This window comes from Acinetobacter legionensis (genome assembly GCF_048551735.1).
Classification (GTDB): Bacteria; Pseudomonadota; Gammaproteobacteria; order Pseudomonadales; family Moraxellaceae; genus Acinetobacter.
The window spans coordinates 1-57671 of sequence record NZ_JBIMBV010000010.1; the positions used below are offsets into that span (position 1 = coordinate 1).

At 36.3% G+C, this 57671-nt stretch carries 52 protein-coding genes, 1 rRNA gene and 1 pseudogene (1 of these 54 running past the window's edge); 31 read left to right on the forward strand and 23 right to left on the reverse strand.

Features of this window, described 5'->3' with window-relative positions; translation table 11 throughout:
- The first annotated feature begins 253 nt into the window (after nucleotides 1-253).
- From rrf to ACG9ZL_RS10485, 4 genes are all read left to right on the forward strand, one after another.
- A 5S ribosomal RNA gene (gene rrf, locus ACG9ZL_RS10470) occupies nucleotides 254-368 on the forward strand.
- 406 nt (nucleotides 369-774) lie between these two features.
- Nucleotides 775-1167: a putative signal transducing protein gene (locus ACG9ZL_RS10475; RefSeq protein ID WP_419359954.1), complete on the forward strand. Its 393-nt coding sequence runs from the start codon at nucleotides 775-777 to the stop codon at nucleotides 1165-1167.
- A gap of 519 nt (nucleotides 1168-1686) precedes the next feature.
- The gene (locus ACG9ZL_RS10480) at nucleotides 1687-2886 is read left to right on the forward strand and encodes a hypothetical protein (RefSeq protein WP_419359956.1); all 1200 of its coding nucleotides are present in this window, start codon (nucleotides 1687-1689) and stop codon (nucleotides 2884-2886) included.
- Between the two features lie 408 nt (nucleotides 2887-3294).
- Nucleotides 3295-3858, forward strand: coding sequence for a DUF4256 domain-containing protein (locus ACG9ZL_RS10485; protein WP_419327357.1), 564 nt, complete (start codon nucleotides 3295-3297; stop codon nucleotides 3856-3858).
- A 679-nt stretch (nucleotides 3859-4537) separates the two neighbouring features.
- Here the strand turns inward: ACG9ZL_RS10485 and ACG9ZL_RS10490 are convergent.
- The 5 genes from ACG9ZL_RS10490 to ACG9ZL_RS10510 form a co-directional block, all read right to left on the reverse strand.
- Nucleotides 4538-5644, reverse strand: a complete 1107-nt coding sequence (locus tag ACG9ZL_RS10490; protein WP_336950728.1) for a porin — start codon at nucleotides 5642-5644, stop codon at nucleotides 4538-4540.
- Nucleotides 5645-5865: 221 nt separating this feature from the next.
- Nucleotides 5866-6282 carry an HIT family protein gene (locus tag ACG9ZL_RS10495; protein ID WP_336950729.1) on the reverse strand — a complete coding sequence of 139 codons (417 nt, stop codon included), beginning with the start codon at nucleotides 6280-6282 and terminating at the stop codon, nucleotides 5866-5868.
- Between the two features lie 28 nt (nucleotides 6283-6310).
- On the reverse strand, nucleotides 6311-6577 hold the full coding sequence (locus ACG9ZL_RS10500) for a YARHG domain-containing protein (RefSeq protein WP_004719576.1): 267 nt from the start codon (nucleotides 6575-6577) through the stop codon (nucleotides 6311-6313).
- A gap of 81 nt (nucleotides 6578-6658) precedes the next feature.
- Nucleotides 6659-7531, reverse strand: a complete 873-nt coding sequence (locus ACG9ZL_RS10505) for an NAD(P)-dependent oxidoreductase (RefSeq protein ID WP_336950730.1) — start codon at nucleotides 7529-7531, stop codon at nucleotides 6659-6661.
- 9 nt (nucleotides 7532-7540) lie between these two features.
- Nucleotides 7541-8632 (reverse strand): alpha/beta fold hydrolase, encoded by a 1092-nt coding sequence (locus ACG9ZL_RS10510; protein WP_336950731.1) that lies wholly within the window; start codon nucleotides 8630-8632, stop codon nucleotides 7541-7543.
- 141 nt (nucleotides 8633-8773) lie between these two features.
- Between ACG9ZL_RS10510 and ACG9ZL_RS10515 the strand changes: the two genes are divergently transcribed.
- From ACG9ZL_RS10515 to trpB, 9 genes are all read left to right on the forward strand, one after another.
- Nucleotides 8774-9961 (forward strand): O-succinylhomoserine sulfhydrylase, encoded by a 1188-nt coding sequence (locus ACG9ZL_RS10515; RefSeq protein ID WP_336950732.1) that lies wholly within the window; start codon nucleotides 8774-8776, stop codon nucleotides 9959-9961.
- A gap of 113 nt (nucleotides 9962-10074) precedes the next feature.
- Nucleotides 10075-10404: a YbaB/EbfC family nucleoid-associated protein gene (locus ACG9ZL_RS10520; RefSeq protein WP_004719585.1), complete on the forward strand. Its 330-nt coding sequence runs from the start codon at nucleotides 10075-10077 to the stop codon at nucleotides 10402-10404.
- A 10-nt stretch (nucleotides 10405-10414) separates the two neighbouring features.
- Nucleotides 10415-11011, forward strand: a complete 597-nt coding sequence (gene recR / locus ACG9ZL_RS10525) for a recombination mediator RecR (protein WP_419359958.1) — start codon at nucleotides 10415-10417, stop codon at nucleotides 11009-11011.
- Between the two features lie 347 nt (nucleotides 11012-11358).
- A complete protein-coding gene (locus ACG9ZL_RS10530) occupies nucleotides 11359-12501 on the forward strand; it encodes a ribonuclease D (RefSeq protein WP_336950734.1) in 1143 nt (380 codons plus the stop codon).
- A 181-nt stretch (nucleotides 12502-12682) separates the two neighbouring features.
- On the forward strand, nucleotides 12683-12988 hold the full coding sequence (locus tag ACG9ZL_RS10535; RefSeq protein ID WP_336950735.1) for a YcgL domain-containing protein: 306 nt from the start codon (nucleotides 12683-12685) through the stop codon (nucleotides 12986-12988).
- A complete protein-coding gene (locus ACG9ZL_RS10540; protein ID WP_419359960.1) occupies nucleotides 12981-13394 on the forward strand; it encodes a hypothetical protein in 414 nt (137 codons plus the stop codon). The genes ACG9ZL_RS10535 and ACG9ZL_RS10540 overlap by 8 nt, the downstream gene beginning before the upstream one ends.
- A gap of 20 nt (nucleotides 13395-13414) precedes the next feature.
- Nucleotides 13415-14266 (forward strand): AAA family ATPase, encoded by an 852-nt coding sequence (locus ACG9ZL_RS10545; protein WP_336950737.1) that lies wholly within the window; start codon nucleotides 13415-13417, stop codon nucleotides 14264-14266.
- A 15-nt stretch (nucleotides 14267-14281) separates the two neighbouring features.
- Complete coding sequence (locus ACG9ZL_RS10550) at nucleotides 14282-15469, forward strand: vWA domain-containing protein (protein ID WP_336950738.1); 1188 nt, start codon at nucleotides 14282-14284, stop codon at nucleotides 15467-15469.
- 63 nt (nucleotides 15470-15532) lie between these two features.
- Nucleotides 15533-16741, forward strand: coding sequence for a tryptophan synthase subunit beta (trpB, locus tag ACG9ZL_RS10555; RefSeq protein WP_336950739.1), 1209 nt, complete (start codon nucleotides 15533-15535; stop codon nucleotides 16739-16741).
- A gap of 686 nt (nucleotides 16742-17427) precedes the next feature.
- Here trpB and ACG9ZL_RS10560 read toward each other — a convergent pair.
- The 3 genes from ACG9ZL_RS10560 to ACG9ZL_RS10570 all read right to left on the reverse strand — a co-directional run bounded on the left by ACG9ZL_RS10560 (nucleotide 17428) and on the right by ACG9ZL_RS10570 (nucleotide 18796).
- A complete protein-coding gene (locus ACG9ZL_RS10560; protein ID WP_004822228.1) occupies nucleotides 17428-17859 on the reverse strand; it encodes a CBS domain-containing protein in 432 nt (143 codons plus the stop codon).
- Nucleotides 17860-18005: 146 nt separating this feature from the next.
- Nucleotides 18006-18383 (reverse strand): DUF2750 domain-containing protein, encoded by a 378-nt coding sequence (locus tag ACG9ZL_RS10565; protein WP_336950740.1) that lies wholly within the window; start codon nucleotides 18381-18383, stop codon nucleotides 18006-18008.
- A gap of 179 nt (nucleotides 18384-18562) precedes the next feature.
- Nucleotides 18563-18796 (reverse strand): hypothetical protein, encoded by a 234-nt coding sequence (locus ACG9ZL_RS10570; protein WP_004719607.1) that lies wholly within the window; start codon nucleotides 18794-18796, stop codon nucleotides 18563-18565.
- A gap of 222 nt (nucleotides 18797-19018) precedes the next feature.
- Between ACG9ZL_RS10570 and ACG9ZL_RS10575 the strand changes: the two genes are divergently transcribed.
- Nucleotides 19019-19378, forward strand: coding sequence for a hypothetical protein (locus ACG9ZL_RS10575; protein ID WP_004822225.1), 360 nt, complete (start codon nucleotides 19019-19021; stop codon nucleotides 19376-19378).
- 249 nt (nucleotides 19379-19627) lie between these two features.
- Nucleotides 19628-19954 carry a hypothetical protein gene (locus tag ACG9ZL_RS10580; protein ID WP_336950742.1) on the forward strand — a complete coding sequence of 109 codons (327 nt, stop codon included), beginning with the start codon at nucleotides 19628-19630 and terminating at the stop codon, nucleotides 19952-19954.
- A 10-nt stretch (nucleotides 19955-19964) separates the two neighbouring features.
- Here ACG9ZL_RS10580 and ACG9ZL_RS10585 read toward each other — a convergent pair whose 3' ends face one another.
- Both ACG9ZL_RS10585 and ACG9ZL_RS10590 read right to left on the reverse strand, forming a co-directional pair.
- The gene (locus ACG9ZL_RS10585; protein ID WP_419359961.1) at nucleotides 19965-21575 is read right to left on the reverse strand and encodes a M16 family metallopeptidase; all 1611 of its coding nucleotides are present in this window, start codon (nucleotides 21573-21575) and stop codon (nucleotides 19965-19967) included.
- 13 nt (nucleotides 21576-21588) lie between these two features.
- Nucleotides 21589-22983: a M16 family metallopeptidase gene (locus tag ACG9ZL_RS10590; RefSeq protein ID WP_419359963.1), complete on the reverse strand. Its 1395-nt coding sequence runs from the start codon at nucleotides 22981-22983 to the stop codon at nucleotides 21589-21591.
- A 176-nt stretch (nucleotides 22984-23159) separates the two neighbouring features.
- On the opposite strand from ACG9ZL_RS10590, the gene ftsY reads away from it, so the two are divergent.
- The 5 genes and pseudogenes from ftsY (at nucleotide 23160) to ACG9ZL_RS10615 (ending at nucleotide 29783) form a co-directional block, all read left to right on the forward strand.
- Nucleotides 23160-24266, forward strand: a complete 1107-nt coding sequence (gene ftsY / locus ACG9ZL_RS10595; protein WP_336950744.1) for a signal recognition particle-docking protein FtsY — start codon at nucleotides 23160-23162, stop codon at nucleotides 24264-24266.
- 412 nt (nucleotides 24267-24678) lie between these two features.
- Complete coding sequence (locus ACG9ZL_RS10600; RefSeq protein ID WP_004719619.1) at nucleotides 24679-25272, forward strand: nitroreductase family protein; 594 nt, start codon at nucleotides 24679-24681, stop codon at nucleotides 25270-25272.
- Between the two features lie 729 nt (nucleotides 25273-26001).
- Nucleotides 26002-28164 carry a malate synthase G gene (locus ACG9ZL_RS10605; protein ID WP_419359965.1) on the forward strand — a complete coding sequence of 721 codons (2163 nt, stop codon included), beginning with the start codon at nucleotides 26002-26004 and terminating at the stop codon, nucleotides 28162-28164.
- Nucleotides 28165-28354: 190 nt separating this feature from the next.
- Nucleotides 28355-28975, forward strand: coding sequence for a 2OG-Fe(II) oxygenase (locus tag ACG9ZL_RS10610; RefSeq protein ID WP_004719624.1), 621 nt, complete (start codon nucleotides 28355-28357; stop codon nucleotides 28973-28975).
- 143 nt (nucleotides 28976-29118) lie between these two features.
- Nucleotides 29119-29783, forward strand: a pseudogene (locus ACG9ZL_RS10615) (SOS response-associated peptidase family protein).
- 9 nt (nucleotides 29784-29792) lie between these two features.
- Here ACG9ZL_RS10615 and ACG9ZL_RS10620 read toward each other — a convergent pair.
- Nucleotides 29793-30257, reverse strand: coding sequence for a MarR family winged helix-turn-helix transcriptional regulator (locus ACG9ZL_RS10620; RefSeq protein ID WP_336950748.1), 465 nt, complete (start codon nucleotides 30255-30257; stop codon nucleotides 29793-29795).
- A 962-nt stretch (nucleotides 30258-31219) separates the two neighbouring features.
- Between ACG9ZL_RS10620 and ACG9ZL_RS10625 the strand changes: the two genes are divergently transcribed.
- Entirely contained in the window at nucleotides 31220-32761 is a 1542-nt protein-coding gene (locus ACG9ZL_RS10625) for a TerC family protein (protein ID WP_336950749.1), read from the forward strand.
- A 123-nt stretch (nucleotides 32762-32884) separates the two neighbouring features.
- On the opposite strand, the gene ACG9ZL_RS10630 is transcribed toward ACG9ZL_RS10625, so the two are convergent.
- Complete coding sequence (locus tag ACG9ZL_RS10630; RefSeq protein WP_419359967.1) at nucleotides 32885-33742, reverse strand: alpha/beta hydrolase family protein; 858 nt, start codon at nucleotides 33740-33742, stop codon at nucleotides 32885-32887.
- A 127-nt stretch (nucleotides 33743-33869) separates the two neighbouring features.
- Here ACG9ZL_RS10630 and ACG9ZL_RS10635 point away from each other — a divergent pair, with 127 nt between their 5' ends.
- The gene (locus ACG9ZL_RS10635) at nucleotides 33870-34328 is read left to right on the forward strand and encodes a hypothetical protein (RefSeq protein WP_419327349.1); all 459 of its coding nucleotides are present in this window, start codon (nucleotides 33870-33872) and stop codon (nucleotides 34326-34328) included.
- Nucleotides 34329-34380: 52 nt separating this feature from the next.
- Here ACG9ZL_RS10635 and ACG9ZL_RS10640 read toward each other — a convergent pair whose 3' ends face one another.
- Both ACG9ZL_RS10640 and brnQ read right to left on the reverse strand, forming a co-directional pair.
- Nucleotides 34381-34617, reverse strand: a complete 237-nt coding sequence (locus tag ACG9ZL_RS10640; protein ID WP_336950752.1) for a hypothetical protein — start codon at nucleotides 34615-34617, stop codon at nucleotides 34381-34383.
- Nucleotides 34618-35263: 646 nt separating this feature from the next.
- Nucleotides 35264-36556 carry a branched-chain amino acid transport system II carrier protein gene (gene brnQ / locus ACG9ZL_RS10645; RefSeq protein ID WP_419327348.1) on the reverse strand — a complete coding sequence of 431 codons (1293 nt, stop codon included), beginning with the start codon at nucleotides 36554-36556 and terminating at the stop codon, nucleotides 35264-35266.
- A 326-nt stretch (nucleotides 36557-36882) separates the two neighbouring features.
- Between brnQ and map the strand changes: the two genes are divergently transcribed.
- Nucleotides 36883-37677, forward strand: coding sequence for a type I methionyl aminopeptidase (gene map / locus ACG9ZL_RS10650; RefSeq protein WP_419359969.1), 795 nt, complete (start codon nucleotides 36883-36885; stop codon nucleotides 37675-37677).
- A gap of 349 nt (nucleotides 37678-38026) precedes the next feature.
- Here map and ACG9ZL_RS10655 read toward each other — a convergent pair whose 3' ends face one another.
- From ACG9ZL_RS10655 to aceR, 4 genes are all read right to left on the reverse strand, one after another.
- Nucleotides 38027-39199, reverse strand: coding sequence for a benzoate/H(+) symporter BenE family transporter (locus tag ACG9ZL_RS10655; protein ID WP_419359970.1), 1173 nt, complete (start codon nucleotides 39197-39199; stop codon nucleotides 38027-38029).
- 630 nt (nucleotides 39200-39829) lie between these two features.
- Nucleotides 39830-40483 (reverse strand): leucine efflux protein LeuE, encoded by a 654-nt coding sequence (leuE, locus tag ACG9ZL_RS10660; RefSeq protein WP_336950755.1) that lies wholly within the window; start codon nucleotides 40481-40483, stop codon nucleotides 39830-39832.
- Between the two features lie 153 nt (nucleotides 40484-40636).
- Nucleotides 40637-41620, reverse strand: coding sequence for a transaldolase (tal, locus tag ACG9ZL_RS10665; protein WP_336950756.1), 984 nt, complete (start codon nucleotides 41618-41620; stop codon nucleotides 40637-40639).
- Between the two features lie 88 nt (nucleotides 41621-41708).
- The gene (gene aceR, locus ACG9ZL_RS10670; RefSeq protein WP_419359972.1) at nucleotides 41709-42599 is read right to left on the reverse strand and encodes an HTH-type transcriptional regulator AceR; all 891 of its coding nucleotides are present in this window, start codon (nucleotides 42597-42599) and stop codon (nucleotides 41709-41711) included.
- Nucleotides 42600-42746: 147 nt separating this feature from the next.
- Between aceR and aceI the strand changes: the two genes are divergently transcribed.
- From aceI to ACG9ZL_RS10700, 6 genes are all read left to right on the forward strand, one after another.
- Entirely contained in the window at nucleotides 42747-43172 is a 426-nt protein-coding gene (gene aceI / locus ACG9ZL_RS10675) for a chlorhexidine efflux PACE transporter AceI (RefSeq protein WP_004822192.1), read from the forward strand.
- A 580-nt stretch (nucleotides 43173-43752) separates the two neighbouring features.
- Entirely contained in the window at nucleotides 43753-45822 is a 2070-nt protein-coding gene (locus ACG9ZL_RS10680; protein ID WP_419359974.1) for a hypothetical protein, read from the forward strand.
- 131 nt (nucleotides 45823-45953) lie between these two features.
- On the forward strand, nucleotides 45954-47669 hold the full coding sequence (locus ACG9ZL_RS10685) for a DEAD/DEAH box helicase (protein WP_004822190.1): 1716 nt from the start codon (nucleotides 45954-45956) through the stop codon (nucleotides 47667-47669).
- Nucleotides 47670-47692: 23 nt separating this feature from the next.
- Nucleotides 47693-48106: a hypothetical protein gene (locus ACG9ZL_RS10690; protein WP_262086329.1), complete on the forward strand. Its 414-nt coding sequence runs from the start codon at nucleotides 47693-47695 to the stop codon at nucleotides 48104-48106.
- A 397-nt stretch (nucleotides 48107-48503) separates the two neighbouring features.
- Nucleotides 48504-49958: a SulP family inorganic anion transporter gene (locus tag ACG9ZL_RS10695; RefSeq protein WP_419359976.1), complete on the forward strand. Its 1455-nt coding sequence runs from the start codon at nucleotides 48504-48506 to the stop codon at nucleotides 49956-49958.
- A gap of 542 nt (nucleotides 49959-50500) precedes the next feature.
- On the forward strand, nucleotides 50501-50884 hold the full coding sequence (locus tag ACG9ZL_RS10700; protein ID WP_419359978.1) for a 5-carboxymethyl-2-hydroxymuconate Delta-isomerase: 384 nt from the start codon (nucleotides 50501-50503) through the stop codon (nucleotides 50882-50884).
- Nucleotides 50885-50921: 37 nt separating this feature from the next.
- Here the strand turns inward: ACG9ZL_RS10700 and ACG9ZL_RS10705 are convergent, their stop codons facing one another.
- The 4 genes from ACG9ZL_RS10705 to ACG9ZL_RS10720 form a co-directional block, all read right to left on the reverse strand.
- Nucleotides 50922-51539, reverse strand: a complete 618-nt coding sequence (locus ACG9ZL_RS10705) for a DUF4240 domain-containing protein (protein WP_419327342.1) — start codon at nucleotides 51537-51539, stop codon at nucleotides 50922-50924.
- Nucleotides 51540-51602: 63 nt separating this feature from the next.
- Nucleotides 51603-52469 (reverse strand): hydroxyethylthiazole kinase, encoded by an 867-nt coding sequence (gene thiM, locus ACG9ZL_RS10710; RefSeq protein ID WP_419327341.1) that lies wholly within the window; start codon nucleotides 52467-52469, stop codon nucleotides 51603-51605.
- A gap of 9 nt (nucleotides 52470-52478) precedes the next feature.
- Nucleotides 52479-53633: a hypothetical protein gene (locus ACG9ZL_RS10715; RefSeq protein WP_336950764.1), complete on the reverse strand. Its 1155-nt coding sequence runs from the start codon at nucleotides 53631-53633 to the stop codon at nucleotides 52479-52481.
- A 552-nt stretch (nucleotides 53634-54185) separates the two neighbouring features.
- Nucleotides 54186-54449: a hypothetical protein gene (locus tag ACG9ZL_RS10720; protein ID WP_419359980.1), complete on the reverse strand. Its 264-nt coding sequence runs from the start codon at nucleotides 54447-54449 to the stop codon at nucleotides 54186-54188.
- A 1438-nt stretch (nucleotides 54450-55887) separates the two neighbouring features.
- Here ACG9ZL_RS10720 and ACG9ZL_RS10725 point away from each other — a divergent pair.
- On the forward strand, nucleotides 55888-56553 hold the full coding sequence (locus ACG9ZL_RS10725; RefSeq protein WP_419327339.1) for a YccT family protein: 666 nt from the start codon (nucleotides 55888-55890) through the stop codon (nucleotides 56551-56553).
- 469 nt (nucleotides 56554-57022) lie between these two features.
- Nucleotides 57023-57580 (forward strand): GNAT family N-acetyltransferase, encoded by a 558-nt coding sequence (locus ACG9ZL_RS10730; RefSeq protein WP_336950767.1) that lies wholly within the window; start codon nucleotides 57023-57025, stop codon nucleotides 57578-57580.
- A gap of 47 nt (nucleotides 57581-57627) precedes the next feature.
- Here the strand turns inward: ACG9ZL_RS10730 and ACG9ZL_RS10735 are convergent, their stop codons facing one another.
- Nucleotides 57628-57671: the end of a cyd operon YbgE family protein gene (locus tag ACG9ZL_RS10735; RefSeq protein ID WP_336950768.1), read on the reverse strand. It continues 253 nt past the right edge of the window; 44 of the gene's 297 nt are visible here — the last part of the coding sequence; its start codon lies off the right edge, out of view — the gene reads right to left on this strand; the stop codon is at nucleotides 57628-57630.

Consider the following 57671-nt stretch of genomic DNA (forward strand, 5'->3'; position numbering starts at 1 on the left):
GATAGGTTGGATGTGGAAGTGCGGTGACGCATGAAGCTGACCAATACTAATTGCTCGTGAGGCTTGACTATACAACACCCAAGCAGTTGTATACGAACTTCGAAAGAAGTAGGCATCATTTGATTCATAAAAGATCAAACATACTTGATTTAGTTGTAAAGCTAGTTAAAATATTCAACTCAAATGTTCTGTTAAACTCATTTGGTACGAAGTAAGGCATTTAAATAAGACCCGAACAAGTCCATAACAGTTTGCTGGCGACAATAGCAAGAGTGAACCACCTGATCCCTTCCCGAACTCAGAAGTGAAACCTCTTAGCGCTGATGGTAGTGTGGGGTTACCCATGTGAGAGTAAGTCATCGCCAGCTTTTAAATCTAAAACACCCCGGTCTCTAACGAGAACGGGGTGTTTTTTTATGTGTGAAAGAAAATAATAAATAGTAAGAATAAGATGTAAATTTTGTTGTTTTATATCCTCCTCAAAATATAGAAAAGTAGGATAGAGTTCCGACAAACTATAGTTATGGGTGACTTAAGCAGAATAGGATAAAAGATGAAATTTAAATAATTCATAATAATTTTTCTATTAGCTCGGAAGAATTTGTACAGGAATTTAAAACCTATCTATCCTTCAACGTATTTCCTTATTTTTTATGAAATTTGCTTTGCTTTGACATAGCTTAAAAAATGAAAGCATCAACTGAATAAATTTATGCAATATACAGTTAAATGAATTGAGCTTAAAATTCAATTTTATTTCTGTTAGGTGTTCTTATGCAATGGGTGGTCGCTGAAACATATTCATTTCCTTACGAGGCTCAGATTGCCAAAATACAATTAGAAGCAGCTGAAATTCCAGCACGTATTGAAAATGAACACACCATTAACATGGATTGGCTTTACTCCAATGCTTTGGGTGGTGTGCGACTGTTAGTTCCTGAAAGCTATGCAGAAGAGGCTAAAGGATTACTTACCCAAGATTTTAGCCAAGAATTAGAACAACAGTTTGGAGCAAGTGAAAGTTGCCCAAATTGTGGTAGTAGTGATATACAGTCATATACACAAGGAAAACGTCCCGCTTATTTGGTTTTTTTATTGCTTGGTTTTCCACTCTTTTTTTATAAAAATGGAACGAAGTGTAAAGAGTGCCAACATTTTTGGAGCTAGTGCTATATTGGTAAATTGGCAAGATATTTTAAATAAGCAAACTTTAGATCAAATAAATCACTTTCTAGAAAATATCGCAAAATTTGATCAATAAAACCAATGCATCATTCAACAGGATTTTGAAGTTGGAGGGGGTAAAGAAAATGTGGATTTTCATATTAAAGAATTAGGTGATGATTTTTTATTTTTACCAAATTATATTTAACAGGGCGTGGGCTTTATCCAGATGGAAAATATGATACATCATATTTTACCATCTTTGATTATACTGTTAATCAGAAATTATCTGATCAGCTGATTGTGGTCAAAATAGATCATCAAGGTCATTTAGACCATCTAAGTATCTAAATTGGGAAAGTTGAAATATAGAGCTAAACCTAACATGTTCATATTTTTGTTAAAATGAAACAAAGGCTAAGCTTTAAACTTGATATATTCTATGTAGAGTTTATTTGCACAATCATAAGTACTTATATTTGCTGAAATCTGAACACTGCAATTTACAAATAATGGATGAACATGGATAGAAATACTCCCATTTATGTTTCTTTAATAGGTACAAATAGCCATCAGATAAAAATTCCAGCAGGGCAAGGAAGCTTCTCAATTGGTCGAATCGGAATGGACAAGAAAAAGGTTGATGTTCTTGTCGATGAAAATGCTGTAATCAATTGGGATGCTTTTAATATTTTTTATACGCCACATGGTCAACAAAATCCGCATTTGTATCCTTATGGAAATTGGCCGAGATTTTTTTATTATTGGGGAAATGATCAGGGTTTTATTGAATGGTCGAAGAAAAGAGTAATAGAAGATTTTTCTTGGCGACCTACGCAAGCGATTTGTCTAGATTTAAGTCATGCTCAAATTCATAACTTTTCAATCAAAGCAGACGAACATCCAATCATACTGGATTTAAGTCATCCTGATGATGAGAACAAGAAGGCGTTATATTCGCTTCATTTGGCTGGTCATATTGAGCATTTTGAAATTATTACCACCGCACCATATCCCCATATTAGAATAGAGCCAACAACAAACCAAGATCCAATGATATCGGCATACCATCTTCCTGTTATGAAAAATTTAGCGGCAATAACTTCGTTAGATTTAACTGTTAAACCTTTAGGCCAAGCTTTTGATTGTGGAAGTTTATTACAGTTTCCTAATTTAAAAAATCTAAACTTAACTGGGAATATAACCAATACAACAAGTTTAAAACAACTTCAACGACTTGAACGTATTGGGATACGCTATGCCGTAAATTTGGAAGGCTTTCCAGCTTTAAATACTTGGGAAAATTTAACCTCCTTCATTGGATGGAATATTGATGAAAAAATAGGGAAAAGGTTAAATGCTGAATTAAAGCATTTAGCTAAAGAAAAGCAATTGGATTATTCTTCGGTGTCTAAATTGAGGAGTTCAATATGGTTTACCAATGAATATGGGATTCCATTTGAAAATTGGGAAAGCTGTAATGCAAAAATAGCGATCAAAGCATATAAATTTGCTTTAAAAGAAATCTCCAAGGCGAAGACGAAGCAAGATGTGGAGGAGGTAATTATTGAACTTGTAGCGATGGTTAATACATTGCCCAATATTGAAACTGTTGAAAGAGAAGATATTGGTCTTGCTATACAGCAACTGGTTGAAGCTTCAACATTAGATATAGATCAAGAAACAGTGAATACTTGGTTTGATGAAATACGAGATTTTTAAAATATTTTATTGTTAAGTAAAAAATGACAAGATTTCTTGCTATTTTTAAGATTAGGATTAGAAGTTATATTCCATAGCTAAGTTGATAACAGTTTTTGTTCTCTATATGCAACTGTCTCATTACTTTTTTTAATTAATAATTGCGTAGAAGCGAGCTTGCTTATTGATATTGTAGTCAACGCTAATTCCATAACTTATGATCGCCATGGCCATTTTTTTGTCATTGCAAAATATATTTAACTTTAGTTGAATTGGTATAAAAGGAATTGCATATGCAGAGAAATTCATTGAATTATCAGTGCCACACTGTTTAATTATTCCAATTCTGTATGTCTAAAAATTGGATTTGGTTAGGCTTGAGAGATAATGCTATGCTAATAAAGACTTAAAATAAGGCAGTAAAATAAAATGACAAAACAGCAAGAAAAACATAGTCCGTTACAAATTGAAAATCTATTAAAAACTTTAGAACAGCGCTTTCAACAGCATATAGAACGACATGCACAAGTGAGCTGGGATTTTATACAAAGACAACTTTTGCTTTGTCCTGAAAAGCTACCGGCTTTACAACAAATGGAAATGACTGGCGGTGAGCCTGATGTGGTTGTTTTACCGAATACAGAAGGTCTGTATTTTTTTGATTGTGCAATTGAGTCGCCAAAAGGGCGGCGCAGCATGTGTTATGATCGAGAGGCGTTACTCAGCCGCAAGGATCATCCTCCTGAAGATACGGTGATCGATTGGGTGCAGAAGCATGCTTTAGCGCTAATGACTGAACAACAGTATTATACCCTACAACAAATATTCAATTTTGACTTAAAAACATCCAGTTGGGTCGAGACACCAAGAGTATTACGTGAGCAAGGTGGCGCGATCTTTTGTGATCAGCGTTATGGGCGTACATTTACTTATCATAATGGTGCTGCTTCATATTATGCGAGTCGTGGTTTTCGAACCTATATCAAACTTTAACCGTTTAAAACTGAGATAGTGAAATCCTAAGATTCTATCGAGCTTGTTTTTATTTTTTTGTTTAGAATATAACTCCTGTCATAGCCTATAGTCAGCTTGTCGAAAACTCAGACACAAGAATATAATTTCTCTTAATTTATATTTTTAATTAAATCAATTGCATGAGTAAATAAAGTGTTTGATTATAAAAAAGCTTGCAATACCGCACTTTACATTAAAGTTTAAATAGTTTTGTGTAGGCGATGCCTCACTTTGTAGAGGATGCCAAACCTTGCGCTTCAAACAAAGCAGTGCTTTGTTTTTGCTCATGGGCGAGGGTACCTCCTGTACCTCCCCCCAACGGCGACATCCATGTCGCCCCACAGTAGGATAACCGTCTATGATTCAAAAGTACAAAAAATGAATCGATAGCCAACAGTTTCTAGGAGTTCATACAAAACATAAATTTAATGATTTTTAGTTTTCGTTTAAGAAACTGTATGCCTATCCAATGATGAAATTGATGTTGCTAAATGACAGGTCTGTCATGGATGATTAAACGTATGTGCTATTTATAAAAATGCTGAATTTGTATTATGGTTACTTCATTAATGAATATGAATTTTATAAAATTAGTTTTTTATTGTTGAGTCGAAATAAAAAACGGTAAGATGACTTACCGTTTTTATAAAGATTAGGATTAGAAGTTATATTCCATACCTAAGCCAATAACAGTTTTCTTTTTCTCTGGGGTAGATGTCGTTGACCAATCACGTTTTTGTTGACCAACAACACCATAGAAGCGAGCTTGTTTATTGATGTTGTAATCTGCGCCAATTCCGTAAAGGTCTTGTTTACGATCATCACGCCCATCGAGTTCTGTTGTTGCAGAAATATATTCAGCTTTTAGCTTAATTGGTGTAGAAGGAATCGCATATGCAGCAGTGATGCCATAAGCATTTTCTTTCAAGCCTTTGAACGATGTTACTGTAGTACCAGAAGTGGTTGCAACAGTGTCATCAGTTGGTTTGGCTGTTTGCCATAATGCACCGAATACTAAGCCATCAAGACCCGCAGGTTTCAAGTCTACAGAACCTGTAACACGGATTGCGTCAGAGTAGATTGTGTTACTACCTAATTCAGAGTTATATGCATTATATTTAGATGCAACACCGAAGTTACCTGCAACAGCAGCAGCTAAACCGTAGTCTTTGTTGTCATAAGTAAGTGAGGTAGAGATACCATCACCGAAACTATCACGACTACCTTTTTGGCCTTTAGCATCATTTTTTAAAGCAGATGATTCTTCACCTTGCTGGAACATGATGTTGAAAGCTAAACCAGCCAATAATTTTTTATCAGTTTCAAAACCGATCACGTTTTTTAAACGATCTTCACCAACTAAAATCGCAGTCATATCGAGTTCATTGTGATCGTTGAAGATATCTTGGTTGTTACCAGCAGCATTTTTGAAATATGAATCAAACTGACCCACTTTTAAAGTTGCGATACCGTCTGATTTAATCCCCACGAAACGGTTACGGTTAGTAAAAGCATCGCCATCACCATCAGCACTGATTTGCCATTCTGCCAAGTAAACTGCAGACAATTTATCTGTTAATTTCTCTTCGCCTTTAACACCAATGCGAGAAGCGTTAGAGTTTACTTTAGTTACGCTTTCGTCTTTAAAGCCATTATTATCGATTTGATCTAAAGTTACGTTGAATTTACCATACAATGTTGGCGCTGCTTGAGCTGCGCTTATGCTAAGGGTGGCGATTGCTGCAGCGAGTAGCACTTTTTTCATTGAGATTTCTCCAAAACATGTTCAATGGGTTTGCAGTTACTTTTTTTATTCAGTAAGTGTGGATTTGTGCACTACTTACTAACTTGCATGCAGTATCTGTAAACTTTGTTACATATCAGTGAAGAAAAAATGACAATTTAATGACGTGAATTTAACATTTGTGTAATTTAAATAAAAAAATGAGGCCTGATTAGCCCCATTGATTCTAAAAAGATTTTTAATTAAGCCAGTGCAATCTTAATTTTTTCAGCAAACCCTTTAATTTTTTCCTGATCACCCATTTGAATAGCGTGACGACCTAATTCATGCACCGAGCTCGGAATTAAATGAAAGTGTACATGAGGTACGGTTTGTCCAGCAGAAGCCCCAGAAAGTTGCATCAATACAATACCTTGAGTATTCAAAGCTGTTTCAATTGCTTGCGCTATTTTTTGCACAATCTTGATTGTATAAGCTGCAATTTCAGGATCTAAGTCGAGCAATGTGATAGCAGGAGCCTTCGGAATAATCAGAGTGTGCCCATCGGCTTGCGGCATGATATCCATAAATGCAAGCACATGATCATCTTCATAAACTTTAATTGCAGGAAGTTCACCACGTAAAATTCGTGCAAATATATTCTGATCATCATAAGCCATGTTTATTTCCTTGAAAGTGTGAATGTGATTATTTACAGTTCAATTCTTTCTGACGTTCCTTGATAGAGTCAAGTTTTTGCTGCTCTTTTTCAGAAAATTTAGGCTTACTTGTATAACAATTGTCATTATTATATTTTGCTTTTGCTTCAGGATCTTTAAAACAGAACCCTTTTGATGCATAAATGACATTGTAATCATCTTGCAATTTTTTACATTCTTGGGTGTTATCAGCAAAAGCGTGACTAGCGACTAAAATAGATAAACTAGAAAGTGTAGCAATTACATATTTATTCATGATACGACCTCGAAATTGACATATTTACATGTCACTTAATCTGATTATAAGGTTTAGTTGTGATTATTCAATGACGAAAAATTAATCTAATGTAATTTTGCTCCATGATTCATACATTTTTACGGCGGTAGAAAAATCGCTATCAGGCTCTGAAAGACTATTGGCTACGGTAATTAAGCTTTGTGTTAAACCAAGAATAGGTGCTGATAATCTTGCATCACGAACTAAATCAATGGCAATACCGGTATCTTTTGCCAATAAGGGTAAAGCAAAGGTCAGTGGAAAGCTACGATTGAGGATACGTTGCGGTAGTGCGGTTTCAGTCACACCACTTTTACCACTGGATGCATTGATACAATCAAGTGCTTCATTTAAATCTACTCCATGTGCTTTCAGTGTGGTAAATCCTTCAGCAGCCGCACATAAATGAACCGCCATCATCATATTATTTACAGCTTTTACTGCAAAGCCTGCACCTGAGTCACCAACACGTTTAATTAATTTACCCATCGCTTGCATTGCAGGTAGGGCAATTTGAAACGCTTCTGCCGAACCGCCGACCATGAAGGTCAGTGTTGCATTTTCAGCGCCAATGGTTTGACCACTTACAGGTGCATCCAAAAAGTGAATATTATTTTTGAGAAGATACTCAGACTGTTTACGCGCAGCATCAGGTACACCACTGGTACAATCGACCCAAATCGCGCCATTTTTGATCTTTAAATCTTGGATTAAATCATCAATATCTTGGCTAGTCGGTAAACATGAAAAAATAATATCAGCTTGTACTGCTTGATTAAGTTCGACCGCTTGAGTACCAAACTGAGTTGCATGTTGCTTAGCCTTTGCAAAATTTCGATTCCATACATATACGGTATCAAAATATTTGGGTAAATGTGCTGCCATACGATAGCCCATTGCGCCTAAACCAATAAATGCAACTGTAGTCTTCATATCTATCTCTTAAATTTTTGTCGATCTTTGTTCTAACCATCTGGACAGAGTAGGCCAAAATTCATCTGCACTTTTTTGACTAGACATTAGCCCTAAATGTCCCCCAGGAATAAGAGTAAACGTGACATCACTACTCTTTGTCAATTCACTTAAAGGCTTAACTGCATCTGCGGTGACCATTTGATCATTTTTTCCAGCTCCAATCATCAGTGAACAGTCGATATTTCTAAGTTCAATTTTATGGTTACTGAGCTGAATTGCCCCATTTTTCAGTGGATTTTGCAGCCAAACATTAAATAACATGTCTTGATTGACACCACCGGGGTAATCCACCATGTGATTTAAAAAATTTCCAAGGGTGGCGTGTTCATGCAAGAGTTCTTTGTCGTCTAAATTTAGCAACAATTGTTTATGACCCTCATACCAACCCTTTGGATCTAAAATCTTAAAACCAATGGCATTGAGTAAGCCGGGGGTATGTATCAGTTTTTTCGGTAAACCACCTTTATATAAAGTATCTTTCAGTTTTTGACTCTTTATAATCAAATTATTTATTTTTTGATAAAGTTTACCAATGCCACCCGAGGCGTAACTGTCAATTGGACTGGCCAAGATAATTAAGTTTTTAACATAATTGGGTTGGCGTAATGCCGTGTAAAGTAATACAAAAATGCCAGCCATACTCCACCCATGAAGGGATATTTGCTCACTTTGAGCATGCTCTCGAATTTTATTAATGCATAACGGCATGGCTTCATCAATAAAATATAAGAAGTTTAAGTTGCGATCTTGATAACTGAGTTTTCCCCAGTCCAATAGATAAACATCATAACCTTGTTCAGTAAAATATTTAATGAGTGAACGATAAGGGTAGAGATCATAGATTGCCATATTGATAGACAATGGTGCTGTAAAAACCAAAGGTTCCTTAAATTTTTTTTCAACAGCTGCATAGTAACGCACTTTGGTTTGATGATGCTCTGCAATAATTTTATAAGGGGTACTTTGAGATAAAACCAATGACTTACCATTGAAGATACGTGTGGTTAGATTCTTCAATTTGGATTTGCGCTGTTGGAACTTAGCTGATACTTGTGTCATAAGCGGTGTTTGTCTCATTTTTATGCAGATTTAAGCGAAGTGTATGTGATAATTTACGATTTTACCTTGACCTTAAATACATAGGACGCTCAAAATGTTGGCAATATTTTACAAAGGCAGTTTTTGGACTGAGTAGTTGAAATGAGCCAGCACGACGACATTGAATACCAACTTGATACTTTAGCGATTCGTACAGGTCATACACGCAGTTTTGAAGGTGAACATAGTGAGCCGATTTTCCTCACTTCGTCATTTGTGTATGAAAATGCAGCGGAAGCAGCAGCAAAATTCTCTGGTGCTGAACCAGGCAATATTTATTCACGTTTTACCAATCCAACAGTAGCAATGTTTGAAACGCGTTTAGCTGCACTCGAAGGTGGTGAACGGGCTGTGGCAACAAGTTCGGGTATGGCTGCCATTATGGCAGTTGCAATGTCGTTCTTAAAAGCAGGTGATCATGTGATTTGTTCGCGTGCTGTTTTTGGTTCTACTGTTGCATTATTTGAAAAATATGTCGCCAAATTTAATGTCGCAGTGACTTTTGTTGATTTAACTGATTTAACAGCTTGGCAAGACGCGGTTCGTCCTGAAACTCGCTTACTGTTTGTTGAGTCACCTTCAAATCCCTTGGCTGAAGTCGCTGATATTCAAGCACTATCAGATTTAGCACATGCAAATGATGCTTTATTGGCTATCGATAACAGTTTTTGCACACCAATTTTACAGCGCCCATTACAATTTGGTGCAGATTTAGTGATTTACTCTGCCACCAAATATCTAGATGGACAAGGTCGTGCACTGGGTGGGGCTGTGGTCGGAAATCACAAATTACTTGAAGAAGTATTTGGTTATGTTCGTACCGCTGGCCCATCGATGAGTCCATTCAATGCATGGGTCTTTTTGAAGGGTTTAGAAACCTTAAAACTACGCATGAAAGCGCATTCTGAAAGTGCACAAAAAATTGCCGAGTGGCTGGTTGCTCATCCAAAAGTGGAAAAGGTTTATTTTGCTGGATTAGCAGACCATGTTGGGCATGAGTTAGCAGCCAAACAACAAACTGGTTTTGGCGGAATCGTTTCTTTTGAAGTGAAAGGTGAGCGAGAAGGTGCATGGAAAGTTATTGACCACACACAATTTATCTCAATTACAGGCAATCTGGGTGATGCTAAGTCAACAATTACTCATCCTGCGACAACGACTCATGGTAAGCTTTCTCCTGAAGCTAAAGCAGCAGCGGGTATTCGTGAAGGTTTAATCCGTTTGTCTGTTGGTTTAGAAGATGTCGATGATATTATTCGTGACCTTTCTCATGGATTAGATTTAATTTAAGATAAGCATAATTTGTGAAAGAGTTTGTTTCATTTTCTTCTAGGCATTTAAAAAAACTAGTCATGAAAGTGCAAGACAGAGATTTAATTTAGGACTTTTGTTCGGAGTATTTTATGAACATTAATATGCTTATGCAGCAAGCGCAACGTATGCAGAAAGATATGGAAAGCAACGTTAAAAAGGCAAAAGAACAACTTGCCCAAACTGAAGTGAATGCTGAAGCTGGTGGCGGTTTAGTAAAAGTAACAATGACTTGCCGGAATGTTGTTAAGCGTATCGAAATCAGTCCAGATTTGTTACAAGACGATCCAGATATGATTGAAGACTTGATAGCAGCAGCAATGAATGACGCGGCTCGCCAAGCTGAAGTTATTACAGAAGCGAAGATGAAAGAAGCTAATTCAGGTATGGGTTTACCACCAGGTCTTTCAGGTTTGTTCTAAGGAATCATAGGTGTTTAGCGACCGTTTTGACCAACTCGTACAAGCTTTACGAATCTTACCTAGTGTTGGGCCGAAATCGGCTCAACGTATGGCACTCCATTTGATCATGAAAAATAAAGAAGGTGCTATTGGTTTGGCGCATGCGCTAAATGAAGCAACCTCTTATATTCATGAGTGTAGTGTTTGTCATTCTTTAACTGAAAATGAAGTCTGTGATATTTGTTGCTCAAATGATCGGGATGATCAACTGCTTTGTGTGGTTGAGTCCCCAGCAGATGTGATGGCAATAGAGCAGTCTGGTAGCTTTAGAGGAAAATATCATGTACTTGGTGGACATTTGTCGCCTTTAGATGGTATTGGTCCTGAAGAGATAGGTATTCCATATTTAGTGCAACGTTTAACTGATGGTAAAATTACTGAAGTAATTTTAGCCACCAATGCAACTGTAGAAGGGCAAGCGACTGCACATTATCTTGTAGAAGCAACAAAACATTTGTCTTTGCAAATGACACGAATCGCACAAGGTGTTCCACAAGGTGGTGAATTGGAATATGTGGATAGTCATACATTAAGTCAGGCTGTTCATAATCGTATGCAAATGAAATAGTGATCTTAGGTTTTGTAGCATTTAGAGTTTGTTGGGCTTGGATGTTTAGCGCAAATGCGATAACGATTAAAAGATCAACAAACTCTGTTTAATTTAAAAATTATTTACATTCATTCTAAATTTTTTATGTACACTCAAGCTAAATCAATGATTAGCCTGGTTATTTATTACTTTAAAATATGCTTTTATTAAGTTGTAAAACCTATATATAAAATAAATATTCACAAGAAACTTTATTGAAAAATAAGGTGTTTACGGAGAATTAGTTTAAAAATATTATATTTAAATTTTATATATTAAGGTAAAATCATATTTCATTTGAATGTAACATTTTGACTTAAACTGACATGTTTCAATTTATTAATCAACAGACCGATCTCGAACATGTGTTGAATTTGATGCAACATACTTCGACTTATGGTCTAGATACTGAATTTATTAAAGTCGACACACTTTGGCCAAAACTCGGTGTATTCCAAATTAATGTCAATGGTCAAGTATTCTTGCTCGACGGTACAACTCTAAATTTAGATCAATTTTGGTTTGAGCTTTTTAAAGCACAGCAAAATGTTTTTCATGCCTGTGGGGAAGATATTGATTTAATTTATCATTATGCAGATAAAAAAAACCTGAATAATGTGTTCGATACGCAAGTTGGGCTGTCTTTTTTAGGCCATGGTCTACAAGTCAGTTATCAAAATGCTTTGAAATTAGTCTTAGATATCGATATTGATAAAGATCAGACACGTTCAGATTGGTTGGCTCGACCACTAACAGATGAACAAATGAATTATGCTGCTAATGATGTTTTATACATTATGCGTCTGGCTGAAAAAGTAAAAGCTGAATTGGTCGAGAAAAGTTTATACTCGCATGTGCTTGAAGATTGCCAAAATTTGACTTTTGAAATTGCTTCTGAAACCCCGAAAGACAAATTGTATTGTGATATTGGTAATTACCGTCATTCCAGAAAACAGCTAATGCAATTGCAACAGTTGAGTGTTTGGCGTGAAGAAATGGTTAAAGCACTGAATCAACCGCGTAGCTTTATTCTCAAAAGTGCCACAATGATTGATTTAGTTGAAGTCAATCCAAAAAATAATTTTCAATTGTCTTCTGTTAAGGGGATACGTCCCAATATTGTTCGTGAGCATGGAAAAACAATTTTAGATTTATTGAAATTCCTGCCTGAAACAGATGAGTGGCCACTTCGTATTGCTCGCCCAATCAAACATTCATCTCAGGGAATCACGGTTGAAGTAGATGAGTTGATTTCTCAGGTTTCATTTGAAATGCAAGTACCCAAAGAAGTACTTATGCGTAAAAAATGGCTGAATGCCTTGTATCATCATGTGGTATTTCATGGTAATGAGCAAGATTTACCTGGGTATTTACTGGGATGGCGCTATGAATTGCTCACTCAGCCGCTTATCCATTTACTACAAGAAGATATTAAATTTTTAAGTATGCAGATGAAAGTAAATGAGTGATTGGAACTGGTTCTTTTGAGCTATTGTTTAGGGGAATAATCTTCAAGACTATTGCGTTACTATTGATCAAAGAATTAGCAATTGAACCTAAATAACGACTGATGCGTTAACTTTCGATAATGTCTCCATTGTTTTTTTCATGTATGCTGTCAACTAAGTTTTACTGAAGCTGTTGTTTAAAATGCATTGTGATATTTATAAATCGAGCAAAAAAGATGAAATGTATCTTTATGTGGCTCGTCCAAATCATCCAAATAAAGATGAAAGTGCAGATCCCTTAGCGGCTCTTTCTGAGCCTCTACGTATTGCCTTTGGTCGGGCTACGCATGTAATGCATCTTGAACTAAGTGAAACTAGACCATTGGCACGTGTAAATGTGTTACATGTAATCGATTCACTTAATACAAAAGGCTTCTTTATTCAAATGCCGCCAGAAGGTTTAATTAACCCAAATGCGGTTGAACCAGAGGGACTACGTGGTGCTTGATCAGTTATCAGGAATATGGGCAAATTTTTTAGATCTATTTGATTCTATCCCAGAAGATAATATTGCAATATCCGTCTATATTCTTGGGACGCTGTTGATTTTATGGTGCTGGTATTCGATTTCAAAGCGATTGCCATCGCCACTTGGCGGTATTACATGGATCATTGTATTTGCCGTTCTAGCAACCCCGACCATTTCTGAAGGACCAAACTCAGCGATTGCGCCAGCAATTTTTGGACTGTTATTTGGTATTCTTACCAAGGATTCACCATTGATTTGGTCAAATCTTGCCTTAATTACATTTGTTATGGGTATTGGTTTAGTCATTGGATTTTTTTGGTCTAAATACAAAACTACGAAAAATGCCCAAGCAAGCGCTGTAGCAAAAAATATTTCACCACTTTAAATAAAAAATAAAGGTAAGTTATGTCTGTAGATTCTCAACAATTCACAGGTACTGAACAGTATATCGCAACGGATAGTTTAAAACTGGCTGTAAAAGCAGCTCGAGCATTGCAAAAGCCATTATTAGTCAAAGGCGAACCTGGTACAGGTAAAACCTTATTGGCTGAACAAGTTGCTGAGAGTCTAGGCCTTAAATTAATTACTTGGCATATTAAATCTACAACCAAAGCACAGCAAGGTTTGTATGAATATGATGCAGTTTCTCGTTTACGTGATAGCCAGTTGGGTGATGACCGTGTTTACGATATTAAAAACTACATCAAACCAGGTAAGTTGTGGGATGCATTTACCAGCGAAGAGCGCTGTGTATTGTTGATTGATGAAATAGACAAAGCCGATATTGAATTTCCAAATGACTTGCTACATGAATTAGACAAAATGTCATTTTTTGTCTATGAAACAGGTGAGACCATTACTGCAACTCAACGTCCGATTGTGATCATTACTTCAAATAATGAAAAAGAACTGCCAGACGCGTTTTTACGTCGTTGTTTTTTCCATTATATTGAATTTCCTGATGAAGAAACGATGCGTGAAATTATCGCAGTTCATTTTCCTGATATCTCCGGAACACTGGTTTCAGAAGCATTACAAGTCTTCTTTAAATTACGCCAAGTGCCTGGCTTAAAGAAACCTCCTTCAACATCTGAATTAATTGACTGGTTAAGCTTGTTAATGGCAGATGATATGCCTGAAGACATTTTGCGTAATCATGATAAATCAAAAGCGATTCCACCTTTATATGGCGCATTGATTAAAAATGAGCAAGATGTACAGTTGCTTGAACGCTTAGCCTTTATGTCACGTCGTTAATGAGGAGATCGCAACATGTTTGTGCGATTATTTTATACCCTCAGGAAATATGGTGTTCCAGTTTCAACACGTGAACTCATTGATCTCAACCAGGCAATTAGTGAAGGATTAGTTTTTGCCGATCAAGATGATTTTTATCAATTAGTAAAAACAGTCATGGTCAAAGATGAACGCTTCTTTGACAAATTTGACCGTGCCATGAAAGATTATTTTGAAGGTATTCATACTTTTGATATCGATGATCTGCTCAGTAAAGTTCAAAAACTTCCCAAAGACTGGTTTGATTTAGAGTTACTTGAAAAACATTTAACACCAGAACAACGTGCTGAATTGCTGAAAGCAGGTTCGCTTGAAGAACTAATGAAGATGTTGGAAGAGCGCTTGCGTGAACAACACAAAAAACATCAAGGCGGCAACCGTATGGTTGGCACAGGTGGAACTTCACCGTTCGGTGCTTTTGGTGACCATCCTGAAGGCGTGAGAATTGGCGGCCCGAGTCGCAAAAATTCAGCCGTAAAAGTTTGGGAACAGCGTAAGTTTCAAAATTTGGATGATGAACAAATTTTGGGTACTCGACAAATGCAAATGGCTTTACGTCGTTTACGTAAGTTTGCTCGTCAAGGTGCTGCAGAAGAATTAGATATTAACAGCACTATTTATGAAACTGCCAAACAGGGCATTCTAGATGTACAAATGGTGCCTGAACGGCGTAACCGTATTAAAGTTTTGATGTTGTTTGATGTGGGTGGATCGATGGATTCACACATTGCGCAATGTGAAAAACTGTTTAGCGCGGCAAAAACTGAATTTAAAACTTTAGAGTATTTCTATTTCCATAACTGTCTATATGACTATGTGTGGAAAGATAATCATCGTCGTTCGTCTACCCGCATGAATACATGGGATTTATTTAATACCTACGGGAAAGACTATCGTGTAATTGTGGTAGGTGATGCAAGTATGGCACCTTATGAGCTGAAATCGGTTGGTGGTTCTGTCGAATATATGAATGATGAAGCTGGGGATGTATGGTTACGTCGCTTACGCAATCATTTTGAAAAAACAGCATGGTTAAATCCAGAAGAGCAAGGTTACTGGCATTACACGCAAACCATCGCACTTATTAAACAATTATTCGACGATCATATGTTTCCAATGACCCTTAAAGGTATTGAGGATATGACGAAATATTTGTCACGATAAATTATTCTCAAGCAAAGTTGTTATTCATAAATTCAACGGCTAATTTATTAAATAGGGAAAGAAATGGATCATCAAATAAATGGTATTGCATTACCAAATGAACAAGGCTTTTTTGGTGAATATGGTGGTCAATTTATTCCACCTCATTTAAAAGAAGCAATGGATGAAATCAATATTGCATATGAAGAAATTCGTAAAACGCCTGAATTTCAAAATGAATTGGCTGATTTATTTGCCAATTATGTAGGTCGTCCTAGTCCTTTATACCATGCAAGACGCCTTTCTGATCAATTGGGTGGTGCACAAATCTATTTAAAGCGTGAAGACTTAAATCATACAGGCGCACATAAAATTAACCATTGTTTGGGCGAAGCTTTGCTTGCCAAATATATGGGTAAAACCAAAGTAATCGCAGAAACAGGTGCTGGTCAACATGGCGTTGCACTTGCAACAGCGTGTGCTTTGGTCGGTATTCCATGTGAAATTCATATGGGACAGGTGGATATTGAAAAAGAGCATCCCAATGTCGTGAAAATGAAGATTTTAGGTGCAAAACTGGTTTCAGTCACTCAAGGTACTGCAACACTCAAAGATGCTGTAGATAGTGCATTTGAAGAGTATTTAAAAGATCCTAAAAACTTTATTTATGCGATTGGTTCTGTGGTTGGACCGCATCCTTTCCCAAAAATGGTACGTGATTTCCAATCTATTATTGGCAATGAAATTAAAGTTCAAGCCCAAGATCGCTTTGGCGCACAACCTGATTATGTAGTTGCATGTGTAGGCGGTGGCTCAAATGCAATTGGCGCATTCACTGCATTTTTAAATGATGCAGAGGTTAAACTTGTTGGTGTGGAACCAGCAGGTCATGGTCTGGATACTCAACAGCATTCAGCAACATTGACTTTAGGTAAACCAAGTCAGATTCATGGTATGGCATGTTATGTGCTTGAAGATGAACAGGGCGAACCCTTGCCTGTGCACTCGATTGCATCTGGTTTAGATTATCCAGGTGTGGGCCCTCAACATAGCTTTTTAAAAGATTTAGGCCGCGTGGATTACTCTACAGCAACCGATCAAGAGTGTTTAGATGCGTTTATGACCCTTTCACGAATAGAAGGGATTGTTCCTGCATTAGAAAGTTCTCATGCTGTGGCGTGGGCAATTCGCGAAGCGCCTAAATTAGCGAAAGAAATTAAAATTGTTGTAAACCTTTCTGGACGTGGTGACAAAGATGCCGACTATGTTGCTGGAAAGTTAAATCTAAACTGATTAAAAATTGATTTGATCTAAAAACCTAGCATTGGCTAGGTTTTTATTTTGTCGTTAAATTTGAAATTCAGGTTTAGCTTCTACTTAATGAAGTAAATTGTTTATAGCTATATTAATTAAAGACATGCAACTCAAAATAGATGATTATTTGTAATATATTAAAATAAAAAAATTTGATATTTTATAGCTAATCTGTAAAAAACTCAGACATAAGAGTAGAATTTCTATTAATTAATATTCAAATAAATCAATTGCATGAGAAAAATAATTTATTTGAATATAAACACGCTTGCAATGCCACACCATACATTCAAAGCTTAAATGCCTTTGCGTAGGCGATGCCTCACTTTTCGTAGGAGTTGCTAAACTTTGCGCTGCAAACCAAGTAGTGTTTTGTTTCTGCTGATGTTAGGCGAGGGGTACGTCCTTTAGGTCCCTCAACGGAAACATACTAGTCGCCCCTTAGAAGGATAACCATCTAGGGTTCAAAAATACCAAAAATGAATTGATCCCCCAACAGTTTTTAAAAGTCCATACAAAAAATGTGCTTCATTTCTGATCAATGACTTGATGGAAGTCATTTGTTTGAATAAATAGGCAGTTTTGATTATAACTTAGCTGTTAGTTTTCTAAGCACAAGAAAAAACCCTCCACATGGAGGGAGGGTTGTATTTTTATAATTTAACTTAACCTGAAATATATTGTCTTAACTGTTCAATCAATTTTCTTTGATCTTCCATCGTAGCTTTGACTAAATCGCCAATAGAAACAAACCCAACCAGTGTTTCGCCTTCAATTACAGGTAAATGGCGTAGGTGTCCGTCAGTCATTAAATTTAAACATTCTTCAACGGTATGGCCACGGGTCACAGAAATCACTCTAGAGGTCATAATTTCAGCGACTGTTGTATGGTCAGATGTACGCTGCATAAGCGCAATTTTACGTGTATAGTCGCGTTCAGAAAGAATTCCAACGACCTTTGTATCTTGAGTGACAACCACAGCACCAATACCTTTGTTTGCCATAAGTGTAATGGCTTCTAATACTGTGGCAGAGGGTGAAATCGTATAAATTTCACGACCAATCTTATCTTGGATTACTTGTGCTACTGTCGTCATAATTATTCTTCCTTTTCTAGGGTACTTACCAATCTGCACACCTTTAAATTAACTGTATTTTTTAACTTTGCAAATACTTGGCAGTCATAAAATATAAAGTTTATTTTTTACAACAATTTTAAACCGATAAAAATATATCTTCGCCTTTAAGTCGTTTGAAATTGAACATGACTATGAAAAAAGAAATGTTCCATTTGAGACGTTGAGAGTTTAAATTTTCGAGATGAAGAATTAAACAATGCTGGCATGATATTGAGCCGTGTTAACGTGGGTAACAGCGAGTCTCTAAAATCTTTAGGTGTTATTCTACGTGGGGTGTAGTGGGGCCAATGAATCTTTGCATACTGATGGGCTTGAACAGCATTTAGCCAAAAAGGAAAATAAACTTCATTTGAACCAGACTTCATTGCCCAGCCATCATGGTAAAGTCCCCAAAGTACACCACAATACATGAGTGATTTTAAAATAGAAATTTTAATAAACAATTCATTCGAAATGGGCTGAAGATGAATATACTTTTTCATAATTAATAATCTTATTTAGTACATTGCCTATTGTAGTTGAAATTCTTATAAGAACTGTTGGTGCTTTATGCTCAATCGTAAGCATTTATTAAAACAATAAAAAATGTATTGAAAACGTAATGATTTATTAAAAAATAAAAATGATAGGGCAAAAAAAACGCCACCTAAGTGACGTTTTATTATGCTTGCATGGTTGCCATCTTTTGCCAATATTGGGCTTTTAGAGAATCACGTTCAACGCGGAAACCTTGGTAGTAAAGTTCTGCAAGAAACATTGCTGCTTTACCATGGCCAGCCTTCGCCGCATCTTCTAATGCTTTTACTGCTTCTACAAAGTTCATTTCACATTGGATTGTATTTACAGCATCTGCATAAACATGTTCTAAGTCTTGGTGAGAGATCTGATGAATCATATATAACTCCTTATTGTAATTATGATCTTTTAACATAGCTCCCCAACGGAGCTTATACTTAACTAATCTAACTTAACTTTATTAAACTAATATTACAATTAGCCTTGTTTGTCAAGTGATTTGAAATCTATGCTTGACGAAGATAAGATTACATGATTAAACATTAATCAGAAATAATATTTATTAAAATCAATATGAGAATTAAGACAAAGGGAGAGCAAAATGACAAACACTATAGATGGCTTTATTTTTGATGTACCCGCTGCTGAGTCTCAGATCGTAGAATTAGCTCAGTATCACCGTAAACAACTGGATGAGGCAATTTATCATCAAGAAATCCATCTTGGGGATTATTGTTTAGCCCAGCGTAAACGCGTGTACGATTATACCCGAAACTTAAATCCAGTGCAAAAAGCAGGTTTTTACCGAATCTATGATGGCGAATTGAGGCGTCTTGCTGATGATGATGATTTGCACCCTGCGCATGCAGAGGGTGGAGTGAGTATCTTTGCTGTCAGCATTGCATTGGCAATTATCGCGATTATTTTGTATTTCGCATTCTTACGTGCAACGATCCTTTAATTGGTACTAATATTGAAGTGATTCACGAGTTGCTTAACTTTACTCAAGCCCTTTTCTTGAATATGAGAAGAGGGCTTTAACTTTCATCTCTACACGCTATGATATCTATGATGGGATTATTAAGCGCTGTCGTACTATCTATCAATTTTGATCTTAAAGATCATCTTACAACCGATCTTCAGATGTCTTGAAGAAAGCCCTATATTTTTATGGTCAGGATGATAAACTATCTGTAATTAGAGGTAGTTCATGCAAAAATTCAAAGATTATTTTCAAAAATTATTCTATTCATTCCCTGTGGAAAAAATCTTGAATTGTTTTGTTGCTGTAATCATCGCATTGATGATTTTTCTTGCAATACTGGCTTTAACACGCCCAATTAATCCAAATCAATACAAATATGTTTTGCAATATTCACAACAAGCAAGCAATCCAAAGACACAAAAGATTGCCAATCAATTACGCAGCCAAGATCGTATTTATGTGGTTGAATATTTACGTCTATTACGTGCCTACCATTTTGAAAATCAACAAGTAAAACGATATCCAGCTGTGGATAGTAAAGATCCGCAATAATGGATAATATTTATTTGACTGATCCAGCTTGCGTACGAATAGTTTTTTGAATGATCAAAGTCGGGACATCCGGCATGGTATGCGTATCCATTTGCTGGTTTTGATTTGAACTGGATTGCTCTGGGGTGGTTAAATCAGCCTTCAACATGTCTTTTAACGCATTCTGATCCAGTATCGGTGCAACAACAACCAAAGTGAGACGGTCTGCACGAAGATGTTTTTGAATAGCTTTTTGAACTTGTTTGGTGGTAACTTGACTCAATTGCTTTTGATATTGGGTTAAATAATCCGCAGGAAGTTGATAAAAGCCAATCGATGCGATTTGTGCATTGATATTGGCATTGGAGCTGAAGGTCATTGGGAAAGAACGTAACATGCCTTCCTTAGTTTCTTCGAGCTGTTTTCTTTGTATTGGATTTTTTACAAAATCGCGTAAGGCCTGATGTGTAACTTTGATACTCTCCATCAATTGATTTTGTTCAGTGGAATAACTCAAGCTGAAGAAACCTTGAGCCATTGTGGAGGTCAAATTGCTATAAGCTCCATAGGTATAACCCCGTTTAACTCGAAGTTCTTTCATTAAAATGGAATTAAATCCACTTCCGCCAAACATTTGATTGGCGACTTCTAGTGCAACACGATCTGGATCACTGCGCTGAATCGCCAAGTGTCCCATCATTACGTTGGCTTGGGTTGAGTTAAACGGGATGTAATGGATATTAAAATCATCTTGATCTTGTGGTTCAGGAAGTGCTTGTGCAGCTTCACCTTGGGTGAGGTTTTGACTGATTAAATTGGCCAGTTGAGTTGCATCGGCTGAAGTTAAATTACCAGTAATAGCAATATTCATGTTTTGGGCAACAAGCAGTTTTTGTCGATACGCTCTAAGTAGTTCTGGAGTAATTTTTTTTAGGCTCCCATTGGTGCCAACAGTGGGCTCGGCATAAGGATGTTGTCCATACAGAGCACGATAAAAGCGAATATTCATAATCCGACTTGGATTTTCTTGAATTTGCTTCTGCCCAACTTTGGTATTGTTTAATACAAGATTTAAACCCGATGGATTAAATTGTGCATGATTCAGCACATGTAGCATGGTATTGATGGCAGGGTTTAATTTTTCAGGATCTGATAAGACCCGAAGTCGGACGACAAACATATCACGGTACGCCGTAACACTAAATTGAGCACCTAATCCTTCAAATGTTGACGCAATTTGTTTTGCTGTATATTGATCTGTCCCTTCAGTGATCAGCTTGGCTGCCATATTTGCCATACCATACAAGCCTTTTCCTAGTGCTTCATCTTGTGACGAACCTGCATTAAAGGTGAGTTGAATATCCACAATAGGCAGGTCGGTGGCTGAAACAAAAAGTGTCCTGACTTTTTGGTTGTTGGAGAGGTCTTGAACAAATGGCGCTTGATACAGTTGATGTTTATCTAAATTTTTTAAGCTTTGTAAGGTCGAATTTGCTTTAAGTGTTGAATCATCTACAACAACCTCCGTTTCATCATGATTGTCTAATTCAACCTCCGCATGGTTAAGGGGGGAGTAGAGTAAGCTGATGAACACAAACAAGGGTATTTTTATCGAATAGGTCGAGAATGGATTAAAATTCATGAGAGATCCTTTTTTATTCTTTTGTACTTTCAGGCATTAAATACAAACTACTCAGATTGGCTTTGACAAAATAAATATTGGCAATTCGTTGTAAATCTTGTGGTGTCACTTTGTCATAATGTTTAGGTAATTCATCCATTAAACGAAAACTTAGGCCATTTACTTCCAAATTCCCAATCATATTGGCTTGTCCACCAATATCATCCTGACTATAGATTAAATTTGAAACGAAGTTGTTTTTGACACGATCGAGTTCAGTTTGATTGACCAATTCTGTTTTAAATAAATTCATCTCTTTTTCAATCGCTTTTTGTGCCTCATCCAGAGAAACATCATCACTTGGGATCGCGGAGATCATAAATAAACTGTCGCCACGATTATAGGGGTCATAACTGACACTGATTGCGGTCAGCACTTTCTTATCTCGAATCAGACGGTCTTGTAAACGAGCGGAGATTCCGCCATCCAGTAAGGACTGGATAATGGTTAGTGCGTAGGCATCTTGTGGGTTTTTTGCTGTGGCAATGGATTTGACATTCCAAGCCATAAATAAGTTGGGCACTTGTACTGGCAACTGCACTTCCATATGCCGATACCCCATTCGGTCAAACTCTAAAACATCATTACGGTCTGGAAGTTCCTTTTTGGGAATTGCTGCAAAATATTTTTCAACTTGTTTAAGTGCCTGTTCTGCATTGACATCTCCTACAATGACTAAAGTCGCATTATTGGGCGTGTACCATGTTTGATACCAATGTTTAAGATCATCCAGACGAATATTCTGTAGGTTTTTCATAAAGCCAATCACAGGTTGACGGTGGTGACTGGTTGGATAGGCGATCCATTTAAAACGTTCGTAGGCTAGATTTCGTGGATTATCATCTGTCCGTTGTCGTCTTTCCTCCATAACCACTTTGATTTCAGGATCAAAGTCTTGTTGTTTGAGGACCAGATTTGTCATACGGTCTGCTTCAAGTTCCAAAGCCAATGGAAAATACTTCTTGGGGTAAAGCTGATAATAGTTGGTGTAATTTGTATATGTGGCAGCGTTGGTGCGGCCACCATAAATACGACTTAAACGTGCAAACTCATCATCTGGAACCTTTTTAGTTCCTTTAAACATCATATGTTCAAGTACATGGGAAATACCAAGCACATTACCAGACTCATCACTACTGCCAACACCATACCAAATTTGAGTCATGACAATTGGAGAGCGATGATCTTCTCTGATAATCACTTTTAAACCATTTTTAAGTGTGGTTTCGAAAGTAGTCCTTGAAAGTTGGCTTTGAGGTGCTGCCTGAAGTTGAGTATTTATCGTGCTTAATGATAAAAAGAAGATTGGCGCAATGATAACTTTGGATTGTCTAAGAAGATTAAAGAATCTAGATTTCAGAATATACACAGATAACCCAAAAAATTATTTTAAATTTAGAACTATTCTTAAAAAATTAATGATTTAAAGCAAGGTTAGAATGTTGCATTTTGGTTTGCTTGTTTTATCGCTGCTTTAACTCTAAAAATGATGCAATCTATGCTAAACTCATTCTTTTTTAACGCTATGCTTTTCAAGGAATCGGCATGCAAGAACAGCAAAATAAATTCTTGATTGATGCGGATATCGGGGATGACGATGTCACATTACCTAGTTTACCAGCCGTCAATGTGCCTATTATTGAAAATAATGTAGAAACACCTAAAGCGGAACCTATTCAAACTGAAAGCCAAGCCGCACAGATTGAATCAGCTGATGAAAAATCCAAAGGTGGCTTTTTTAGTCGCATGAAAGAAGGTTTGACCAAATCGCGTAAAAGCCTTGCCGATGGTATGGTTAATATCCTGATTGGTGGTAAAGAAATTGATGATGAGTTGCTTGAAGAGGTAGAAGAGCAACTTTTGGTTGCTGATATCGGGGTAGAGGCGACTAAAACCATTATTACGAACTTGACTGAGCGTACGGAACGTGGTGATTTAATTTACTCACATTCATTGTATAAAGCGCTACAAGAAGAGCTAGTTGCTTTACTTGCGCCTCGTGTAAAACCATTGCATATCGATCCCAATAAAAATCCATTTGTGATTTTAGTGGTGGGTGTAAATGGTGTAGGTAAAACAACCACGATTGGTAAATTAGCCAAACGTTTACAAGGCGAAGGCAAGAAAGTCATGCTTGCAGCAGGAGATACCTTCCGTGCAGCAGCAACTGAACAACTTCAAATCTGGGGTGAACGTAACAATATTGCTGTCGTGGCTCAAGGCCATGGTGCAGATAGTGCTTCAGTCATTTTTGATGCCTTTGAAAGTGCTCGTGCCAAAGGTGTGGATGTTTTAATTGCCGATACAGCAGGGCGTTTGCATAACAAAAGTAACTTGATGTCTGAATTGACCAAAGTAAAACGTGTTATGCAAAAAATTGATGCAACTGCGCCACATGAAGTGATGTTGGTGGTGGATGCTGGTACTGGTCAAAATGCGATTAACCAAGTTGAAATGTTTGATGAAGCTGTAGGTTTAACTGGTTTAACCATTACCAAATTAGATGGAACTGCAAAGGGTGGTGTGTTGTTTAATATTGCCAGCCGTACCCATGTACCAATTCGATATATTGGTGTCGGGGAAAAGATAGATGATTTACGTCCATTCTCTGCAAAATCGTTTGTCGCAGCATTATTTGAAACAGATAAGTAATTTAGAAAACTATTTATCTTCAATGAGACTCCGCTTTATGCGGAGTTTTTTATTTTTTTAAGACTGGGGCTCTTGATAGTATGTTATTGGAAGAAGACATTATAAGAATGTCATTGAGTTGTATTTTAATACTATGTCTAGAATCGTATGTCGAAATTTGCATATTTTTACCACAAAATAAGTAATGAAAAGCCCATAGGAAATTTGACATATTCTTATCGTTTTAAAGTACAAAGTACCTTAAAAAGGGGTTACAGAAACACAATGGCATTTTAAAAGACCCAATTTCACATATTGTTCTAAATATAGAACACATTGTTATGTATATAAGCATGACGAAACTAAGAATGATGCAATACACTCAAACCATGTTAAATAACACGACCCATTTGGTCATAGAAGGATTAACACCATGTCATTTTTAAATCAAATCAAACAACGCCGTACAATTTATGCAATTGGTAGAGATTTAAGCTTAGACCAAGCGAAAATTGAAGAAATCATCAAAGATGCAATCAAGCATAGCCCATCTTCATTTAACTCACAGTCTTCTCGTGCTGTGATTTTATTTGGTGATTCACATGTTAAATTCTGGACAATCGTTTTAGAAACTTTACGTAAAATCGTTCCAGCTGAAGCATTTGAAGGAACTTCGGGTAAGATTAACAGCTTTATCGCTGGTGCTGGTTCAGTGTTGTTTTATGAAGATTTAAGTGTGATTAAAGCTTTACAAGAACAATTCCCATTATATGCAGACAATTTCCCAGTATGGTCTGAGCATTCAACAGGTATTGCTCAATTTGCAACTTGGACTGCATTGGCTGAAGCGGGTATAGGTGCTTCTTTACAACACTATAATCCAATCGTAGATGAAGAAGTGGCAGCAACATTTGATGTACCTGCAGACTGGAAACTTCGCGCACAATTAGTATTTGGTTCAATCGAAGCACCAGCGGGCGAAAAAACATTTATTGATGATGCAACACGTTTTAAAACTTTTAATTAAGTGAAGCATTTAGTTTTAAGTTGAGGTCTATCTCTTATTTAGCTTAGACCTTGCTATTCCAGAAACCTGTTTAGAATGAAAATTTTAAACAGGTTTTTTATGTGTAGCACTTTATCCGTGCTTGTCGCCAGATAATAGATAGACGCTGTATGATTAAAAGAGACAAATGTGTTTGCACAGCCACGTATTAGAATGAAACTTTAAATTTAATTTGTGTAGGGGATACCCCAGCTACACCTTGTAGGATTAAATAATGTAAAAAAGCATAAGTGCTTTAAAAAATTATGTGATTCCACCTTGTTGCTAAAGATTCTAATCATCTAAATTGAAACAATAAGATGAGATTTGAACAAATAGAAAAAAATATAAGTGAGTCGAACAATTCTTTACACAGAATTATGGATTGGTTTTATCGACATTTAGCGCTATTCATGGCTTAATCTTTGCTCAAGGAATAAAAGTGTATAAAAAATGGAGAAATTAGGGTTGATTCAGCACTTTGGTCTAATTTAGACATTTTAAAAAATTTATACACTGTTAAAAAGCGATTTAAGTTGATGATTTAGTTGATGGTGTTGCTGTATTTTTGATCGTTATTTTTTAAGTTAATATAGCTATTTTTTTAATTAAAATGATCACTATTTAGCAATGTGATAGTACTATTCAGCATGGTTTAAATCGGTATACTAGAAACTCTTGTTATAAAAAGTAGCAATATCAGGAAAGACAATGACTGCACGTATTCAAAAAGGCAAGTTAGCGATTGCTAAAGAACTTTACGATTTCATCGAAAATGAAGCACTACCAGGTTCTGGTTTAGATAGTGAAACATACTGGAAAAACTTTGAGCAAGTTGTTGTCGATCTTAGTCCTAAGAATAAGGCGCTTTTAGCGAAGCGTGACGAGATTCAGACTAAAATTGATGAATGGCACCGCAACAATAAATTTGAACTTCAAGCTTATAAAGCTTTCCTAAAAGAAATTGGCTACTTATTACCAGAAGTAGAAGATTTTCAAATCAGTACAGAAAATGTAGATGAAGAAATCGCATTATTGGCTGGTTCGCAATTGGTGGTACCTGTGCGGAATGCACGTTATTGCTTAAATGCGGCAAATGCGCGTTGGGGTTCTTTATACGATGCACTTTACGGTTTTGACGTGATATCTGAAGAAGGTGGCGCAGAAAAAGGTAAAGGCTATAACCCAGTTCGTGGCGATAAAGTTATCGCATTTGCAAAGAATTTCTTAAATGAAACATTCCCATTGGCGAATGGTTCACATGCAGATGCAACAAAATATGCTGTTGAGGGCAAAAAACTTGTTGTCACACTCAAAGATGGTTCAACCTCGACTTTGGCGAAAGAATCACAATTTGTCGGTTTCAATGGTGACGAATCTGCACCCGTTGAAATTGTACTTTTAAATAATGGCTTACACGTTGTTATTGAAATTGATGCAAATAGCCCAGTAGGCAAAACTGATGCAGCGGGTGTAAAAGATCTTGTTTTAGAAGCTGCTGTTACCACGATTCAAGATTTAGAAGATTCGATTGCTGCTGTAGATGCAGAAGAGAAAGTAGAAGGCTACCGTAACTGGTTAGGTCTAATGAAAGGTACGCTTGAAGAATCAATTGAGAAGAACGGTAAAACCGTTACGCGTACATTAAATAAAGATCGTACGCATAAGAACTTGATTGGTGGTGAAACAACACTTCATGGTCGTTCATTGATGCTTCTTCGTAACGTTGGTCATTTAATGACAAACCCTGCAATCCTTGTAGATGGTGCTGAAATCTACGAGGGTATTATGGATGCTTTAATCACACCATTACTGACTTTCGCAGACATCAAAGGTCAAAACGAAAACAAAAACTCACGTAAAGGGTCAATGTATATCGTTAAACCAAAAATGCATGGTCCAGAAGAAGTTGCATTTGCTGTCGAATTGTTTGAACGTGCTGAACAAGCGCTTGGTTTACCAGCGAAAACTTTGAAAATCGGGATTATGGATGAAGAGCGCCGTACATCTGTAAACTTGAAAAACTGTATTGCACAAGCAAAAGACCGTACAATTTTCATCAATACTGGTTTCATGGATCGTACAGGTGATGAAATTCATACCTTTATGGAAGCAGGTCCGTTCGTTCGTAAAGGCGAAGTGAAAAGCCAAATTTGGTTCCCAGCTTATGAAAACCGTAATGTTATGGTGGGTCTACAAGCAGGTTTACGTGGCAAAGCGCAGATTGGTAAAGGTATGTGGCCTAAACCTGACATGCTTTTAGACATGTATAAAACCAAAATTGAACATCCTGAAGCGGGTGCGAGCTGTGCATGGGTTCCTTCACCATCAGGTGCAGTGATTCACGCGATTCATTATCACCAATGTAATGTCTCAGCACGCCAACAAGAGTTATTGAAAACTGAAGCACTTCCGTTAGATGACTTGTTGACACCGCCTTTAGCGACAGATACAAACTGGACTGAAGAAGAGAAGACCAAAGAACTTGAAAATAACCTTCAAGGGATCTTGGGTTATGTTGTTCGTTGGGTTGATTTAGGTGTAGGTTGTTCTAAAGTGCCAGACATTAACAATGTCGGTTTAATGGAAGACCGTGCAACTTTGCGTATTTCTTCTCAACACGTTGCAAACTGGTTGCGTCATGGGATTGTGACTAAAGCGCAAGTTGAAGAAGTTATGCAGCGTATGGCGAAAATTGTTGATGAACAAAATGCCAACGATCCTGAATATAGCAACATGGCGCCTGGTTTTGATGGTTATGCATATAAAGCTGCTTATGATTTAGTATTCAAAGGTGGTGAACAACCGTCTGGCTATACTGAGCCATTATTACATGCATATCGCTTAAAGTTAAAAGGTTACACAGGCGATTAATTTTATCGTCTAATTTATTTTGTTTGATTATCAACAAAGCCTCTTCGGGGGCTTTATTCTTCTTATTGTTTATTTTAACTGTTGCTATGCTTTCATATATAAAATTTGTAGACGTGACTTTGAGTTTTAAGCCAATGATATAAAATCTCTGATACAATTTAAGGGAATTAATCATTAAGCTGAATTATAAATGACATCAATTCTGAAATTAGATGCGCTGAAGAATGCTGAAGTTGCGAGTACGCCATATCCGTATTTTGTAGTTGAAAATGCTTTGGCCGATAGTGAAGTCCAGGCAGTAATCCAAGACTTTCCTAAAATTGAACAAGGCGGAAGCTTTAACATCGAAGATGTAGAAATCAAGCCTAATTTCGATCGCTTTCTAAAATCATTGGATACACCAGAATTTCGTCAAATTTTAACAGATAAATTTGATGTCAATGTTATGGAACATCCGATGATGATTACTTTACGTGGCTACTCTCGTCAAAAAGATGGCCGGATTCACAGTGATTCAAAAAGCAAATTGTTGACGGTTTTAATCTATTTAAATGAATCTTGGGATGCGCCGAATGGACGTTTACGTATTCTCAATGACGATAAAGACATCAATAACTATGTGACAGAAATCAATGCAGGGCCAGGTTCACTGGTTGCATTTAAAGTGACTGACAATGGTTGGCATGGCTATATTCCTTATGAAGGGCAACGCCAATCCATTCAAATTAATTTTTTGACTAGCGAAAAAGCCAATGCAAAACATAAGTTTTTTCATGGTTTAAGCGCCAAAGTGAAAAAGATTTTTGGATAAAAGCAATGAGGGTAAACTTCGGTTTATCCTCAATTGAAATTGTGAATTGTTTCAATTTTTTATCAATGTCTAATGTTGTTATCAATAGATAGCGCGATAGATAAATTCAACAATTATAAATCAGTATCTTAAATCTTATTATCATGTGTGCTAATTTTAAACCGATCAGCTTAATACAAGTTCAGCAGCTTGGCTTGCCTGCAGTTCCTTTTCCGTATGAAGAAGAAATATTTCCCAGCTTTCAAACGCCGTTGCTATTTAAATCCAATCAAGGGATTGAATGGCGTTTAGTCAACTTTGGTTTAGTGCCAAAATGGGCTGAGGATAAAGATGTTGCAAAACATACATATAATGCAAGAAATGAAACTCTGATGGAAAAACGCAGTTTTGTTGAGGCTTTTAGCAAGTGCCAATTTGGTGTGATCGCCGTGACAGAGTTCTATGAATCCAAATATATCAATGGTCGACCACAACGATGGGGTGTACGGCGTAAAGATGGTCGGGCTTTTTATATTGCTGCACTTTATGAGATTACTCGATTAAAAACTGGTGAAGTTGTTCGTTCAGCCGCCATGATTAGTATGGATGCCCACCTGCATCCGATGATGAGTGAGTTTCATGAACCTCGGACAGACAAACGTTCGGTGGTAGTTATTCACATCATCGACTTGATGAATGGTTGGGCTTACAGCAGCCCAATATTTTGAGTTTTATTGAAGGGTTCCCTGTGGCTGAGTTTGAGTGTTTTTTTTGCCCCAAAAGATCGAATAACAAAAACTCGCCACAGTTGAACATCTTCGATGAATAGCCTTAAATATTAATGTGCAAGGTTCTTAAAAATAATTTTTAAGTTTTCCATGGTTTTTTCAATTTGAAGTGGTGTTAGACCTTCAAATGACTTTTCAAGTACAACACTCATTAAGTCATTTATTTTTTGCGTCATTTGTTGTCCAGCTTCTGTTAAATGTACTCTTGTGATACGCGCATCATTTTCACACGAGTAAGTATCAACAAATCCTTCCTCTTTTAAGCGATAAACAATTTTGGTTATCGTCGACATTTTTGAAACGATCATTTCTGAGAGCTCAGAGACACTTGCATCTGGTTTGGCTTCTAATGCAACCAACAATCGTCGTCTAGAATGGTCTACCCCATACTTTTTAAGTACGTGATCTAAATTTAAAACATACTGCGAATGTACTTGAGTGATCCAGTAGTATGGGAAATTTTCGATATTAAAATTTTCAGCTGCAGGTAAAAATTTTGCATATTTTTTAGTCATTTAAGGGTCCCTGTTTTTGTAATTATTGCCATATCTTAAGCGGTAATCATATTTTACTTTGAATACTTGAATCAATATGTGATAGATCACTTAAAGAAAAAAACAAGTAAAATCGACGAAATGTAAATTTTGCTTGAACTAAACTTAAGTTAAAGTATTTAGTAAAGGCATTGTACGACTGTCTATAGATAGATGGAAATCAGTAATACTTTGCGAAAACTTAGTCGCTTCTTCATGCAATTTAGAATGAATATAATTCATTCTCTAGTGTTGCCGTGGAATAGAAAGTTTTAAACCAACCCCAAAGGCAGATTTTATTAAATGTTAATGAAAGTCCTTGTGTCATAGTACGATCCTAAGTATTTCAGCTTGCCTAATTATGAAAATTACCAAGAAGATGTTGTTAAAAGCAAGCTCATTAGTTAAAAAAAATAACATCTTATGTTATTTTAACTGAAAAATAAAAGAAATCAACTTGGCTTAGCTCTAAATATTTTTTTTTGTTAAAATTTATTATATAAATTTATCAATTTTTTACTCTGTTAGTTGCCCTTATATCTAATTGAAAATAATTGATTAAATATAGTTATGATTAATATAGTCTACTAATTTAAAGGCTTCTACAAACATAGTTATACGTAATTTTTTACGAAAATACCAATGACATTTCTGTAATATTGATTGAAAAATAATTTGAATATGATGTATCGATATCTGTTAAAGACTATATTTGTAAAATGATGATTAGAAATACAGGGAATTTCCAGGTATCAGTCAGCTATACATATATATAAACTTAAATAAATGTAAATTTTTTATGAAAAATAATTACAAGCCTAAGATATTGTGCATAATTATAGCAATTTAGTTGAAAAGGTATCATTCATGGATCCGTCGTCTTGTAGGTCGAATTTATTTTTCTCCAATTTATATATTTATAATAATAAGCAGGAGATCTAATAATGGAATTTTTATTAGACCCTGGAATTTGGGTTGGTCTTTTAACCCTAATAGTTTTAGAAATTGTACTGGGTATTGATAACTTAGTCTTTATTGCCATTCTTGCAGATAAACTTCCTCCTGAACAAAGAGATAAAGCACGTATCATCGGCTTATCTCTAGCATTAATAATGCGTTTAGGTTTACTGTCTATTATTTCTTGGTTAGTGACATTAACTAAACCTCTGATTGAAATTGGTGGTCTCTCTTTCTCAGGACGGGATTTAATTCTATTATTTGGCGGGTTATTCCTCGTCTATAAAGCTGTCACTGAACTGCATGAAAAAATAGAGGGTAAGCCCGAGGTTAAAAGTTCAGGGGCTGTCGTTTATGCAAGCTTTTGGGCTGTTGTTGCCCAAATCATTGTTTTAGATGCTGTATTCTCTCTCGATTCAGTGATTACTGCGATTGGCATGGTCGATAATATTTACGTAATGATGGCAGCAGTAACAATTGCTGTTATTGTGATGCTGATTGCTTCTAAGCCATTAACATCTTTTGTCAATAAGCATCCTACTGTCGTGATTCTGTGCTTAAGCTTTTTATTATTGATTGGTGTGAGCTTAATTGCTGAAGGTTTTGGTTTCCATATTCCAAAAGGTTATATTTATTCGGGTATTGGTGTAGCTATTTTAATAGAAGCTTTTAACCAGTTTTCTAGCCGCAATGTTGAAAAACATCAGTCGAAAACACCATTGCGTCATCGTACTGCTGACTCAATTTTAAAATTGATGGGAAGCAAACTTGATGCAGATTTATTACAAAACCCTGAGACTTTAGCAGCACAAAAAGCCTTTGGTGATGAAGAGCGTTATATGGTCGGTGGAGTGTTAACGCTTGCAGAACGTTCAGTTGCATCAATCATGACCCCTAGAAATCAAATATCTTGGATTAATCTTGAGGATGATGCAGAGAGTATTCGTCAGCAAATTTTGGCTGTACCGCATAGTTTATTTCCTGTGTGTCGTGGACAATTAGATAAAGTGGTTACGGTTGTACGCGCTAAAGAGTTAATTGATGTACTGGATGAACCAGAGCAATTACAAGCCTTGCTTAAACGTAGTCGTCCGATTTTTATTTTTGAAAAAATGAAAGTGATTGATGCTATTCATACTTTAAGAACGTCTAAGGGTTCTTTAGTCTTGGTGAGTAATGAATTTGGTAATATCCAGGGTTTGATTTCTCCATTGGATGTGTTTGAAGCAATTGCTGGTGAATTCCCTGATGCAGATGAGCAGTTGGAATTAATTAAACTGGATGATACGACCTGGAAAGCCTCTGGCATGCTGGATTTGTATCAACTTGAGCTGGAACTTGGTATGTTGGATCTAGTTCAGGAAGACTCAGGCTATTTTAGCGTGGCAGGTTTGATTTTAGATAAAACCCAAGGCGAAGCAAAAGTAGGCACTCAGATTGAACAAGAGGGCATTTGGTTTGAAGTCATCGAAATGGATGAAAATCGGATCAAAACGGTAAAAATTACCCGTCCAGAGCAATTTTCGTAACTGTTTTGCGATTAAATCGTAAGCAGATATAAAAGACTAAAAAATGCCTCATTAATGAGGCATTTTTTTGAATAAAAAGAGCACTTAGATAGGATTACTGATCTAAGTACTTAAAACTAAAAATTAATTAAAAATATTTTTTGTCATAATTGGCCATAAATTTTGATGTGACTTCCTAAACATTAACATATGACCAATGGCTTTATGACCTGTATCTTTCGGTTTAAGCTCTATCATTTCAGTGGGGGCTTCTGGATACAAACGAAGTAGGTCTTTGACATTGGCTTCAGTGGCGATCTCATCGTCCGATGACCAATACACCGTAATTGGGCATTGAATTTCGTTGTGATAGTCCTCGAAAATAGTTTTACCTATAGCGTTCATCACATAACCGGGTTTACTGCAAAATTCCGCCCATTGTTTTGCAACATTTTTGGGTAAATTTTCTCCCATTCCTAAAAACTTAGTAGCACCATAGCCTTTGACTAAACTTGAAATAGGAAAGATCATGTTAAACATGACAGGTGCCATACGTTTGGTTCTCCCTCTAAGTCCTTTTACATGTCCTGTAGAGCCTGAAATTGCAATCACTTGAGCTACTTTCTTGTAGTTGGAAACAATGCCTAGTAATTGCCCCCCAGCACTATGACCTAAGAGTATGACTTGTTCTTTGCCTGTCTTATTCAGCAAAGTTTCAATAGCAGCAGGAATATCCAGTTGTCCCCAATCTTGGATACTTGCTGTGGACTGACGAATAGGACCATGTAAGGAGTCACCTATACCACGGAAATCGAAAACCAGTACATCTGAACCTTGTTGAGCAAGCCACTCTATAAAGTGATGATAAAAGCTCTGAGTAATACCTGTGGCAGGACAAACCAAAATAGGCAAACGATTAGTTGATTGTTTTGCCGGATAAAAACGTGCAGTTAAGCTATAGCTATCTGCACAAGTTATGGTTAAATTTTCAAATGTATTCATAACATTTCTATGAGTATGCTTTAATGATTACTTTACACAAGTTCCAAAAAGAAACTTGTTAAAAGTATGACTTCTGAGTCAAATGCAATAAAAAATATTTTAAGTAATTGGAATAAAGGTGTTTTAAATGGATTTTGTGAGTTTGGATTTGTCGGTAAAGTTAGCGTTAATATTTAGTGGAATTTATCTATGGGTAGGCATGTTGACAGGCGTTTGGAAGTATTACCAAATCAGCCGTTCAGAAATTGCCCGAGCGCATTATTATGTTGATATCGCACATCGCAGTAGTTTGCTTTATGCTCCAGCCACTTTGATTTTAGCGGTGATGGCCTATTGTTCAAGCTGGACTGAAACAATAAATTTGATATTTGTTTTGGTCAATTTATTCTTTTTTAGTTTTTCAATCGCCAGTTATGTTTTGCATGGTTTCTTGAAAGATACGACCAACCAATTTAAGCAACCACATCAATTAGGAACAGTGCAATTACCGAAAATATTGTTACGTATAGCAATGCTATTGTTGGTGTTAGGGGAGATTGTTGCGACTGGTGGATTATTACTTGGAATGTTTATTACTTTATTTTAATAGTTAATTTTTATAATTTTCTTATTTAAGATGGATGCATGGCATCCATCTTTTATTCTGTAATTTTCGCAAGTTTACGAGATTTATGGTCGACTACATCCCAAACATAGAAGGCAGCAGAAACGACTAATGCATAGGCAAAAAATTCAGGTTTTAAATTTCCTTGAATGAGTCCATGAATTAATAGTGTCATTAAAAGTGCAAGCGTTGTACTTAGATAGATGACCAGTTTCGTATTTGTCTTCAAAGAATTAATGAAGACTTGCTTATTGAAATGTATTGATAACATCTCCATCCCTCCTGTCTGCTCGACAAAAACCACATTGTTTTAGTCTGGATTGGTTTATTCAGTTGTACCATATCTAATAATTATTTCAAGAGCAAATACCTCTATTATTCAAAATAATTATGACATATTTATTACAAGTGATGATTATTTTATAAAAAATGAAAATATGTGTAATTTTTTTGATAAATGGCGTAATAGTTGTTGAAGTAGTGTGAGCTAGTTATCAAAATAAAATACAATAACTTAATAGGTCTTGAAAGTGTTTTCGACTAAAGTTGATAAAAAATTATGCAATATTTATGCAAAAATCGAAAAAAATGACTATTTTTTCAAAATAATTCAATTTTGGCATGGAGAACGGTTCACTCATTCAAAAAAAAGCAACAACGCGACTGAATTTATCTTTGTTGAATTAAAATTAAGTTTTAGTATTTTTAGCCAAATGTTTTTTATACGTAGAGCAAAGCTTGATTTGATCTATTCAGGTTCATTGATCACATGTTTGAAGCACTAAGATGGATCAAAGAACGCTTTAAAAATTGTGTCGCAAACAATAACGGCCTGTGGGGTAAACATGACAATTATTGATCACTGTTAAAATAAGATTTGGGTAAAATCAAATTTTAAGGATGATAATTAAAAAGCTTTATTTTTTAACTTTATCAATTACGACACAGATGATTAACACGATCAATGATGGGATCACCCATGCAAGGTTCTGTTCATTTAACGGTAAGTTTTGAATCATCAAAGGTAAGCTGTCTTTAAAGCTTGTGACTTTAATTCCTTCAATAAGACCAAATAAAAATGCAACGCCAGTAACAGGTGCGATAACCGTGGTTGGGTTATTGAATTTACCCCAAAAGAAGCTCAATAGAATGACCACAATTGCTGGTGGGTAAATTGCACTGAGTACAGGCACTGAAAAAGCAATCAGTTTGGTTAACCCTAGATTTGAAATCACCAATGAAAATAACACCAAAATAATCACTAAAACTTTATATGGAATTTTTGTCAATTCAGAGAAGTATTCAGCACATGCGCAGGTTAAGCCAATCGCAGTAACCATACATGCAATAAAAATCAAAGCTGTAAGGAATAAAGAGCCTAAGTCACCAAAAGCATGTTGAACATAAGCATGCAGGATCACTGCGCCATTCTCAGCATTTGGAGCAGCATCATGACTGCCTAAACCTAGTTTAAATAAGCTGAGATAAACCAGCGTTAAACCTACACCAGAAATCAAACTTGCAATAATGGCATATTTGGTTACGAGTTTTTTGTCTGTTACACCACGAGAATGGATGGCATGAATAATAACAATACCGAAAACCAAAGCACCTAAAGTGTCCATGGTTAAATAACCATTCACAAAACCTTCAGAAACAGGGCTGGTTGCGTAATTGTTGATTGCAGGAGAAATTGAACCAGTAGGGATCAGAAATGCTGCAATACCTAAAATTGCGAGTGCAACAATTTTTAGTGGTGCAAGAATATGACCCACTGTATCCAATAATTTATTTGGATAAAGAGAAACTAAAGTCACAAATGCAAAATAGATAACACTATAAATAAATAATGCTGTACCACCATTGCCAAAGTATGAGGAAAAACCAATTTCATAAGAAACAGTTGCGGTACGTGGTGTCGCGAATAATGGTCCAACCGAGAGATAACATACTACGGTCAGTATTAAACTTGCGACTTTACCTAAAGGCGAGCTTAAAATCGCAATAGAACCTTCAGTTTTAGAAAGTGCCATAATGGTAATAACAGGTAAGCCTACAGCCGTGATTAGAAAACCAAGCGCTGCGAGCCATACATGTTCACCGGCTTGTTGAGCAACAATGGGTGGAAAAATAATATTGCCTGCCCCAATAAATAAGGCAAAGGTCATAAAGCCTAAAGCAATAATATCCTTGGTACGGAGATTAGTCATAAACTGTGGTTGAAAAAGCAAAACAGCGATTTTAGTAGAAATAGCTTATTTTTTGTATTTTATTTTATGGATAATATTCCCATTTTTTATAAATTTTAACCAATTAGTTATATTGATTATATTTATGTGGATGATTCACAGTTAATTTTCAAAAATCAAAATTTTTAAAAAATATAGAGTGTGAAAGAACATTATATGGAGAAATTATACTTATTCTAAAATTTATGTGCTTGATTTTGCATTTTTATTGAATATGATAGGGGGTAAATTGCCCTAAACGTATTGAAAAGGCATATAATATTTTTTCACTTTTGCGGACAGATCCAATGAAAGCTTCTACAGTCACCATTAAAACCGAACAAGACCTTGAAAAATTAAGAGTGTCGGGGCGTTTAACTGCTCAAGTTTTAGCAATGATTGGTGAATATGTGAAGTCAGGGGTGACGACTGAGTATTTAGACGATATTTGCAATGATTTTATTGTCAATACGTTGAAAGTGATCCCTGCAAATATTGGATATTATGGTTATACCAAAACCACCTGTATTTCTCCAAATGAAGTGGTCTGTCACGGTATCCCATCAAAACACAAGGTTTTAAATGATGGTGATATTATCAATATAGATGTTGCGATTATCAAAGATGGTTATTTTGGTGATACCAGTCGTATGTACTATGTGGGTACAGTTAAACCTGAAGCGAAAAGACTGGTTGAAACGACTTATGAAGCGATGGTGGCTGGAATTCATATGGTTAAACCCGGTGCAACACTTGGGGATATTGGTCATGCGATTCAACAAGTTGGGCAACGTGAAGGTTATACGATCGTTCGTGAATATTGTGGTCATGGGATTGGTAAGATTTATCATGAGCAACCTAACGTATTACATTATGGTCAACCCGGGCAGGGCTTAGTGCTTAAAAAGGGTATGGTTTTTACCATTGAACCGATGATTAATGCGGGGAAATCCAGTGTCAAAGAGTTGAAAGATGGTTGGACTGTGGTCACTGCGGATAAGTCACTGTCAGCGCAATGGGAACATATGGTTGCAGTCACAGATACGGGCTTTGAGTTGCTTACACCGTGGCCTGAAGGCACTGGAAGCTACCCGGAAATTTGAACTTTAGACTTTAGTCTATTGAATGAATTGTGATCGATGATTTATTGTTTTTTTATCTTTAAAAATGATATTGTTATCAATTTATTTAATAGAAATGTGACTATTTCTGGGGATATTTCCGTTTAAGAAATATCCAATAAGTGTTTTTAAGTATTGGTTTAAATATTAACCAATCGCTAAGATGGCTTCCAGATTCTCGCTGTAGTTTCTATTGTTGTTCCAAGCTTTCTAGCTTACCCATCCTAGGGTAAGCTTTTTTTTGTCTATCGCTTCTCGATTTGCTTTGATTCGACAATTGAAAATTTAAAATAAGATGAATGAGCCTCCATTCATCTTATTGATCAAAATGCTATTTTTTAAGTTTAAAGTTTAAAATAAACGAAACAGCGAATCCAAATAGGAGTCCCCAAAAAGCGGAACCAATCCCAAAAAACTGAACACCTGATGCACTGAATAAAAAGGTGAGCAGTGCGGCTTCACGATCTTTGACTTCATGAAATGCAATCGCAATATTATGGCTAATCGTACCAAACAAGGCGATCCCCGCTAATGCCACAATAAAAAGATGTGGAAAAGACATCAATAGACTTGTCAATGTTGCCGCAAATAGCCCCATCAAAATATAAAAGAAACCACAGCTCATGCCAGCAATATAGCGCTTCGCAGGGTCTGGGTGAACTTGGTCATCCAGACTGACTGCAGCACTGATTGCAGCAATATTCACGGTATAACAGCCAAATGGTGCAAGCAAAGTCTGCGCTGTACCTGTCCAACCAATAAGTTGGTTAACATGGGGTTTATAGCCATAACTTTTAATCATCGCAATCCCTGGTAAATACTGAGATGCCATATTGATTACAAATAAAGGCAGTGCCAATCCGAGAATTGCAGACCATGTGAACTCAGGTGTCATCCATACTGGTTTTGCCAATCCCCACTGTAAGGCTGGAACATGAAACTCCATAAAAAATGGACAAATGATAATTCCTGCGATCACGGTAATCACAATACAATAACGAGCCCATAGCCGTTTAGTGACGATATAAACCGTCAAAAGGCTGAGAATAAATGCCCAGTCGTTTTGCATACTGGCAAATAGAGCAATACCAAACTTGAGTAATACACCTGCCAGCATGGCACTGGTCAAACTCTGAGGAATATACGAAATAATTTTTTCAAATATGCCTAAAAAGCCTAGTGTGGCGGTCAGTAAACCACTCACTAAGAAAGCACCAATGGCTTCATAGAGTGAGTAGCCGCTGGCAGTGGCAATGATGAGTGCAAGTGCAGCGGTTGACCATGAGGTGGCAACAGGATATTTGAATTTCCAAGAAAGAATTAATCCTGAAAGACCTATACCTAAACCGAGTGCCCAAAACCAAGAGGTAATTTGTTCAGGGTTTGCGCCAAGTAATTGAGCTGCTTGTATGACGAGTACAGCCGAAACACTGATACCAATTAAAAAGGTAATGAAACCTGCAAATACAGCAGGTATAGAGAAGTCTTGGAGTAACTTTTGCATGATCCCTTGCTTTTAAATTTGATTGAATGGTTGAAAATGCAACCATCATACAGGGATCATTTTAAAGCTTATAGGGTTAATTGGAATTAAATATAAAAAGTAAATATAAAACTGATTAGATTATCATTATGGGAGAATATGGCTTTTTTAATCTAGAACTATCTTAGTTGAAAACAATGTATAGTCAAACCACCTAATTATTCATATAAGTGATTTGCACCAATTCATTTTTGATACTTTTGAATTATAGTTGGTGATCCTACTGTGGGGCGACATGGATGTCGCCGTTGGGCGGGGGTACAGGACATAGCCTTCGCCCAGCAAAAGATTTTTGTCCCTTTTTATCTCTAAAAAGGGAGGCATCGCCAACGCAAAGGTATTTAAACGTTGAATGTAAGCTGTGGTATTACAAGCTTTTATAATCAAAAAAGTCTTTCCATGTAATTGATTTAATTAAAAAATAATTAATTGAGAGAAGTTGTATTCTTGTGTCTGATTTTTTTGACAGGTTGACTATAGATTACCCATTGATAAAGATTAGATATTGCCTTGAATAGAAAGCGCAGTTTATCCAAAAGAACGATTCAAAAAAGAATGTTTTAATTGGGAGATTTATTTAACTAAATCAGGTTACATTGTTGAAACAGCAAGCTTTATTCCAAAAGCACAGAACAGTAAACCTACACAGGCAACACAACCTGCAGCAATTTTGTAGCGTGTATTGAAAAAAGTGGCGAGCTTAACGCCTGAGAAGATCAAGATCGTCAAATAACTCATACTGATGATTTGCAGAATCACAGAAAGTGCCGCAAAGCTTAAAGCGGGGTAAGGGTAATCGGGATCAACAAACTGAACAAAGAACGAGAGATAAAATAAAATTGCTTTTGGGTTGAGTAAGCTAATGGTTAGCGCTGTTCGAAATGGATGGAATTGTTCGTGAGTTGCAGTATTGGATGTATTTGTTTGCAGCGTTTGTGGTTTGTTTTGCCAAGTTTTGATACTTGCGATCAGTAAACGAATACCGAGATAAGACAAATAGCTTGCGCCTACAACTTTGAGAATGATAAATAACCAGGGAAAGGCGTGTAGTAAAGAGGCAGCACCTAAAACAGTACAGAGAATCAGAATTAAATCTCCTGTAAATACGCCTAAAGCACCGATATAGCCCGTTTTAATTCCAAATCGAGAGGCAATTGACATGACATACAATGAGTTGGGACCGGGTAAAATGACGATAAAAATAGTCCCTAGTATATATGTCACTATATCGGTAATACCAAACACAACATTCTCACTGTATAAATAAGAAAAGCGAAATAAAAAAGCCGAGTGGTTATGATAACAAACTCGGCTTTAGAGTGTGAGCGATTTTAGTGCAATTTTACCCAAAAGCGCATCTACAATTTAGATTTATATAAATCATTCTAAATACATAGATTAGTCAATAAAATCAGCATCTAGACCAAAAGATTGGCGCAATAATAATGCAAGTTGTTCACGCGCTTTGATAAAACCGTCAATCCCGCTTTGCAATAATTGGAATGCCATTAAATCAGCTTCCAATTGTTGTTTAAATTCAGCTTTAGAGATCTCTTGATGTTCTTGAGCAGTCTGTTCAGTGTCTAAGCTAAGTTGAGAAACCACATGACGTTGATCATTTTTCAATTTTTCTAGCAGACCCGGTGCAACGGTTAAAAGGTCGCAACCTGCTAAACCTAAAACTTGGTCAATGCTACGGAAGCTTGCGCCCATCACTTCAGTTTTGATTTGATGTTGCTTGTAGTAATGATAAATTTGTTTAACAGACAATACGCCTGGATCTTTCTCAATTGGATAGCTCTCTACATTTTCAGCTTTTTTAAACCAATCTAAAATACGACCGACAAATGGAGAAATCAAAGTAACCCTTGCATCTGCACATGCTTTGGCTTGATGTAAACCAAAAAGTAGCGTTAAGTTACAATGAATGCCTTCTGCTTCTAGCACTTTTGCTGCTTGAATACCTTCCCATGTAGAGGCAATCTTGATCAGAATACGATCTTGGTCTATCCCATATTCTTTATACAACGCAAGTAGCTCTTTGGCTTTGGCAATGGTTTCTTCGGTATTATAGGAAAGGGCTGCATCCACTTCTGTTGAGACACGACCTTCTACAATATTTAAAATTTCGACACCCAGTTTGACGGTGAGAATATCGATGGTGCGTTCAACGAGTGCATCTAATTCATAACCTTCTTTTTTTGCTTGAGCATAGGCATCTTCAATCAGCTCACGACTTTCAGGCTGTTGTGCTGCTGCTGTAATGAGTGACGGGTTAGTCGTTGCATCCAAAGGGCGAAATTGTTGAATTGCGTTTAAATCACCTGTATCAGCAACGATAGTGGTTAAGCGTTTTAATTGATCTAATGCAGATTGTGTCATTACCGATTATTTCTTAGTTAAAATATTTGTGATTTATTTATAACACAATGCGATTTGAGCAAAAGAGGAAAATGTACTGAAAGGCCTATTATTTTGTATGAATTCTTTGATTTCGAATGTGATTAATCAAAAAACGAGCAGCTGAGCCTAAATTGCTCTCACGACTCCAGACTAAGTCCACAAAATATTCAAATTTTGGTGTGAAATCGAGCAAATCCAAGATTTTTAACTTATGTTTAAGCTCAGGATTTTCATTAAACATTTCTAAGGGAAGTACTCCCCAACCCAGTTCTTTTAAAATTAAAGCACATGCTGAGTGGTGATTGTCCGTCCGCCAATAGTTTTTAGAATAAAGCAGTTCAGGTTTAATGGTTCGATCACGACTTGCCACGACAATTTGTCTGGATTGTAGGATTTGTTCAAAAGTAACTTGTTTATGTGCTGATAATGGATGATGAATAGCTGAAACAGGAACCAAGGCTTCTTTTTTAAATTCGACAAATTGCTCACGGCTTTCAAGTATTTCACGTTCAAACATCAATGCCAGTTGTGCAGTCTGATTCATCAGCATTTTCAGCGCATCTTCTTGTGGTGCTGAGAAGATATTAATTTCTAAAGTTGGAAAATGCTCTCCCAACAGTGCAATGTATTCAGCCCAGTCTGTATGCAGTAATTCAGAAACCACCACGATATTTAATGAGGATTCCAAGCCTTCGCTAAGTGCAATCGCTTGTTGTTTCCACTGATTCATTTCTACTAGCAGTTGTTCAGTTTTTTCATATAAGCGTTGGGCTTGAGGAGTAGGGATTGGTTCACGTCCCACACGATTAAAGAGTTTTAGATTTAAGTCTATTTCCAAGTTGGCGATAGACATACTGACAGCGGAGGGGACTTTGCCAAGCTGTCGGGCTGCTGCTGAAAATGAACCTATTTCCATCACCGTTTTAAAGATGGTGAGTTGTTCTTGGTTAATATTCATGCGCTTGGCACCATTCTGTTTAATTCTTCAATCATTAAATTTACTCCAATTCATACAACCTTTCAATAAAATTGAAAGAACCTGACTCGATTGATCAATATTATAAAAATATAATGCATCCATCGAATCAAAAAAGAGTAGTTTTAAATGATGATTTCCAAAAGAAGGGTTATTCATGCATTAAGCTATGAAGTCATCCTGTTGGTGATCATAGCGATTGCATTAAGTTTTATTTTTGAAGTGCCAATGGAAGTTACTGGTGTATTAGGTGTTGCGATGGCCGTGACTTCAGTGGTTTGGAATATGGTGTTTAACCATTTCTTTGAACAATTTGAACGTAAGAGAAAACTTAAACGTACCATTGGTGTACGTATTTTACATGCCATTGGTTTTGAGGGTGGTTTGATGTTAGCCACGATTCCAATGGTTGCTTACGCAATGGATATGTCTTTGTGGCAAGCAATTTTATTGGATTTTGGAATGACCACCTGTATTTTGGTGTATACCTTTATTTTCCAATGGTGCTATGACTTGATTGAAGAGCGTATGGGGGCAAAGCCTGTACATTCTTAATTAAGCCTGCAACACATTTTAAATTTTAGTGAAAATTTCAAATGTGTTGCGATAGAGATCCCCTTAGTTTTTTTGAAAAGTAAGGGGATCTTTTTTATAAAAATTTAATTGAATAAATAACATATAATTAAAATAGATTTTAAATAATGAATAAAGAATGGATAAATTAGAATCAATAAAGATAAAACCCGTTACACGATCACAGCTCAGTTTAAACAAACTTTTGCAAAAGATAATTGGAATTCAATTTGTTTTGTAAAATTGTTCGCCTACAATAGGGTCTGTTAACATTTCATAAATGGCTTGCGTTGTAGGCTAAAATTGAGCAGGCAAGGCATGAAACGAAGAGAATAGCGAGACTATTTTCGAGTTTCATAACACAGACTGAGATAATTTTAACCATAACCCTTTGGGACTAGAGTTTTTTTGTCGCTACGTCGTTACGAACTACTCATTTAGCTGACTAAATTTCGTATTTCGTGCCTCGAATCGTCTAAAAAAACTCGTTGTCGCAAACATAGAAGAAGTGTCAACAGACCCTAATAAATTCAATATATGTAAGAGATGGATTGAGGCAAATATGGTGCAGACAGTTCAGGAGCAGCTGCCAGATAGACACCAGCTTGCTGCTCAAGAATTACTTCAGGTTTCAGCAAATTTAAATAAGATTTATCTTGATCAATTTGACTATTTGTCCGAGATTACTGCGCACAACTTTTTCCAGTTTGATCCACAGCAGCATAAATTCAGTCTGGCAAATCAGTTACTCAATATCTACTTTGATGAAGAAAAGGGTTTAATTTTTGATTTAAATTTTGAAAAGTTACCGCGTTGTTTAGAAAATAAAATCAATATCAATCGTTTTGTTCAATATTTCTCAGAAAATATTTATTTTTATACAACAAAATATCATGAGATACATCCAACTGATTTAAAGACCAAAGCCCAAATCATCCGCCAAACGCTGATTGAGCAGGTTTTTGAGTGGGTGGATGGTGAAAATCGGGTAGAGCAGTATTTATATAATATTAGTGAAGCAGATGCAGAGCGTATTGATCAAATTTTGCTGCACTATGAATATTTTGATTATGCCTATGTTTCTGATTTTGCCAAATATGGTAAAGCGATTCCTTTAAGTGTTGAAATTAACATTAAGCATTTAGTGCTGATTAATTCTGTATTGGGTCAAGAGTTTTTACCGATTCAGTCATTGGTACCCAAATTTCAACAGGCCATTTTTTCTTTAGATCAGTTTATTCCAGCGCATTATTTGCGTATTTTAAAGATTTTTCACCCAGAATCATTACGCTTAAAAGAACTCAGCCAGTATTTTGCAAGTTATCAATTGCTGGCGGTACATGCTCAACAACAACCGCAAATGCTTGCTTATGCAAAATATATGAAACGCGGTTTTTGGCAATATCAGGATTTATTGAGCAAGCAGCACTTTTTACAAAAAGATGCTGAATATTGGGAACAGGATCAAGTTCCACAAATTCCAATTTGTAGTCTTAAGCGCACTGCAAATTGGCTATTTAAACAAGATGAACAGGTCAATGATTGGATTAGCCGAAATATAAAGGACCCCAATGTCCGTATCACAATCACAGCATTAAGTTTGATTGATACTTCAAAGATTTATCCTGAAGTCACTGTAAGTGTTTTAAAGTATTTTAAAAATATTGCAGCACGGCTATTTTTAATTGAATGCCATTCCTTTGCAATTACAAATGAATGGCAAAAAAACCCAAAGAACAATCGTTATAGTTTTTTAAAAACAGAGATTGAAAATAAATCGAATAAGAAAACGATTTCTCATTCTTATTTATATATCGAAGAATGGTTGGATTTTGCTGCGTTGATGTTGGCAGATCAACCGCAGATGTATAAAAAAATATACCTTAAGATAAATCGAATCATTCAAGCATTTATGCTGTTTGTACAACACATTGCTCAGGGCTTGCCCAAACAACTGATTAAATTTATTGATCCGCAACGACAACAACATGCTGAATTCTTTATTCAGTTGCAAAAGCAAAATATAACAGTCGATGATTTTCGTAAAAAACTGAAACACATGCAGATCGGTCGTGCATCTAACCCTAGTATATACGACAGCTTTGTTTTGGACTATGTGATGCATTTATTTAATGATCATCACGATATAGAGCGAAATGTCACTTGGTCTGGTCTATATCAGCAAGCACAGCGTTGGCATCAACATCATTATTTTGTTGATACCTTATCGACACTTAAAGAAAAAATAGATGTAGATCATTGGGATCGCGTTGCACCAATGCAAAAGATTTATTTTGATGAGTGGTGCTATGAGGAACTGAATAGCCTAAAACGAATTATTCAAGAGTCGTTGGTGTTTAAACACTGTTTGGCATTGTCCTATTGTGCGCGGATTGTAGATCGAGAATATGTAGCATTTCATGTATCGAAAGTTGATGATGCGACGCAGGAAATGACTTTGGGTTGTTATTATAAATTAGGACGTTTGGTCTTTGATCAATTGCGTTTACCCAATAATCTTATTCCTGATGAGTTCTATATATTGAAAGCTCAAGCTTTTATTGATGATGTAAATCAGCATTTAAAATGGAAAAGCAGTATTCAACCCAATGAAGAATTGGGAAACTTATAGTTTGACGCAGATCATTTTTAAGTGGGCTGCTTGGCTTTAATTCACTTTTCGTGATGCATTTGGCTTAACTTTTTATACAAAAATCGTTAGGCTATAGCCGTCCCATCCTGTTTAGGTAATTCAAGGCTGTTATGAAACAAGAAACTGCACTCAAACTTATGAAAGCGGGTGAAAATGTCTTTTTGACTGGATCTGCTGGTGCAGGAAAAACCTATACGCTTAATCAGTACATCAATTATTTAAAAGCACGCAAAGTCCCTGTTGCAATTACAGCATCTACGGGGATTGCAGCAACACATATGAATGGTATGACGATTCATACTTGGGCAGGTATTGGGATCAAAGATACGCTGACTGATGATGATTTGAAGCGTATGAAAGAGCGTAAATACTTAAAAGAGCATTTAGAAAATGCCCAAGTCTTGATCATTGATGAAATTTCAATGTTACATGCCAAACAGCTAAATTTAGTCAATCAAGTTTTAAAATATTTTAAAGAATCTGATGATGCTTTCGGTGGAATTCAAGTGATTGCAGCCGGAGATTTTTTCCAGTTGCCACCTGTAGGTAAAAACAGCGAACTAAATCGAGATAAATTTTGTTTTATGTCAACCGCTTGGGTTGAAGCAAAATTTCGTGTTTGCTACCTGACAGAGCAGCATCGTCAAGATGATTCGGCATTGAATGACGTACTCAATGCGATTCGTGCCCAGAATATTCAGCCACAGCATATTCAAGCGCTACAAGATACCCGTAATCAAGACATTGGTGATACCTACACGCGTTTATATACCCACAATATGGACGTGGATAGCATCAACTTTCAGCATCTCAATGCGATTGAAGGGGATGATCATCAATTTGTAGCGGTGACAGATGGTAATGAAAAGCTGATCGAAACATTGAAATCTTCTGTACGTGCACCTGATGAGTTGACGCTTAAAAAGCATGCCAAAGTTATGTTCGTTAAAAATAACTTCGATATGGGCTATATCAACGGTAGTTTAGGTGAAGTTATTGGTTTTGAAGAAGACGATGAACTAGGAATGTTGCCTAAAGTCAAAATGACCGATGGTACAACCTTATTGGTTGCGCCAGAAACGTGGTCTGTTGACAATGAAGGTGGTAAAACCATCGCCAGTCTACAACAAGTGCCATTACGGTTAGCTTGGGCGATTACTATTCATAAATCACAAGGGATGACCTTGGAAGCCGCGGAAATCAACTTAAGCCATACCTTTGAAAAAGGTCAGGGTTATGTGGCTTTATCCCGGCTTAAATCGATTCAGGGTTTAAGATTGTTAGGTTTTAATGATCAGGCGTTGGAACTGGATAGTCTTGCAATTAAAGCAGATCGCCGTTTTCAAGAGTTATCCAATGAAGCTGAAGTGCATTATGCAGATTCAGACTTAACCACACAGCACAATGCCTTTATTCGTCATTGTGGCGGGACGTTAAATACCACTGAAATTGAACGTAATGAAAAGAAGCTGGCGCGTAATAGTGGTAAAACCAATTATGCTTCGGCAACACTTGATGAAACACGTGAATTGTTTGAAAGTGGCTATGAGATTCAGGATATTGCGGTTGAACGTGGATTAACTCCTGCGACGATTATCAATCATTTGGCTCGTTTACATCGAGAGCAAGGTTTAGATATCTCGATTGCAAATCCTGGTGAAGAAGTTGTAGAAAAAATTCGTGTGATCTATAAAAAATTGAAGAAACGTCAAGATCCAAGTCATTTTAATGATGATGGTGCGATTAAATTGCGTCCAATCGTTGATTTAACCAGTCCCAAAATGGGCTATGATCAGGTACGTTTGGCATTGTTATTTGTTGAGTGATAGATGTTTTTAGTGATGAATTAATGGCTAAATTTGAGAAAAAGTTATTAAGTCCACGTTTAGCTATTTTGTCTAAATGCAAATATTCTAATAGTTATAATCTCAGCTTTCAGTTGTGCCCATTTTATTATGCGCATGAATTGATAGATTCAAATATTTCTTTTGAAGGGTTGGAGCTACCATCTCCATTTTTAAAAGATTTGCTTGGGTTGACGTTGGTTTTTGATGAAAATGAATGTGATGCATTTAATGGGTGTTTTACCATTAAAAGTATCCATAATCCTGTCGATTTATACCAATTGGCATTTATTGAAAGTCGTGACGGTTATCTAAAAGTGATTGCGAAAATCAAGATCGATTTTGAGTTTGAGCAATTTGATGATTTTGAAAATCTAGAATTGGTGATCAATGCTACTGTTGCATCTCAGATCTTATGATTCAATCGTTTTAAGTGAAAAAGAATGCATTAACACAGATGTTTATTGATGATTTTGTTAAGGTCTATCAATAGAATACAATAGATGTCGTGCTTTGAATGAGATAAAGAACCATAAAGCGCCCTAGTCCAGAAATGTTTCATCTCATGGTTATTCTTATTCTAAAATTAAAGTGAATTTCAGCATCGTATAGCTGTGTAGTAAATTTGGATGCTATACTCGCACTTTAACTTCCTTCAAAACCAGTGCTTTTTTATGACACTTACGCCACCTTAAGTTTATTTACCTCTTCTAATTTGTAAATAACTCATCACTGTCTAGTGATGTGGTGTAGTCGTTTGTGTGTCGTATATCACATCACTAGCCTATCAAAAAATCAAAAAAATAGGCGCTATTTATGTTATCTAATATCCGAGAACAATGGTTCTCTAACATCCGTGGGGATGTGCTTGCTGGACTTGTTGTGGGGCTTGCACTCATCCCCGAAGCTATTGCTTTTTCAATTATTGCTGGTGTAGATCCAAAAGTGGGTTTATATGCATCATTTTGTATCGCCGTCGTGATTTCGTTTGTTGGAGGGCGTCCAGCAATGATTTCGGCAGCAACAGGCGCTATGGCATTGCTTATGGTCACTTTAGTAAAAGAGCATGGCCTTGAATATTTACTTGCTGCAACAATTTTAACGGGTGTGATTCAAATATTTGCAGGCTATTTGAAGTTAGCGAAGTTAATGCGGTTTGTTTCTAAATCTGTAGTGATTGGCTTTGTGAATGCTTTAGCTATCTTAATTTTTATGGCTCAGTTGCCTGAATTTGTGAATGTGACGTGGCATGTTTATGCTTTGGTTGCATTAGGTTTGGTAATCATTTATTTATTTCCGCTCATTCCAAAATTAGGAAAAATACTGCCTTCACCGCTTGTGTGTATTATTGCAATTACGATATTGGCAATGAGTCTTGGATTTGATGTGCGAACAGTTGGGGATATGGGGGCTTTGCCTGATACGCTTCCAATATTTTTACTTCCAGACATCCCTTTGAATGTTGAAACATTGAAAATTATCTTGCCGTATTCATTCGCATTAGCGGCAGTTGGTTTACTTGAATCTATGATGACAGCGACGATCGTGGATGAAATGACTGATACACCAAGTGATAAATATCAGGAATGCAAAGGGCAAGGAATCGCGAATATTGCATCTGGTTTTATGGGAGGAATGGCGGGTTGCGCAATGATCGGTCAATCTATGATTAATGTGAAATCAGGCGGTTTTTCTCGCTTATCAACATTCTCAGCGGGTATTTTTCTTCTTATTCTTGTTGTATTTATTAGTGACTGGCTCAAAGTGATTCCGATGGCTGCATTGGTTGCTATAATGATTATGGTCTCTATTAGTACCTTTGAATGGCGTTCTCTAACTAGCTTTAAAGCAAATCCTAAAAGTAGTAATGCTGTGATGATCGTGACCGTCATAGTGGTCGTGGCTACTCATAACCTCGCATTAGGTGTACTCAGTGGCGTTTTGCTTTCAGCGCTATTTCTTGCCATTAAATTAGAAGATGATATTCAGGTGAAGTCTACTTTTGAAGGTTCAGCACGTTTATATGATTTAAGCGGTCAGATTTTCTTTAGCTCTTCTGAAAAATTTATGCAAAGTTTTTACTTCAATGAGAAAATTTCAGATGTCATTATTGATTTGACTCACTCCCATATTTGGGATGTCACATCTGTTGCGATGTTGGACTCTGTTGTAAGCAAATTTCGTAAGAATGGAATCAACGTCACAGTACGTGGTTTAAATGAAGCGAGTTCAATTATGATCGATAAGTATGGCACACATGCCAGAATTTAAATTAAGGAGACTCTATATTTATGTAGAGTCCCTAAAATCGGTATAATCTTAATTATGCAAGTGCTTCGTAATATGAATTAGCTAAGATTCATTTATGGGATATATGCCACAAATGCTAAAACTAAAATAAGCAAGAGAGAATGGTTTTAGCTTGTGGAATATTGATACAGCTGAAAAATATAATCAATGTAGTGTAAAAAAATAAAATGTTTGAAATAATTAAGATGCTAACTTAAGCCCAATGTCTAGCTTTTAAAAAAGATTCAAACTTAAAGTAATATTTACAGATTAAAATCAACGAAATATAGATTAGTATTTGATTTATCTCGAATTCCTTATCATTTAGAAAATTTAGTATTTGGAAGTAAATTTGTAGAGCTAAAAGTAAGCTAAAAAAATAACACCTCTACGACTTGCTTTTTCTTTTACCGTTCTCATAAATCTAAGCGCTAAAATGTTAATTTAGCGTTAATTTTACAGTTTTTTTATATGTTAATGCTATAATTCTTATCAATATCTAGTGCTTTCAAACGGTTAATACCATGCCACAAATGTTTATTGATTATTCTGACAATATTCAAAATTTAGATAAAAAGAAATTGATGTTGGGCTTAAATCATGCACTGTTCGATACAGGGTTAGTGGGGCAAGCACATGATATTAAATCCCGTATTCAATCAGTTTCGGATTATTTGATTGGCTTTGGGAATGAAAGTGGCGAGCAGAGTAAGCAGGCATTTATTTTTGTACGTTTACAAGGTCTAAGTGGTCGTACTGAACCACAAAAAGATTTAATGACTGAAAATTTATCGCAATTTTTACAGTCATTTGAAGATTATTCTGCACAGGGTTTAGAAATTCAGCTCTGTGTAGAGTTTGCTGAAATGCCACGAGAAATTTATAAAAAAGTTTTCGTGCAAAAATAATCAGATTGGGCTTAAAAGATAAGCCCCAATCTTTTACTTATTTATTTCTAAGTTCGCATATTGCTTTAACCAGTTTTGGATATCGTGCTTGTAACTCAACACCATTGAGTAAATCTCTTTCAATCTTGCCTGCTGCAAAATCATAGTGATGTTCTGGATGTTGTAAATATACTGCATCACGAATCTCAGACTCTTCTTCATTTTCATAATGAACGCTATATGCTTCATCAGCAACATAGAGTAGACCCTCAGCCCAAGTGTCGCCTATATCAAAACTATATTTTCTGCTAACAAAGTTTTGAATATCTTCTTGTATGTCATCAAAGAAATCCTTGCCTTTGAGGATTAACCAACATCTAAAATAAATAAAACCATCATCTGATAGATAAGCATCAAAATTGAAAATACCATCTTTTTCCGTAAATTCAGATTCTAGAATTGTCGAGAGTTCTGCGATTTCAGCGCTATAGAGTTGTGAGAGTTTGAGCTGAAGTGTTTTTTCAAAAATAATCAGTTGTTGTTTATCCAACTGAGATAAATATTGCACAAGATCTTGTAAATGCTGGTCAATATCATAGTCAGACCAGTGAGCATCTTTGTTGTGGTTCGACTGGTCTATTGCGTCCCAAAACAATTTTTCTTCTTGTAATGACATATGTGGTTTCATAATCGGTTTAAGCTTAATTTTAATGATTAAAAGCAAGTTTATATTTGTACTCTAAAGACTTAAGACTTCTATATCAGCATATTGCCAAATTTTATCCGCACTCATTTGATGTATTTCATCTAGAAATGCGACATTAAAGCTCCCAACAGATTGGGCTTTTTCAAAAGCTAATTTTCCTGCAATCGCAAAATGGATATGTGCAGAGACTGCTGCGATCGTGACTGTTGTGACCGCACTATACGCTGCAATTAATGCGCCTAAAGCGCAACCTGTTGCCGTAACTTTAGGCTGTAAAAAACTTCCGCCATTAACCTGAATCACGCTATTGAGCTGTTTAGAAAGAATAAAGTCAGATTCACCAGAAATTGCAACACATTCAGTATGGGTTAAAAGTGCTAAAGCTTGCAAATAGACTTCATTACTCGAAACAGTACTGTCTACACCTTTGGATTCAACCTGATTACCGGCAAGTGTACTGATCTCTGAAGCATTGCCACGAATAATACTCGGTTTAAGCAAAACCAATTGATCGACCATTTCACTGCGCCATTTGAGAAATGCACCATAACCAACAGGGTCGAGAACCCACGGTATATTTTTACTTGTTACAGTTTGTGCTGAAATCTGCATGGCCTGCATTTGTTCAGACGTAGGCGTTCCCACATTGATACTTAATGCTGCAGCAATAGACGCAAAGCTTTCAGCCTCAAATGGGTTATCAATCATTGCCGGTGAAGCCCCAGCAGCTAACAAGACGTTGGCAGCATAATTTGCTGCGACACTATTGGTAATACACTGGACTAAGGGCTGTTGAGTTTGCAACTCAGTCCAAGCATCCACAACTTTTTGTAAAATGACATCAGTGTGCGTATGAAGTTGATCCGTTTGAGAATGGGTAATATTTTCAGGATGATTCATAGATGCTCCTTACTGAGTAAAGTAGTGGTCTTGGTGTTTGCAACTGCGACAAAATAATGTCACATAATTTTGTGCATCGTACTCAACTGTCAATTCGTTTGAGCCACAATACATACAGCGCTTTTGTGAATAGAAATTTAACCGTGGTTCGATCTTTTTCCATGATTTCCACACAGGTTGAAAGAAGATACCTTCATCGTAGCCTAAAAACCGATAAAACAGTATTTCACTCATTCTACTCAATGGAATATTCGGTGGGCGTGGCAGGGTTGAGGTTTCCCATTTTTCTGCAATTGCACGTTCTCTATATTGTTGTACTGTTTTTTTGAGAATATTGGTATTTATAAAGTTTTCGTTACGAACTTGTAGCGCCTTTTTTTGATATAAATATTCAAGCGCAGTTTGAATAAGATAGAAAATTTGCCCAACGGCCAATGTGTCGAGTAGGTGATAACAGAAGATTTGGAAGTTTTTATTACCCGAAATCTGGATACCCCACGTGCGGCAATAATGTTGGGTAAACTGTACAATTTCTTGATACAGCACAACATAGAGTGCATTTTTCACTTCATCGGATGTTTTAAATGGGATACCTTGGCTTAGATTCTCATAGAACCAATGGCGTAGTTGTGTTGCAATACTAAACATACTCGGTTCAGAATAACCATCCAAACGAACGTTGATATAGTATTGGTGGGCATCATCGCTAAAATCTTTGGCGACAAAAACATTATCTTTAATCAGCTGATTGAGAAGTTGACTTTGAAAATAGTAATTGGGTGTAATGGGATGATATTTAATTACTTCCCAATCAATAAACTCTTGATGGTTGGTATTTTCATGCACCTGATTGTCTAAAATACTCAGTAAAAATAATTTATGTAAAAAACTGAGCTGGTCTAAACCTAATTCAAAGTTATCTTTTTTCTTTAGCTTACGGGTTTCTTGCAAGCGAGTTTCTTTAATCAGTTTACGCCGTTTGCTTTGACATGTTTCACAATGACAGTTACGTTGATTGTTTTGAAAAACTTGATGATTGCAATGGCTACATTGGTGAAAACTGACTTCTTTCTCAAATTCTTCAGCTTCAACATAATACATACTTGCCTGACAAAGCGGGCAAAATGTACTTTCATCCAGCTGTTTTTGCAGAATTTGAAGCATAGAGATAAATGTATAAATTATTAAGGACTTTTCATTATACACATCTATATAGATGAAAGCTGATTGCTTAAATTGAATGTTTTATAAAATATACATATTCGATCATGATTGAAGCCATTGTATTGTTATTCAATGATATTCAAAAAACTAAATCTCAACGATTCAATCCAGTTGAGTGCAAGTTTAGATGTTTCTAAATGAGATCATTTTTTAATCTTTCCCTCTGGTCCGTATGTAGAATGCTGTTATGGTATTTTCTTGCTCAAAGAACTTAAAATATTCAAAATGACCCGATTGAGAACCGTTATATTGGTCGCTTCGTTGCGTCAAAACATATTGACCATTCAGAATTATTGCAGGACAAATAGCGCAGTCTGACTTGTATTATCATTTTGAAAAGCAAATATTTATAATCCCATTGCAAAAGTAACGATGTGGGGCCTTGGAGAACTGAAGCTTGTATATGGTTTAAATGCGGTAAATAGAACGTATCTATTGATTCTATTTACCGATAAAAGGTGATTTAAACAATAATCCTAATGGTTATATGCCTTAGTAAGCAGCAGGACACGGTAATTCAGAATCCTCAAAATGCTCCATTTTAGCTTGAAGCAATGCCTTGGCTTTTTTAGCTGGAACTTTGTGCTGTCCTAGCATTTCATATTCCTTTAAAAGCGCAGTCACTTCACTGCTTTTTAAAGGAATGCCTTCGCAAGTCATAAACATCGCAATAACTTGATGATCTAACTTAGCTTTATCCAGCATTTGCATCGTTTTAATGTTTTCAACACGAACTATATGGTCTTTAAAAATCATGTTGCACCTCATTTTTTGTTGAGTATTTTTATTGTGCGATATACACGATATTAAACAAGCAAGAACTGTGCTCAAAATGTAGTCGCTTTGAAAAAAGTGTAATGTTTTGCATTGTGGCGGTTTAGGATTTATCGTGCACCTAAGGGTTGTTATAAGCCATTACCCTTGCCAATATGCAACTGATGGTTGGATTCCATGACACAAAGAATATCTTTTGTTTCCATTTATTCAGTACATTGAAACCATTACGTACAATCGCAATACGATGTTGCACATTGGCCAGATTGGTTGCGGTGAGTGTTGCTGGAATAATGAGATAGGGGTGAACATTAATTTAAATTTATTGATGCCCACAAGGATATCACCACGTAAGCCTAAATTTTTTAAACAGAGTGACACTATAAAATCGTTAAGTTTAGCAAAATCGCGTATTAATGACTTATCCCACATCGGTTGTAGGATTTTCTCTTGTTCATGAATACCAAAGCTGATGGTGTATTTTTAGCCATTTTTTTAAATTTTGATGAATAAATGCCTAATCGAAGTGTTTCTTCATCCGCAATTTTTGTAATTGAAACGCTTGTGTCAGGGTAGGTCTATAGCCAGTCAGATATTGTGCGCATCATAATGTTGATGCATGATACTGAGTCCACCAGTATCTGCCATAACATTGGCTTGTCCATTAAATTCATTCATCATTGGCTTGGGCAATGGTGGCCTTTAATGTCGGTACATTCATCCCTCTAATAATGATGTTTTGACTATTGGTGACATTTAAAGAGGGGTCAAAGCATTAGACAATGAGGAGTTTGATTCATAGGTAGAACGGACCTTATTGACTAAAAAACACTCAGATTTGACCAGAAGAATTTTAGGTTATATGACTGAGTGCATCGTAATACATCAAAATAAAGGCATTGGTTGCTAGCACTATTTTTTATTTTGATTAGTGATGACTATATGTATTTATAGCTAATTGCCTAACTGTGGCCAATTTTGCTACGGGTATTTTTTTGAGCGTTGTACAGGGTTAGCTTGAGTGGCGTAACCGGTTGCTACTATATATAGTTTGTGTGGCATAAGCTACGACAAACAGCTGTAATAATAATGATATATCTCGTTATTATTGCTTTAAATCAGGATATGGTTTTCTTATTCATGGGGAACATCCTTTTAATTTGTTTTTAGAGTTATGCTTATTCTGAATGTGTGCTATTCAAAGGATCTAGTTTTAGATAAGAAGAAATAATTTTAAAATGTGATTTCAGGACAAGCAGATGAATGATTTTATTCCAGTAAATGAGAAATTATGTGATAAGTAAAATGAAAATATTTTCATTATAAAAATTAGAACAAATCACCATTGTCATAAAACTGTCATCACGACATTGCATAGTGCAATAAATTTTACATATTTTTGACATAAGAGTAGAGCAATATGGCATTTAAATACGGCGTTGCTGCATTAGCTTTAATGCTAAGCGGATCAGTTTTTGCAGCAGTCACCTTATCTGCGCCAGAAGAAATTGTAGTATTGGCGGTGAACGATCAAGAAGTGAATTCAGGTTTAATCCGTAAAAAGAATGAATATAAAGTCGATGCAGGTCAAGTTGCAGTAAGTGTTCGTTACCAGCAATATTTTGAACATTTAAATGGTGAACACGATATTTTAAAATCGGGTGTAGTCACAGTGACAGCGCCAGATTTAAAAGATGGTCAAACTTATAAAATTGCTTTAGTGAATCCGCCTCAGCGTTTTGAAGATGCAAAAAAGTATTCAGAACAACCAACGATTGCGATTTATGACAATAAAAATCGCCTCGTGGTACAACAGACTGGTGTAAATACTGAAGCGAAGCCTTGGTTAGGTTCTGGGTTATTTGGCAAAGTGATTGATTTAACTTCAAGTAAGAAAGCGCCAGTAAATCAACCAGCGGCTGTATATGCAACAACGACAAGCCAGTCACCAGCAGCAACCACAGTTACTAAGACCACTCAAGCCTTAAGTGATGCCAATCCAGCAGATCGCCAATTGATTCAAATCTGGCAAAATGCAAGTAAGGCGGAACGTCAGAAGTTTATGACTTGGTTAGCTGAGCAATAATTTTGAGTACATGTGAAAGACCATTTCGATGGTCTTTTTTTGTATTTAACTGAATAATACAATTTTATAAAAGTTAGTTTATAGTTCTGTGGAGTTTGCACTTCCCCATCTTTTCTTGAAAATTTAAATATCTTTGTGTAGGCAATGTCTCACTTTTGTAGGGAAATACCAATCTTGTGCTACAAACAAAACTGTACTTTGTTTTGCGTTTGTTTGGCGAGGGGGGACGTGCAATACCCCCGCATTTTCACAGATAATGGGCGACATTGATGTCGCCACATGATAGACACACCAGATATGATTAAATAGTGCAAAAGCATAAATGGTTTGATTGATATAATATTCATCATCTTGATGATTATAAATTATTTTATGGGTAAGACGGAATGGAGTGAGAATAAGGCTTTTCTCGCTACCATTTTCGTTTTATAAAGTACTTTACTCAGCTTTAATATGACAGAAATAAAACTTGATAAAATATCAACTTAATTTTAGAACAGTACGAATATCTGACATTACACATTTAGTTGATCTGATTAATTCTGCCTATCGGCAGCAAGAAGGTCGTAGTTGGACAAGTGAATCAGAAATTGTCGCGGGTGATCGTATCAATGCCAAGCAATTAGAACAAGCATTGACTCAGGATAATTTTCAGTTATTTGTTGCTGAATTGGAGGAGCAAATTGTCGCATGTATTGGTCTGACTTTTACCCAGCATGATGTGGAAATCGGCACATTTTGTATTGCAGCTCAATTACAGAATCAAGGTATTGGCAAATACGTTTTAGATTTTGCTGAACGGTATGTGCATGACAAAGTTCTATCCAACCCTTGCCATTTTACGCATTTCGTTATGTGGGTTTTAAGTGTACGTTATGAATTGATTGCTTATTATCAGCGCCGTGGCTATGTTCAAACGGGTGAAGTGGCGGATTATCCTTTAACTGCAAATGTAGGCCTACCTATTGTAGATTTGCATTTAATCGAAATGAGAAAGAGTGTTAAAAGTAGCGTTTCATCTAATTAAAATAAAACCCTAAATAAATCAGGGTTTTATTGTTTCAAATTTTGGATTTAGCTCAAGAACCAAGTGTAATAGCCCCATAGCATGAGTGGCC

Coding starts and splice junctions, on each gene's coding strand:
- ACG9ZL_RS10475 (WP_419359954.1), top strand. CDS start 775: ATGCAATGGGTGGTCGCTGAAACATATTCATTTCCTTACGAGGCTCAG.
- ACG9ZL_RS10480 (WP_419359956.1), top strand. CDS start 1,687: ATGGATAGAAATACTCCCATTTATGTTTCTTTAATAGGTACAAATAGC.
- ACG9ZL_RS10485 (WP_419327357.1), top strand. CDS start 3,295: ATGACAAAACAGCAAGAAAAACATAGTCCGTTACAAATTGAAAATCTA.
- ACG9ZL_RS10490 (WP_336950728.1), bottom strand. CDS start 5,644: ATGAAAAAAGTGCTACTCGCTGCAGCAATCGCCACCCTTAGCATAAGC.
- ACG9ZL_RS10495 (WP_336950729.1), bottom strand. CDS start 6,282: ATGGCTTATGATGATCAGAATATATTTGCACGAATTTTACGTGGTGAA.
- ACG9ZL_RS10500 (WP_004719576.1), bottom strand. CDS start 6,577: ATGAATAAATATGTAATTGCTACACTTTCTAGTTTATCTATTTTAGTC.
- ACG9ZL_RS10505 (WP_336950730.1), bottom strand. CDS start 7,531: ATGAAGACTACAGTTGCATTTATTGGTTTAGGCGCAATGGGCTATCGT.
- ACG9ZL_RS10510 (WP_336950731.1), bottom strand. CDS start 8,632: ATGACACAAGTATCAGCTAAGTTCCAACAGCGCAAATCCAAATTGAAG.
- ACG9ZL_RS10515 (WP_336950732.1), top strand. CDS start 8,774: ATGAGCCAGCACGACGACATTGAATACCAACTTGATACTTTAGCGATT.
- ACG9ZL_RS10520 (WP_004719585.1), top strand. CDS start 10,075: ATGAACATTAATATGCTTATGCAGCAAGCGCAACGTATGCAGAAAGAT.
- ACG9ZL_RS10530 (WP_336950734.1), top strand. CDS start 11,359: ATGTTTCAATTTATTAATCAACAGACCGATCTCGAACATGTGTTGAAT.
- ACG9ZL_RS10535 (WP_336950735.1), top strand. CDS start 12,683: ATGCATTGTGATATTTATAAATCGAGCAAAAAAGATGAAATGTATCTT.
- ACG9ZL_RS10545 (WP_336950737.1), top strand. CDS start 13,415: ATGTCTGTAGATTCTCAACAATTCACAGGTACTGAACAGTATATCGCA.
- ACG9ZL_RS10550 (WP_336950738.1), top strand. CDS start 14,282: ATGTTTGTGCGATTATTTTATACCCTCAGGAAATATGGTGTTCCAGTT.
- trpB (WP_336950739.1), top strand. CDS start 15,533: ATGGATCATCAAATAAATGGTATTGCATTACCAAATGAACAAGGCTTT.
- ACG9ZL_RS10560 (WP_004822228.1), bottom strand. CDS start 17,859: ATGACGACAGTAGCACAAGTAATCCAAGATAAGATTGGTCGTGAAATT.
- ACG9ZL_RS10565 (WP_336950740.1), bottom strand. CDS start 18,383: ATGAAAAAGTATATTCATCTTCAGCCCATTTCGAATGAATTGTTTATT.
- ACG9ZL_RS10570 (WP_004719607.1), bottom strand. CDS start 18,796: ATGATTCATCAGATCTCTCACCAAGACTTAGAACATGTTTATGCAGAT.
- ACG9ZL_RS10575 (WP_004822225.1), top strand. CDS start 19,019: ATGACAAACACTATAGATGGCTTTATTTTTGATGTACCCGCTGCTGAG.
- ACG9ZL_RS10580 (WP_336950742.1), top strand. CDS start 19,628: ATGCAAAAATTCAAAGATTATTTTCAAAAATTATTCTATTCATTCCCT.
- ACG9ZL_RS10585 (WP_419359961.1), bottom strand. CDS start 21,575: ATGAATTTTAATCCATTCTCGACCTATTCGATAAAAATACCCTTGTTT.
- ftsY (WP_336950744.1), top strand. CDS start 23,160: ATGCAAGAACAGCAAAATAAATTCTTGATTGATGCGGATATCGGGGAT.
- ACG9ZL_RS10600 (WP_004719619.1), top strand. CDS start 24,679: ATGTCATTTTTAAATCAAATCAAACAACGCCGTACAATTTATGCAATT.
- ACG9ZL_RS10605 (WP_419359965.1), top strand. CDS start 26,002: ATGACTGCACGTATTCAAAAAGGCAAGTTAGCGATTGCTAAAGAACTT.
- ACG9ZL_RS10610 (WP_004719624.1), top strand. CDS start 28,355: ATGACATCAATTCTGAAATTAGATGCGCTGAAGAATGCTGAAGTTGCG.
- ACG9ZL_RS10620 (WP_336950748.1), bottom strand. CDS start 30,257: ATGACTAAAAAATATGCAAAATTTTTACCTGCAGCTGAAAATTTTAAT.
- ACG9ZL_RS10625 (WP_336950749.1), top strand. CDS start 31,220: ATGGAATTTTTATTAGACCCTGGAATTTGGGTTGGTCTTTTAACCCTA.
- ACG9ZL_RS10630 (WP_419359967.1), bottom strand. CDS start 33,742: ATGAATACATTTGAAAATTTAACCATAACTTGTGCAGATAGCTATAGC.
- ACG9ZL_RS10635 (WP_419327349.1), top strand. CDS start 33,870: ATGGATTTTGTGAGTTTGGATTTGTCGGTAAAGTTAGCGTTAATATTT.
- ACG9ZL_RS10640 (WP_336950752.1), bottom strand. CDS start 34,617: ATGTTATCAATACATTTCAATAAGCAAGTCTTCATTAATTCTTTGAAG.
- brnQ (WP_419327348.1), bottom strand. CDS start 36,556: ATGACTAATCTCCGTACCAAGGATATTATTGCTTTAGGCTTTATGACC.
- map (WP_419359969.1), top strand. CDS start 36,883: ATGAAAGCTTCTACAGTCACCATTAAAACCGAACAAGACCTTGAAAAA.
- ACG9ZL_RS10655 (WP_419359970.1), bottom strand. CDS start 39,199: ATGCAAAAGTTACTCCAAGACTTCTCTATACCTGCTGTATTTGCAGGT.
- tal (WP_336950756.1), bottom strand. CDS start 41,620: ATGACACAATCTGCATTAGATCAATTAAAACGCTTAACCACTATCGTT.
- aceR (WP_419359972.1), bottom strand. CDS start 42,599: ATGAATATTAACCAAGAACAACTCACCATCTTTAAAACGGTGATGGAA.
- aceI (WP_004822192.1), top strand. CDS start 42,747: ATGATGATTTCCAAAAGAAGGGTTATTCATGCATTAAGCTATGAAGTC.
- ACG9ZL_RS10680 (WP_419359974.1), top strand. CDS start 43,753: ATGGTGCAGACAGTTCAGGAGCAGCTGCCAGATAGACACCAGCTTGCT.
- ACG9ZL_RS10685 (WP_004822190.1), top strand. CDS start 45,954: ATGAAACAAGAAACTGCACTCAAACTTATGAAAGCGGGTGAAAATGTC.
- ACG9ZL_RS10690 (WP_262086329.1), top strand. CDS start 47,693: ATGGCTAAATTTGAGAAAAAGTTATTAAGTCCACGTTTAGCTATTTTG.
- ACG9ZL_RS10695 (WP_419359976.1), top strand. CDS start 48,504: ATGTTATCTAATATCCGAGAACAATGGTTCTCTAACATCCGTGGGGAT.
- ACG9ZL_RS10700 (WP_419359978.1), top strand. CDS start 50,501: ATGCCACAAATGTTTATTGATTATTCTGACAATATTCAAAATTTAGAT.
- ACG9ZL_RS10705 (WP_419327342.1), bottom strand. CDS start 51,539: ATGTCATTACAAGAAGAAAAATTGTTTTGGGACGCAATAGACCAGTCG.
- thiM (WP_419327341.1), bottom strand. CDS start 52,469: ATGAATCATCCTGAAAATATTACCCATTCTCAAACGGATCAACTTCAT.
- ACG9ZL_RS10715 (WP_336950764.1), bottom strand. CDS start 53,633: ATGCTTCAAATTCTGCAAAAACAGCTGGATGAAAGTACATTTTGCCCG.
- ACG9ZL_RS10720 (WP_419359980.1), bottom strand. CDS start 54,449: ATGATTTTTAAAGACCATATAGTTCGTGTTGAAAACATTAAAACGATG.
- ACG9ZL_RS10725 (WP_419327339.1), top strand. CDS start 55,888: ATGGCATTTAAATACGGCGTTGCTGCATTAGCTTTAATGCTAAGCGGA.